Origin of the sequence: Alkaliphilus peptidifermentans DSM 18978 (assembly GCF_900101495.1) — a bacterium.
Taxonomy (GTDB): domain Bacteria; phylum Bacillota; class Clostridia; order Peptostreptococcales; family Natronincolaceae; genus Alkaliphilus_C; species Alkaliphilus_C peptidifermentans.
Genome location: NZ_FMUS01000018.1, coordinates 57,672 through 100,999, shown reverse-complemented (window position 1 = coordinate 100,999; position 43,328 = coordinate 57,672). Strand labels below are relative to the sequence as shown.

Below are 43,328 nucleotides of genomic sequence, written 5' to 3'. Positions count from 1 at the left end.
CTAGAAGATTTATGAAAACTGAAAAAGGTAAGCGTTACTATAAACGCAGAAAAGAAACCGTGGAAAGAATCTTTGCTGACGCAAAGGAATTGCATGGCCTTAGGTATGCCCACTGTCGTGGACTCCATTTAGTTCAGATGCAGTGTTTAATGACTGCTACTGCACAAAATATCAAAAAAATAGCCACTAAGCTATCAAAAGTCCAGGAATAATCTTGGGTTTTTGATAGTTTAGTAGCAGAAACAATTAAAAATTTCATTTAAATCAATTTACAAAGAATTTAACCACCAGATTATATAAAATCTGGTGGTTTGTAATCAACCTCAGTATTTAATAATACTAACTATTTTATATTTAATTATGGCTGGGATATTGGTTGATTTAATAAGTCCTTGGATGCTGCCAATGGCTAGTGGAGTTATAATGATACTTATGACAATATTAATGAGTAATGTAGAAGATCTAAAAGAAATATAAATAAATGTTATAGTATAAAAATAACAAATAGAATAATTGTCGAAAAAAATATATTATAATAGACATTAGATAGAAGTCCGTGGTATACTAAATTAAATTGCAATCCTTTAAATTGGTCCTGTGAGGCTGGTAAGGAAAATTTATGTAATACATAAAGCTTGGTATAATTATGTCTACATAACCCTTATCCTACAGGTAAGGGTTTATTTTTATGCAAAACTATTATGGAGGTGAAAAAATTGAAGGATTCAAATAAGACTGTTCATCTGTTGGACGAAAAAGGAATAACTAGGGCCATCACCAGAATTGCCCATGAAATTTTAGAAAAAAATAAGGGACCACAGGACATAGTGATTATTGGTATTAAGACAAGGGGCATACCATTAGCTAAAAGACTAGCTTCAAAAATTAACGAATTTGAGAATTTTGAAATACCTGTAGGGGAATTAGATATTACCCTATACAGAGATGACCTAACTAAAGAACAGATTGATCCTGTTATTCACGGCTCTAATGTAGATCATGATATAAATAATAAAATTGTAATATTGGTGGATGATGTTCTCTACACTGGTAGAACTGCTCGGGCAGCCCTGGATGCATTGGTAGATATAGGTAGACCAAGTATTATTCAATTGGCAGTATTGGTGGATAGAGGGCATAGAGAGCTGCCAATTAGAGCAGACTATGTAGGTAAAAATGCACCAACAGCAAAAAATGAAATCGTAAGGGTAAAGCTACAGGAAACAGATGGCGATAACTTAGTAATAATTGAAACTACTTAGTTATTCAATCATCTTTTAAAGCAGTCCAGAGAGGCTGGAAAAGGGAGGAATTCAAATGACAAAAAAAGAATTAAGTCAGGAAATTACAGATTTAAGCTCAATTCAAACTTCTAGAAAAATGATTTTAGCTCTTCAACATATTTTAGCAATGTTCGGGGCTACAGTATTGGTACCAATGATAACTGGACTAAATCCAGCGGTGGCTTTATTTTCTGCTGGTGCTGGTACATTAATGTTCCACTTGATAACAAAGGGAAAGGTTCCGGTTTTTCTTGGCTCCAGCTTTGCTTTTATTCCAGTTATTTTAGCTGTTAAGGCTGAATTTGGGAGTTTAGAGTACGTTCAAGGTGGTATCATGGTTGCAGGGCTATTGTATGTAGTTCTGGCAGCCTGTGTAAAAATATTCGGAATAGACACAGTAAAGTCCTTCTTTCCACCAATTGTTACAGGGCCTATGATTGTAGTAATCGGACTTAACCTTAGTCCTGTGGCAATTAGTATGGCATCAAGTAATTGGTTACTGGCATCAATTGTATTAGCTTCTGTTCTAGTGGTTTCCTTATACACAAAGGGATTCCTAAAACTACTTCCTATCCTTATAGGTGTATCTGTAGGATACGTGGCGGCCATCATTCTAGGTGAAATTCAACTTGCAGACTTGGGAGCAGCCCTTGGAGGTGCCAGTTGGGTAGCTATACCAGCCTTCACTATGCCAAAGTTTGATATAGCAGCAATTGTTATGATTGCACCAATTGTACTGGTGGTTTTTATGGAGCATATAGGTGATATAACCACAAATGGAGCTGTTGTTGGAAAGGACTTCTTTAAGGATCCTGGATTACACAGAACCCTTCTTGGAGACGGAATTGCTACAATGCTGGCAGGCTTTGTTGGCGGACCAGCCAACACAACCTATGGTGAAAATACAGGTGTACTGGCAGTAACTAAGGTGTATGATCCATCGATCTTAAGAACAGCTGCTATTGTTACTGTAATACTAAGCTTTATTGGCAAATTTGCAATACTACTTCAATCTATTCCTGTAGCTGTTATGGGAGGAATTAGTATAGTACTATTCGGTATGATAGCAAGTATAGGAATGAGAACTATAGTAGAGGCAAAAATTGATTTTGCAAATAGTAGAAACCTTTTAATAGCAGCACTAATTTTGGTAATTGGTATTGGAACAGCTATGGCAACAGACGATGCTGGAAACGCAATTGGTGGAATCCCTATTCGAGAAAATATAGAGCTGGCAGGCTTAAGCTTAGCAGCCATTGTTGGAATTTTGGCTAATAAACTGTTACCAGAAAGATAGAAATATATAAGTCAATAGGTAATTAGCAATGTGAAATTTTAATATAAAGAGAAAAGAAAAGACTCAAATTCCAGGTGCAAACCAAGAAGATGAGTCTTTTCTTTATTACATGTTTAATCTATAATTCATCTTTATATCTTAAACTTTTCATTTTCAATTTTGGTTTTATTCAACATGCAACATCCAACATTCAACATTTAACATCTAACATTGCTTTTATAATTAGATTTCTTTAACATTTTTCAATTCACTAGTTAATGCGTCTACATGAATTGTTTGGTAGTTATCATATATTACCATACCTGGCTTAGCTCCTGATGGCTTCCTAACATTTTTTCTTATGGTGTAATCTACTGGCACCTTTGTGGTATTTCTTCCTTTACTATAATATGCAGCAAGGGTGGCTGCCTCCAATAGTGCTGCATCAGTATAGCCTTCATCCTTAACCTTAAGAATAGTATGGGAGCCTGCTATTGTTTTAACATGAAGCCAAAGGTCATTTTTGGTTGCAATTTTAAAGGTAATTTCTTCGTTTTGAAGATTATTTTTTCCTACGTATATTTCAAAGCCATCGGAGGATAAAAACTTCAAGTAGCTTGACTTTTTTTGTTCCTTTTTCTTCTTAGTTTTCCCTTTCGATTTAAAGTAGCCGGTCTCTACTAATTCATTTTGAATCTCCTCTAAATCTGAAAGCTCAGTTGCATGTTCAATACTTAAGAATATTTCTTCAAGGTAAGAGATTTCTTCCTTAGTAATCTTCATTTGCCTAGCAACTTCTGTTAAAGCTGTTTTGTATTTATTATATTGCTTATAATATTTTTGAGCATTTTGTGAAGCAGAAAGTTTTTTATCAAGGGGTATTATTATCTCTGGGAGGTTGGGATCATAATAATTTACTACTGAAATACTATCCTCCCGGCCCTTTACCAGATGAAGATTAGATGTTATTAACTCACCCTTTAGCTTATATTCATCAGCCTTTTCTGCCTTAATAATATCTTTATTTAAATTACTCATCTTTTGATTTAAGCGATCAAGCTTAATTTGCAGATTTTTTCTTAAATCCTGTGACCTTTGTTTAATCCTATCCTTTGAATCTCTAATCCTATAAAAGCTTTCCAACATATTACTTACACTTTCGTAGGATTGGCAGCTATATACAGAAAGATGAGTCAAAGCAATACAGCTAAAATCGATATATTTATCATTTTCTTCATCAAAATAGATATTATAGCTAAAGTTATTATTCTTAATGGCATTCATTATTTCCTTAAAACTATTATATAAATTTGTTAAATCGACGGGTTTAAGGGCAAAAACAGGAGTATCCTCTTCAATATTACTGCGGAAACATACCTCCCGAGCAATTAGAGGAGAAATACCAGTAAAGGAAGTATATAGCCCTTTTTGTACTGTGATTTTAGAATCTTTAGTAATGCTAGTACTAAATATATCAAATGAATCTAAAGTAAGGGGGTTAACCTTTGCCTGTGAAGGGGGCATTTGATAGGTGAGACCAGGTAAAACCTGTCTATGCCTACTAACATCCATTGAAACCCTTTTAACTGAATCAATGATCCGTTTTGATTCTTCATCAACTATAATTATATTACTATGCTTACCCATCATTTCAATTATAAGCTGCTTGCTCTTTAATATATTCAATTCATCATAGGCTTCAACTTTAAAAATAATCATACGCTCCATATCTGGCTGCAGAATATCGACTATTCTTCCGTTATTAAGGTGCTTTCTTAGCAGCATACAGAAATTTGGAGGTGACTCTGGGTTGATTTTATTAAGGCTAGTTAAGTGTACCCTTGGATAATTACTATTGCCTGATAATAATAGCCTCAAGTTTTTTCCATTGTTACGTATAAGTATTATTAATTCATCGTTTTCTGGTTGATATACTTTTTCAATTCTACCACCAGTTAACATTTCCTTTAATTCATGAGTCATTGAAGCTACTACTAATCCGTCTAAGGCCATGTATATTCCTCCTTTTAAAAAGGTCTTTAATTATATAAAAGAATAATTGTTAATATAATGTAATAAATAGCAGGAAAATATTTATTATTCTTGAATAACATAAGAATCCTTATATTTATTATATATTAATAAAATCAACATAAGTGTGATATTATTATATTGATAATACAATAATACAATCATACATGAAACTTGTGAAAAATACTATGTTTTTCAGTTAAAATTAATATGTTGGGGTGATATTATGAGTATACCTTTTAAAAAAATGCATGGTGCTGGAAATGATTTTATTATTATTAGATACCAAGATTATCCCTTCCCAGAAAAATTTAGTGAATTAGCTACTCAAGTATGCCATAGAAATTTTGGTGTGGGTGCCGATGGATTAATGGTGGTATGTCCTTCAAATTTGGATAGTGCTTCGGTTAGAATGGTTTACTATAATAGCGATGGTTCATTGGCAAGCATGTGTGGAAATGGTATTCGTTGTTTTACTAAGTTTGTATTTGATGAAGGAATAGTTTCAAGTAAATGCTTTAATATTGAAACTCCCGCTGGGGTATTAACTGTTGATGTTAAAACAGCAAATGAAAAGGTTAATTTGGTTAAGGTTAACATGGGTAAAATGATATTAGAGCCACAAGCGATACCTGTAGTTTATGACGGAGAGAATTTTATTGAAAAAAAATTAGAAATAGAAGGTAAAGTATTTGAAGCTTCAACAGTGTTAATGGGAGTACCTCATACTGTAATATTTACTGAGGAATTAAATGATGATACGGTTAAGTATTATGGACCTATTATAGAAAAACTTGATATTTTTCCTGAAAAGACCAATGTTAATTTTGCTAAGATAATTGATGGAAATAATATTTGGGTAAAGACATGGGAAAGAGGAGCTGGATTTACTCTTGCATGTGGTACTGGAGTCACCAGTGTTTGTGGCATTGCTCACTATCTAGGAAGGGTTAACGATGAGATTAATGTAATTATTGATGGAGGAAGGCTTTTGATTACAATTAATGAGGATGGAAGTATGGAAATGGAAGGGCCTGCAGAGGATATTTGTAAAGGTGTATTCTTTGTAGTATAATTTGAAAGCGTCGTAGATGCTCTTTTGAAGGATTTATAATAAAAAGTAACAAACACTTGTCATGTAATCAAAGGAAGGATAAAATAATAAAAGAGTTTGCTAATAGCAAAATGGAGGATGAGAGTATGATTAGAAGTATGACAGGCTTTGGAAGAGGCGAGGCACAGTCACAACAAAAAAAGTTTATTGTTGAGCTTAAATCTTTAAATCATCGATATATGGATACTAGTATAAAAATGCCTAAATTATTTACATATTTAGAGGAAAAAATAAGACAAAGAATTAAGGAAGCAGTAAAGAGGGGTCGAGTAGAGGTATACATAAATTCTGAGAGTCTAGGAGAAACAGATGTAAAAATTGTTCCTGACATAGCTCTAGCTCGGCAATATTATAATGCATTAGAATCAATAAATAGTAGTTTAAACTTGAAAAATGATTCTACTGCATCCATTATAGCAAAATTCCCAGAGGTAATTAAGGTTGAAAAGGAAGAAGATAACGAGGATGAAATTTGGAGCTGTATGGAGAATGCTCTATTAATTGCTCTTGATAAATTAATGGAAATGAGAAGTATAGAGGGAGAACAGCTTCATCAAGATATCCTAAAAAGATTAGATATTATAGGCTCTATGATTAAGGACATTGAAGAAAGAAGTCCTTTAATAGTTAATGAATATAGACAGCGTTTGTCTGATAGAATAAAAGAAATATTAGATGATGGGTTCGATATAGATGATAATCGAGTTTTAATGGAGGTAGTTATTTTTGCCGATAAAAGCAGTATAGCCGAGGAAATAGTACGATTCTACAGTCATATTAAGCAGTTTACAAAGGCAATGACTGAGGATGATTCCGTTGGAAGGAAGCTGGACTTTCTTATTCAAGAAATGAATAGGGAGGTAAATACTATTGGGTCTAAGGCAAATGATTTAACAATCACTAATATTGTAGTAAATATTAAAAGTGAATTAGAAAAAATGAGGGAGCAGGTTCAAAATATCGAGTAGGAGGAACTATAATGAATAGTATTAGGCTTATTAATATCGGATTTGGTAATATAGTATCAGGGAATCGGATTGTTGCTATTGTTAGCCCTGAATCGGCACCTATAAAAAGAATCATCCAAGAGGCAAGAGATAGAGGAATGCTTATAGATGCAACCTATGGACGTAGAACCCGTGCAGTTATCATTACTGATAGTGACCATGTTATACTTTCTGCCGTTCAACCTGAAACAGTTGCACATAGACTTAACTCAAAGGAAAATAATAAAGAAGCAGAAGGTAACCATGATGGTGAATAAGGTATACTAGAAAGAGGAGATATTATGGGAAAAGGCTTGTTAATTGTAATTTCGGGACCGTCAGGAGCTGGAAAAGGGACGATTTGTAAAAGATTATTAGAAACAAACCCACAAATTATGGCGTCAATTTCTGCCACAACTAGAAGACCTAGGCAGGGAGAGGAAAATGGTGTCAATTACTTCTTTATCGATCATGATCGCTTTGAAAATATGATTACTAAAGGCGATTTATTAGAATATGCAAAGGTTTATGGAAATTATTATGGAACGCCTAAAGATTATGTAATAGAAAATCTTGAAAAAGGCAATGATGTATTATTGGAAATAGATATTGAGGGTGCTCTTCAAATCAAGGAAAAATATAGAGAAGGGATTTTTGTTTTTATATTGCCTCCTTCACTGGAAGAATTAAAAAGTCGTATAATTAATAGAGGCACTGAGACCGAGGAAGATATCAAAAAACGCTATGGGTCTGCAATGAGTGAAATTAGTCAGGTTATAAAATATGACTATGTAGTTATTAATGATGATATAGATAGAGCAAAGGAAGATATAGAAGCTATTATTCGAGCTGAAAATTGCAAGGTTTTAAGAGTTCATGAAGAAATAAAACTAAGATTTTAAACTAAAAGGAGATGAGTAAATAAATGTTATATCCATCAACGAATGATTTAATAAAGAATATTGATAGTCGATACACATTAGTATTGGCTGCTTCAAAGAGAGCGAGACAAATTATTGACGGTGAAAGAGTAACAATTAAGGCTACTTCTAAAAAACCTGTTTCAGTTGCTACACAAGAAATACATGAAGGTAAAATAAGCTATACAAGAGAAGAGGAAGATATTAAATAAGAAGGTGATTGAATGCTAAAGGGAAAGAAGGTTGTAGTTGGTGTAACTGGGGGGATTGCTGCCTACAAGGCCTGTGACATTGTAAGTAGGCTTAAAAAGCTAGGAGCAGAGGTAGATGTAATACTGACTAAGTCTGCTGCAGAGTTTGTCACTCCCCATACATTTCAAGCCTTAAGTCATAATCCAGTTATTATTGACATGTTTGAAACTCCCCGATATTGGGAGATTGAGCATATTAGCTTAGCTCAAAAGGCAGATATGATATTGGTGGCTCCTGCCACAGCCAACATCATCGGTAAGGTTGCCAATGGTATTGCAGACGATATGCTATCCACCACCATTATGGCTTCAACAGCAAAGGTTGTATTTGCTCCCGCTATGAATACTAAGATGTTTGAGAATTCAATAGTTCAACAAAATATTGAAAAGCTTAAAGGATTGGGGTATAAATTTATATCACCAGCTTCAGGTAGGTTGGCCTGTGGTGATATTGGAATAGGAAAACTTTGTGAAGTGGATGATATTATTAAGTATGCAGTGGATATATTGATTCCTCCACAGGATTTTGAAGGAAAGAATATATTGATTACTGCAGGACCAACAGTTGAAGCAATAGATCCTGTTCGATTTCTTTCCAATCATTCAACCGGTAAAATGGGATTTGCTATTGCTGAAGCAGCAAAAGCTCGTGGAGGGAATGTAACTTTAGTTTCAGGTCCCACCACATTGAAGCCTATTGAAGGTGTGGAGATTATTTCAATTAACTCAGCCTTAGAAATGTATGAAAGTGTAATGGAGCATTTTGATGGTCAGGATATAATCATTAAATCAGCAGCTGTATCGGATTACAGACCTGAAACAACAGCGAACAATAAAATAAAGAAGCATGATGGTCCGTTGCAAATTAATTTAGTTAGAAATCCCGACATTCTAAAGGAGCTAGGAGCTAAAAAGGGAAATAAAAAATTGATTGGATTTGCAGCAGAAACAGATAATGTAATAGAATATGCAAAAGCTAAAATTGAGAAAAAGAACTTAGATTTGATAGTTGCAAATGATTTAACAGAAGAAGGAGCTGGCTTTGGGTCTGATACCAATGTTGTATACTTAATCGATAACAAACAACAAGTAACAAAGGTTGAAAAAGCATCAAAGCTAGAGGTTGCCCATAGAATTTTAGATAAAATTAAAGAAGTTTAAGTGATAAACTAAGTGAGCTAGGACTATATTTTATAGTCCTTTTTTGTTATCATTAAAATAGTATATTAGAAGTTTATGGGGGTGTTTATATGAGAAAGAGCAATATTAAGTCAATTAAGGAGCAATATAAAATTATTGATGATTGGCTAAAACATCGACTGGAGCATATTCTGCCGGAGCTAATGAAAAGAGAAAAAATCGATATGTGGATTGTTATTGCCAGAGAAAACAATGAGGACCCTATATTTAAAACTTTGATTCCTGCATTACAAAGGTCTGCCTCCCGTTTATCTTGTTTAGTTTTCTCTCTTGATGATGAAGGACTAGATTGTATTAGCCTTTCTAGACCTACTCCCCTACTAGATAAATTTTATAGACAAGAATGGAATGTAAAGGAAGAATCTCAGTGGGATTGTCTAAGAAGACTTGTTACGGAAAGAGAGCCCTTAAAAATAGGCATTAATATTTCTGACACCTTTGCACCTGCTGACGGTCTTACTAAGAGTCTTTATGAAGAACTGGCTAATACCCTAGGGGAACCATATAAAAATCGCATTGTAAGTGCAGAGAAGCTCTCTATTGGATGGCTAGAGACGAGAAGCAGTCTTGAACTTAAAACATACCCTGAAATTTATAAAATAGCTATTGATATAATAGAAGAGGCTTTTTCATTAAAGGTTATAGTGGCAAATGAAACCACAACTGATGATGTAGAATGGTGGATTATGGAAAAAATAAATGAGCTAGGGCTAACTCCATGGTTTACTCCCACAATTGATTTACAACGTAAAGGCAATGAAAATAATAGAATAACCAATACTGTAATTAACCATGGAGATCTATTGCATTGTGATGTAGGTATACATTACCTTGGCTTAGCCACAGATACTCAAAGACTTGCTTATGTTTTAAAGCCCGGCGAGAAGAGTGCTCCCACTGGTATTAAAGAGGCCCTTAGAGTTGGAAATGTATTTCAAGATATAGTAGCAGAGAACTTTATTGCTGGCTGTACAGGCAATGAAATATTCAATGCATCATTAAGGGAAGCTGAAAATAGAGAGATTAAAGCTATGCTTTATACTCACCCAATTGGTTATCATGGCCATGGAGTAGGTCCTACTATTGGAATGTGGGATCAGCAGGGTGAGGTACCAATTCGAGGTGAGTATCCATTATTCTTTAATACATGCTATGCTCTCGAGTTAAACACAACCAGTATGGTTCCAGAATGGGATAATAAAGAGGTTGCAATTTTTCTTGAAGAAACCATAGCTTTTACAAGAAAGGGTGTAAGTTACTTGCCAAACAGACAAACTGAACTATATATAATATAATCTTAAATCAAAATGATGATTTGATTAGTATTTTATATTGTTTTTTATTGATAATCATTTTTAATATCTATGAAAGTTTGGTATAATAGTGATGGTTAGGAGGTGGAGAAATTGAGTAAGGGTAATTTAATTGCACAGGTTATTGTTGATAATAACAGCTTTGAAACCGATAGGATGTTTGACTACTTGATTCCCACCCAGCTGGTAGATGTTCTGCAAAATGGCATGAGGGTTATAGTTCCCTTTGGTAAAGGAAATAAAAGACTAGAGGGCTACATATTAAATATTAAGGAAACTAATGAAGAAAATATTACCTTAAAGAAGATAATTGAACCCATTGATTATCAAAGGCTTTTATCAGATGATCAAATTAGGCTTATTTTTTGGATGAAGAACAAATATCTATGTAAATTTGTTGAAGCTATTCATTGTATTATTCCTGCTGGAATAGTTAACAAGGAGAAGAAAAAACTTAGACTGTTGGATGAAAAATGGAGAATCAGAGGGGTATCAAATAAGTTAAGTGCCCTACTTGAGTTATTAGAAGCTCAAGGTGGAGCAGCTGAAATTGATGATATAAGTGGAAAACTACCATATAAAGATTGTCATCAGATGGTGAAGAGGCTTGCCGATGAAGGATTAATAGAAATTATTTATGATGTTACTTCAAGGGTTAAGGTGAAAAAAGAAACCTTTCTTCAACTAAAGATTTCTCTTGATGATTTTGAAGCTGTAGAAGCTCAATTGAGACGAGCACAAAAGCAGTTAGAGGTTATTAATTATTTGAAGGAAAAAAAAGAAGTTAAGGCTTCAGTTCTGCAAAAAGAACTATGTACTACCAATGCTCCGATAAAGGCTCTTATAGAAAAAGGTTATATTGAAGTTTTTGAGAAGGAATGTAAAAGAAGTCCTTTTTCAAATGATATTATTGAAGCATTCCCAAAGCTAAAGCCTTCAGTGGAGCAACAAAATATTATTGATGAAATATCTAATTCCATTAGTGAAAATAAGCCCGACTCATTTTTAATTCATGGAATAACTGGTAGTGGCAAAACAGAAATATATCTTCAGTTGATGGAAGAAGCTAACAAACAGGGTAAGCAGGGTATTGTTTTAGTACCTGAAATATCTTTAACACCCCAGACTGTAGGCCGATTTAGAGGCCGATTTAAAGAGGGAATTGCAGTTTTTCATAGTAGTCTTTCGGAGGGAGAACGTTATGATGAATGGAGGCGAATTGCAGAGGGCAAGGTAAATATGGTTATCGGTGCCCGCTCTGCAATATTTGCTCCCTTTAAAAATCTTGGACTTATAATTATTGATGAAGAACATGAAAATACCTACAAGTCGGAGCAAAATCCCAAGTATCACGCCATTGAAATTGCAAATTATAGAGCTAATATGGAGAATGCAGTAGTAATATTGGGGTCAGCAACTCCTTCCGTTGAAAGCTTTTATAAGGCAGAGACTGGGGAATTAAAGCTAATGTCTTTAACTAAAAGGGCCATGACAGCCAAGCTTCCCTCCATCGAAATAGTGGATATGAAGATTGAACTAGAAAATGGAAATAAAAATATGTTAAGTGGTAAGCTACTAGCTCTACTACAAAAGAATATACAGGATAAAAAACAATCTATGCTCTTTTTAAATAGAAGGGGGTTTTCTACATTTGTTTCCTGTAGAAGCTGTGGTCATGTAATTAAGTGCTCGCATTGCGATATATCCCTAACCTTCCATATGGAGACTAAAACATTATTATGTCATTATTGTGGAAAAGACATTGCTGCACCCACCACTTGTCCTGAGTGTAGCAGTAATTTAATTAAATACTTTGGAGCTGGAACACAGAAGTTGGAGAGGGTAATCCAAACCTACTTTCCTAAAGCATCAATTGCGAGGTTAGATATTGACTCTACTGGTAAGAAAGGCTCCCATGAAAGAATACTAGGAGAATTTAAAAAAGGCAATATAGATATATTAATTGGAACTCAAATGATAACTAAGGGATTGGATTTTCCTAACGTAACTTTAGTTGGGATTATTTCTATCGACTCTACGTTAAATCTTCCTGACTTTAGGGCCTCTGAAAAAACCTTTCAGCTTATTACTCAGGTTTCAGGAAGAGCAGGTAGAGGACTTCATGAAGGTAATGTTATATTGCAGACATACGACCCTCAGCATTTTAGTATACAAACTGCAGCTAGGCATGATTATCAAGGCTTTTATAGGGAAGAATTAACTATAAGAAATGAGTTTAATTATCCTCCATTTCAAAATATAATAGCTATAAACATAAGTGGGAAGGATGAAAGGGAGGTTTATGATTATTCTATTCAAATTGCCAAAATAATAAGGTATATTCTAGAATCAAAAGGTATTAAACTAATACAAGAGGTTATATTGGGGCCCAATGAAGCAATTATTGCTAAAATTAATGAAAAATATAGATATCAGATAATATTAAAGGATGTTGGCGTTGAATTTAGCTTGTTAAAGGGAATAGTAAAATCGATTTTTATTCAACATAGAAAAAAATATATTCCAAATTCTATTTCTGTAAGCATTGATATAAATCCATATAATTTAATGTAAATAGGAGGTCTAAGATGGCAATTCGCATAATAAGAAAAGATGATGATCCGGTATTAAGAAAACAATCAAAAACGGTAGATAAGATAGATGAAAGGGTACTATTACTTCTGGATGATATGGTGGAAACAATGTATCATGCTGATGGTGTTGGACTTGCTGCACCACAGGTTGGTGTACTTAAACGAATTATAGTTATTGATACAGGAGAGGGCTTAATTGAATTAATTAATCCTGAAATTATAAAGGAAGATGGAGAAATATGTGACAATGAAGGCTGTTTGAGTCTGCCTGGCATCTCTGGTAAGGTAGTAAGACCTAAAAGAGTAACTGTAAAGGGTCTTGATCGAAATGGTAAAGAAACTATAATAGAAGGCGAGGATCTATTGGCTCGTGCTATTTGCCATGAGGTTGATCACCTACAGGGTATTCTATTTACAGATCGCATTATCGATGAGGATTAAGGGGTGAAGAAATGAGAATTATATTTATGGGGACACCGGAATTTGCAGTTCCGTGTCTAGAGGCATTAATTGAAGAGAAGCACGAAATTATAGCAGTCTTTACACAGCCTGATAAACCAAAGGGACGTGGAAATAAAATTACTTTTCCTCCTATTAAAGAGATTGCATTAAGAGAAGAGATTCCTGTTTTTCAACCAAAAACTTTAAAGGATACTGAGACTTTAACAGCTATTAAGGCTATGAAGCCCGATATTATTGTTGTTGTTGCATATGGACAAATTTTAACAAAAGAAATTTTAGAGGTTCCTCCCTTTGGGTGCATTAATGTCCACTCGTCATTACTACCTAAATATCGTGGAGCAGCTCCTATAAACTGGGTAATAATAAATGGTGAAGATAGAACCGGTGTAACCACCATGTATATGGATATTGGCTTAGATACAGGAGACATGATTTTAAAGGAAGAGACACCAATTGGACCAGAAGAGACAGCAGGAGAGCTACATAATAGATTATCAGGCCTAGGTGCAGATATACTGATCAAAACCATTGACCTTATTGAAGTTGGTGGAGTTGAAAGGGAGCAACAAAACGAAGAAGAGGCAACCTATGCTCCAATAATGAACAAGGAATTAGGACAGATTAATTGGTCTAAAACAGCTATAGAAATAAAAAATCTTATTCGAGGAACAATACCATGGCCAGGAGCTTTTACAAGCTATAATGGAAGAGTTATGAAAATATTTAGTAGTAGAGTTGAAGAAACAGGTGTACGCTATAGACCTGGTGAAATTATTGAAGTAACTAAAGATGAAATTCACATAGGTACCTCAAAGGATTTGCTTATAATAAAGGAGATTCAATTTAGTGGTAGTAAACGTATGATGGTTAAGGATTATCTAATAGGTAATGAAATAATAAAAGGTATTATATTTGGAGAGGACAATGATATTTAAAAAGCAGCTTACTAATAAAAATGAAAAGCCTTTGTTTATTATTCTCATAGCTATGCTTATAATAGTGCTTCTATTAATGGGTCTTTTAGTTATGATCTTAAATCAAAATAGTATATTCTATGCTAGGATTTTGGCAACTAGTTTTATTGCAGTGCTTTTTGTGGTAGTTATATTACTTATATCTACTGTAATTACAATTGGGCAACTGTGGTATAATAATCATATGTCCATTTACTCTAAAAGAATAATTCAATTAAACTTAAGAATATTTTACCCTGCTATGATAGTGATAGGTAAAGTTTTTGGAATTATGAAGGATGATATTAGAAAAATATATGCTGAATTGAATAATAAGCTAATACTAGCAGATAAATATGGTATAAAGGGAGAGGATATATTAATTCTAACACCCCATTGCCTTCAGAAATCCTTTTGTCCCCACAAAATTACCCACGATATTTATAATTGCAAGAGATGTGGTAAATGCGATGTGGATCAACTAATATATTTAAAGGATAAATATAATGTTCATTTTAAAATAGCAACTGGCGGAACCTTGGCTCGAAAAATGATTAAGGAAATTAATCCAAAGGTTATTATAGCAATTGCTTGTGAACGGGACCTGATAAGTGGTCTGCAGGATGTAAAGAAAATCCCTGTCATTGCAATTATCAATAATAGACCTGAGGGTCCTTGTATAAATACTAATGTTAATATTATTGAAGTAGAAAAAGCAATTAAACATTTCATAAAGGAGTGATAGTATGTTTTATTATCCGTTTTTTGATTCAACGTATATTATTTTAATACCTGCAATTATATTTGCCTTCTATGCTCAAAGCAAAGTGAAATCAACCTTTAATAAGTATTTAAGGGTTTCAACTCGAAAGGGTTATACTGGCTATGATGTAGCAAGACAAATATTAGATACGAATGGACTACAGGATGTTCCAGTAGAGCAAGTATCTGGACACTTAACTGATCACTATGACCCTAGAAAACGAACTGTAAGATTATCTAGTGATGTTTATCGAGGCAGCTCAATAGCTTCAGTAAGTGTTGCCGCCCATGAAGTAGGCCATGCTTTACAGCATGCAAAAGGATATGTACCCTTATCAATTAGAAACAGTATTTATCCAGTTGCCAGCTTTGGTTCGTCGGCTGCATGGTTTTTTATAATTGCAGGCTTTATTTTTGCTCCAGCCTTAATTGATATAGGTATTTTACTGTTTACAGCAGCGGTTTTATTTCAAGTAGTTACCCTACCTGTAGAATTTAATGCCAGCAGTCGAGCTATGAAGCTATTAGATTCCAATGGATTTATAACCTCAGATGAATTCTCAGGTTCGCAAAAAGTACTTAAGGCAGCTGCCCTAACATATGTTGCTGCTATGGCTACAGCTGTAGCTCAATTACTAAGATTAATAATTCTAAGAAATAGAAGAAGATAGCCAAGGAGTATCAGTACCTTGGCTGTGTTTATATGAAACCAGCAGTATTTAGACTGTTTAGAATATGCGGATTCGATGCATCAAATCGGCATATTCGAGGCGCAAGAAAACCTAGCGACTGCAGCGTATACGTAATACGTAAGGGTGCTGGGTTTTTGCGGCAATGAAGAAGATGGGAGTTTTTCAACAGTCTGAGCAAAGTCGTATAAACGCCTTTGCTTTAATACTTTATATTTATAATAGAAGTCCAGCTGTAGGAGGAATAGCTATGAATGCAAGAGAAGGAGCACTTAAAGTTTTATATGAGGTGGAAGTAGATAATGCATACTCAAATATTGCTCTAAATAAAGAACTGAAAGATAAACCATACAGTGCTAAAGATAGAGGATTTATGACGGAATTGGTTTATGGAGTATTAGAAAACCTTATAATGATAGATAATGTTATTGAACAGTTTTCTTCAATAAAATTGAAAAAAATTAATGCATATACACTGATACTATTGAGGTTGGCAATATATCAAATACTATATTTAGACAAAATACCGCCATCAGCTGCTGTAAATGAATCTGTTAATCTTTCCAAGATATACTGTAAGCGTTCCTCTGGCTTTATAAATGGAATTCTAAGAAATATGTTGAGGCAGAAGGAAAACATAAAAATACCAGATGAGAAAAAGGATTTTGTTGGGTATCTATCAGTAACCTATTCTCATCCTAAATGGATGATTGAGGAGTTTTTGAAGTTTTTTGACCCTGTTTTTACAAAGGAGCTATTGAAGGCAAATAATCAGAAGCCAGAGCTTAATGTACGTGTAAACACTTTGAAAATTAGTGTTGAGGAGGCTATAAAGGCTCTTAACAACAGCGGATTTGACGTTGTTCAAAATGCTTTCATTAGTGAAGGATTAACAATCAAGGGAGATAAAAATTTATTTGAGCTGGAGGCTCTAAAAGAGGGTCTTATTTATATTCAGGATTTTGGATCTATGCTTATCGGTAAAATTGTTGATCCAAAGGAGAATGATTTTGTAATTGATGTATGTAGTGCCCCTGGAGGTAAAACCACCCATATGGCACAGCTGATGAATAATAAAGGAAATATTATTGCAAGGGATGTATATGACCATAAGCTTAAGCTAATAGAAAAAAATGCTAAAGCTTTAGGAATAAAAATAATAAAGACAGAAAAATTTGATGGTAAGGTTTTGGATAAGAGCTTAATAGAAAAGGCCGATAAGGTCTTGGTGGATGCCCCCTGCTCAGGGCTTGGAATAATACGCAGAAAACCAGAAATAAAGTATCGAAAAAGGCCAGATGATATAAAGGAAATTACATCACTTCAATTGAAAATATTAAAAAACGCATCAATGTATGTAAAGCCTGGTGGTTCTTTGGTTTATAGTACTTGTACTATTGACCCTCGTGAAAATGCTGAGGTGATAGACCAATTTTTAAAGGATTCCTCTGAATACCAACAGGTTAATATAGGTGAGGTCTATAAAAACATGATTCCGGGAAATCATAAAGATACAATTCAACTTTATCCCAATATACATCATACTGATGGCTTCTTTATTTCAAAATTAATAAAAAGAGTCTAAAATAATACTTAGGAGGATTTAAATTGGCTAAGATTGATTTATTAAGCCTAACAAGTGAAGAATTAATAAAATTTACACAGGATCTCGGTCAGCCCAAGTTTAGAGGACAACAAATATTTCAGTGGATTCATAAGGGAGTAAAATCCTTTGAGGATATGACTAATCTATCTAAGGATTTGAGAGAATCCCTAAAGGAGAAAGCTTATATAACTGATATAAAGATAGAAGAGAAGTTTGTTTCAAAGATTGATGGCACCACAAAATATTTGTTTCTTCTTGAGGATCATAATATTATCGAAGGGGTCGTAATGAAATATAAGCATGGACTAACAGCATGTATTTCTTCACAGGTTGGCTGTAGTATGGGCTGTAGCTTTTGTGCTTCAACTAAAGGGGGCCTAGTTAGGAACCTCATGGCTGGAGAAATTTTAGATCAAATACAGACAATGCAATTGGATATAGGAGAAAGAATTTCTAATATAGTACTTATGGGAAGTGGTGAGCCATTACATAACTTTAAAGAGGTTATTTCATTTCTAAAGATTGTAAATGATGAAAAAGGTTTAAATATTGGAAATAGACATATAACCTTATCCACCTGTGGGCTTGTACCTGAAATTAAAAAATTAGCTGATTTACAGATTCCAATTAATTTAGCAATTTCTTTACATGCCCCTACAGATGAACTGCGAACTAATTTAATGCCTATAGGAAACAAATACTCAATAGAAGAATTAATAGATAGTTGTCGTTATTATTTATCAAAAAACAACAGAAGGATAACTTTTGAGTACTCATTAATTAAAGGGGTTAATGATATGGAATCCCATGCAAAGCAGCTAAGCTTACTTTTAAAGGGACTATTATGTCATGTTAACTTGATACCAGTTAATCTTGTAGATGAAGGTAATTTTGAAAAATCCAAGAATGAAGCAGTTAAAAAGTTTGCTGATATACTTATGAAAAGCGGTATAGAGGCAACAGTAAGACGAGAGATGGGTTCGGATATTAATGCTGCCTGTGGTCAGCTAAGAAACAGACATGTTGATAAAGCTTAGTACAATATTGCTGATTTTTGAGTAAGAACTGTAATGTTAAAGCTAAATAATGCGCTAACATATAGCAGGGAATTTCATTATCTATGTAGAATACTTGTAATAGGTATAGAGGAGGGATTTATGCTATGAATTGTGGGGTTGTTACTGATATAGGTAAGGTTCGTGATATTAACGAAGATAACTATTGTATTATTTTGGAGGATATTAAATTATTTATTGTAGCTGATGGTATGGGTGGTCATAATGGAGGAGAAGTAGCAAGTCAAATAGCCATTGATGCCATGAAGGAGCATTTATCAAAATATCTGCAGGACGAAAAGGAAGATGAATCAATAAAGGGTATTATTTACGAAGCCTTTAATCGTGCTAATAAAGAAATATGTAGAAGAAGCAACGAGGATAGTGAATGTGATGGTATGGGAACAACTGCAACATTAGCATTATGTTCAAATAATAAGATGTATATTGGACATATTGGAGATAGTAGAGGGTATATAATTAAAGATGGAGCTATAGAGCAGGTTACCCAAGATCACTCTTTGGTGGCAGAGCTTCTTAGAAAAGGTAGCATATCAGAGCGGGAGGCTATGAAGCATCCACAAAAAAATGTAATAACAAAAGCTTTAGGAACTGATCAACAGGTAAAGGCAGATATTTTTCTAATTGAATTTAATCAATCTGATATATTAGTCTTATGTACAGATGGGCTAAGTAACTTTGTTGATAAGTATGAAATAGAAAAAACAGTTTTAGAAATAGATGATTGTCAGAAATCCTGTGAGAAACTTGTGGAATTAGCAAATGAACGGGGTGGCTACGATAATATAACGGTAATTATTATAAAAAATAATACTGAGCTTGAGGGGTAGGTGAAAAAATGATAGGAAAGATACTTGGTAATAGATATGAGATAGTAGAGAAAATAGGCGGAGGCGGAATGGCAGTTGTCTATAAGGCGAAATGCAACTTACTAAATCGATTTGTTGCTGTTAAGATATTACGATCAGAATTTACCAGTGATAAGGATCTACTTGATAAGTTTAGAAAGGAGTCTCAAGCTGCTGCCAGCTTGTCCCATCCTAATATAGTAAATATATATGATGTTGGTGAAGAGGACGATAGCATTTACTACATTGTTATGGAATATGTTGATGGTAAAACCTTAAAGGATGTAATTAAAGAAAAAGCACCACTTTCATTAAATGAAATAGTAGATTATGGAAAGCAAATAGCATATGCACTTAAGCACGCCCATAATAACCATATAGTTCATAGGGACATTAAACCCCATAATATATTAGTTACATCTGATAATAGAGCTAAGGTAACTGACTTTGGAATCGCTCTGGCTGCCACATCTTCAACCATTACTAATGCTGGAAGCGTCATCGGTTCTGTTCATTACTTTTCACCAGAGCAGGCTAGGGGCGGCTATACAGACGAGAAATCTGATTTATATTCTCTAGGAATTGTTATGTATGAAATGGCCACCGGAAGAGTTCCCTTTGAGGGAGATAGTCCTATAACTGTAGCATTAAAGCAGATTCAAGAGGAGCCATTAGAGCCTTCTAAGCTTAACGAAGATGTACATGACGGTTTGGAGAAGATAATCCAAAAATTAATGCAAAAAGAACAATCTGCCAGATATCAAAACACGCAGGAATTGATAGAAGATTTAAAGCAGTTGAAAAATGATCCTACTACTAGGTATTTTCCTAGTAGAGTAAGTGAGGTTGATTCTCCTACTCAAATCATACCTAAGGTTACAGAAGAGGCCTATGGAAAATCAACAAAGGAAATAAATAATTATGAAGATACTAAATTAGGTAAGCGCAATAAAAAAGATAATGATGATAAGAAAACAAACAAGTGGATTGTTGCTGGGGCAATTGTTGCAGCATTAATTGCAGCATTTTTGTTTACTTTTGGTTTTTTCTATCAGGGAAATTGGTTTACTACTCCAGATGTTACAGTTCCCAATTTAGTAGGAATGGATATTGATGAAGCTAAGGAAATGATGGCTGATTTAGATGTTGAATTGGTTGTTCAAGAAAAGTTCGATGTAGAGGTGCCCGTCGATCATATTATTCATCAGAGCCCTGTGGAGGGAAGAACAGTTAAAAAGGGTGGGCAGGTTAAAGTGCAAGTCAGTCTTGGTAGCCGACTGGTGAATGTCCCAACTCTTGAGATGAAAAACGCAATTGATGCTGGAATTATACTAAGGGGTGCTTCTTTAGTTGAGGGTGAAGCAGAAGAGGAGTATCACGATAGCTTGCCAATTGGTGTTATCATAAGACAAAACCCTAGGGCTGGCTTGGAGGTTCCCGAAGGATCAGCCGTTGACTATGTTGTGAGCTTAGGTCCACAAATCCAAACTATACTAATGCCTAATTTAGTGGGAACAAATATTGAAACAGGGAAAAGAACCCTGCAACAACTAGGATTAGAAGTTGGAACCATAGCTGAAAGACCTAGTGATGAATATGATAAGGATGAAATAATTGAACAGAGTGTTGCGGAAACAACTGAAGTGGAGGAAGGAACAGTTGTAAACTTAGTGGTTAGCTTAGGACCTGAAGAAGAGATTGAAGATACAGAAGAAGAGGAAGCAAATGAAACATCTGTTACACTTGTTGATAGATATATAAATGTAGATCTTAATGGTTACTCTGGAAATGTGGATATAATAATTTATCAAATAAGTAATGATGGCAGACGTGTTGTGTTTAATAAAAGACATAATATTAACCGAGATGGAAATAACGTACGTGCATTGGTACAAGGAAATGAGGGTTCCGGAGCCCATAGATTCGAAGTCTATGTAAATAACGAGTTTCATTCAGATGTCAATACTGTGTTTTAAATAGCTAACTAAAAAAGCTGTAACAAGAAGGAAATAGGAGGTTTTCTATGAAGGAAGGAAGAATCATAAAGGGGATTGGTGGCTTCTACTATGTTGATTACAATCATGATATATATGAATGTAAGGCGAGGGGTATTCTACGAAAAAATAAAAAAACCCCAATGGTAGGAGATCAAGTTCGTTTTTCTATACTAGACCCAGAAAAGAAATTAGGTATTTTAGAAGACATATTAGAACGAAAAAATGAGCTAATAAGACCTCCAGTGGCAAATGTAGATCAAGCTGTTGTAGTTTTTGCCATAACTCAACCAGAGCCCAATCTTTCATTATTGGATAGATTCTTAGTCCTTGCAGAGAGCCAACAATTAGATATTGTAATATGCTTTAATAAAATAGATTTGTTACAGAAGGATGACTACCTTTGGATGGTGGATATCTATAAGAATGCAGGCTACCCTGTATTGCTAACAAGTAAAGAGAATAATGATGGTATTAATAAATTGAAAGAAATATTAGCGGGAAGGGTAACGGTTTTTGCTGGACCTTCTGGCGTTGGGAAGTCAACACTGTTGAATAGAATACAATCTAATATTAAATTACAAACAGGCGAAATTAGTGTGAAATCAGAACGAGGGAAGCATACCACTCGACATGTTGAGCTAATTCCATTAAATCAGCGGGGCTGGGTAGTTGACACACCTGGCTTTAGCTCGTTGAAGGTTGATTTTATGGAAGAAATTGACCTTGCATACTACTTTCCAGAAATACTTCAGTCTAAAGGAGAATGTAAATTTAACTCCTGTTTGCATGAAAATGAACCAAGCTGCTTAGTGAAGAAAAGAGTAGAAGAGAAAGAAATTGCTGCAGAACGTTATGAAAGCTATAAAAAACTACTGGAAGAAATTAGATTAAATAGGAGGTACTAGCCATGATAAAAATTGCACCTTCAATCCTATCTGCTGATTTTTCAAAGCTAGGGGAGGATGTTAATAAGGTTGAAGCTGCTGGATGTGACATGCTTCATATTGATGTAATGGATGGGCATTTTGTGCCCAACATAACTATTGGACCGTTAGTAGTAAAGAGTCTTAAAGGAAAAACAAAGCTTCCCTTTGATGTACATCTTATGATAGAGAATCCAGACAAATATATACCAGATTTTGTAAAGGCAGGAGCAGATATTATATCTGTTCATAGCGAAGCTTCCATTCACCTTCATAGAACTATTCAGCTTATAAAGCAGCATGGAGTTAAGGCTTGCGTTGCTTTGAATCCAGCGACCCCTTTAGATGTACTTGAGTATGTACTGGCAGATCTGGACATGGTCTTGATTATGACGGTAAACCCAGGCTTTGGAGGGCAAAAATTTATTGAAGCCACATTGCCTAAAATAGAAAAATTAAGGTCAATGACAAAGGAAAGAGGATTAAATATTGATATTCAAGTTGATGGAGGCATTAATCCGGAAAATATTAATTTAGTAACAAGGGCGGGTGCAAATGTTATTGTTGCTGGTAGTGCCATTTTTAATAGCTCTAATATACCCGATACCGTAGCCCTTATGAAAAAGAATGGAATGATTTAAAGAATGAAGGTTTTAATAATTGCCAATGGCGATATTAATGATTATATTTTTTTAGAAGAACAAATACAAGAGCATTCTTTTATAATTTGTGCAGATGGGGCTGCAAGACATCTTGTTGCTTTGAAGCTAAAGCCTAATTTACTAATGGGAGACTTCGATTCTATTTCAAAAAAAGATATGGAATGGATGGTAAATGCGGGGGTAAATATAGAGCAGTTTCCTGCTAGAAAAGATCAAACAGATACAGATATTGCCCTTGATTATGGTATTTCCTTGAAGCCTGAATTAATAACCATAATTGGCTGTATGGGGTCTAGATGGGACCATAGCCTTGGAAATGTTATGCTGCTTAATAAGCTACTTGAGGCTGGAATTAAGGGTGTACTTAGGGACGAAAGTAATATGATTACAATTACCAATAATAAGCTTGTAGTAGAGGGAATGCTCAATGATAATGTGTCCATCATACCCTTGACTACTTGGGCAAGGGGAGTGACCTTAGAGGGCATGGAGTATCCTCTATTTAATCATGACATAAAGATGGGAACTTCAATTGGCATCAGTAATCGACTTCTGAATAATAGGGGTCAAATAATAGTAAGAGAAGGTATTTTGTTAGTGATACAGTCTAGGGAAGAATCTGAGAGTTAAGAGTTGAGAAAAGTAGATGACCAAATCTTCGATTTGAGTCAGTCACTTTGCTAGGGATTTGGTATAAAACTTCATAAGCATAATTTAGAGTTTTATGCCCAAATTAACTAGCTACCTATGTATTGTTGAATGTTGAATGTTAAATGTTGAATGTTGAATGAAAACAAATGAGTAATTGGTAATGAGTAATGAGTAATGAAAAGTAAAAATTAATAATTAAGATGAGAAAAAATAGTGTAGGGGCCGGCGATTCTGTCGGCCCCTGTATGACGAAATACATAGATTAGGTTCCACTGGACTACACGAGAAATATAATATGTGTAAAGAATGATAATTGAAAATTTAAATTGGAGTTAGTCATTGTGAGCTCAGGAAAGAATCTAATGGCTGAATGTGAACTATAAAAAAATGTTATCATTTTCTAAAAATGGTAGCATTTTTTACATTCCATGCATAGTATTATTATGAGAACCAATTTAAGAAGGTGATCTAATGTATAGAAGAAGAAAGCATTTCTCTTTAGGAAATTTTTTAGGACTACTATTTTGTGGAGTAGGAGTAGTTATTTTTATGTATATAATACCCTTTAAAGCATGGATCTTTTTATTTGCCTGTGGCTTAATTATTATAGGCATACTAATTTTTCAGTTTTGATAAAATTCTTCAAAATCAAAAAAATATAAAAAGCCTACCATTACGGTGGCTTTTATATCATTTTGGGACAAACGCTTAAATTATAAAGCTCTTTCTACTTTTCCTGTACGTAAACATCTTGTACATACGCTAACTCTTTTCGGGGTACCGCTAACAATAGCTCTGACTCTTCTTAAGTTAGGAGACCAGGTTCTTTTTGAATGACGGTTAGAGTGACTTACTTGGCTACCGAAAACTTTTCCTTTACCACATACATCACAGACTTTTGCCATGATAACACCTCCTTCAATCAAGGGCAACTTAAAAACATTATAATATTATCACATTGATACTATTTTTGCAACAACTATATATTTTTTATTCTTAAATCAATATAAATAAATTATAATAAATAGAAATTATAACAGAAATAGGGTTTGATATTAGCTTTTTAGTTGAACAATTTTAGTAATTAATATACAATATTGGTATATGACAATTATGAGGGTAACTACAATTGGAAATAATATAGTACATATAAGAAGAAATGGTGAATGGTGAATGTTAAATGTTAAATGAAAAGATTAGAAAAACGATAATTGATAATTAAGAATTAAGAATTAAGAATTGAGAATTGAAAATTGAAAATTGAAAATAAGAACTAAGAACTAAGAACTAAGAACTAAGAACTAAGAACTAAGAATTAAGAGAATGTTAAATGAAAAGATAAGAAAAACGAGAATTGATAAATGAGATCTGAAAATTGAAAACGAAAAGCAAAGAGTGAATTAATATTTAATAAAACTCTGATAAAACAGTTTTAAGGAGGGTTAGTTATGCCTGGAAAATTGACAAATAAATTTGGAACAATTATTATTGATGATCAAGTCTTAGCTTCAATTGCAGGAGCATCTGCAATGGAATGCTATGGGTTGGTAGGAATGGCTGCAAAGTCTGCTGCAGGAGGCTTGGTTGAGCTGCTTAAAAGAGAGCAATCAAGTAAAGGAGTAAAGGTACTCACTGAAGACGATACAATTGTTATTGACTTATTTGTAATTGTGGAGTTTGGAACAAGAATTTCGGTTGTTGCAAATAATATAATTGAAAAAGTGAAGTATAATATCGAGCACTTAACTGGAATGAATGTTAAAAAGGTTAATATTAATGTTCAAGGTGTTCGAGTAGAAAAGTAGCTAAGGAGGTACTAGGCTTGATAATAGAATATATAGATGAACAACATCTTAAGAGTATGATAATTGAGGGGGCAAATTCTCTCGAAAAAAATAAGCAGATGATAAATTCCCTTAATGTCTTTCCTGTACCAGATGGTGATACAGGAACAAATATGTCATTAACTATGCAGTCAGCTGTTAAAGAGGTTAAAAAATGTACTTCTACATCAATTGAAGATATAGCTAATGCATTAGCTAATGGATCTTTGATGGGAGCAAGGGGAAATTCAGGAGTTATTCTTTCACAGTTATTTAGAGGCTTTGCCAAAGGAATAAAGGGTAAATCAAAATTATCCTCTATGGATATAGCAAAAGCACTAAAATCTGGATCAGATACAGCCTATAAGGCTGTTATGAAACCAGTGGAGGGTACTATTTTAACTGTAGCAAGGGAAAGTGCAGATAAGGCTATAGAAATTGCTAAAAAAGAGAAAAATATAGTTGTCTTTTTAGAAAAGGTTATTCAACAAGCTGATGAGACTTTAAATAGAACTCCAGAAATGTTGAAGGTTTTAAAGGATGCAGGAGTAGTTGATTCTGGAGGTAAAGGGTTAGTATATATTTATATAGGAGCTCTAGGCGCTTTAACAGGTAATATATCTACAACTGATGATTATGAAGTTGTTAAAGCAACAGTTGAGCATGAAGATGATAATATAGGAGATATTCAATTTGCATATTGTACAGAATTCATTATAAACTCCAGAAATGCTAATTTAGATTCTTTAAAGAGTATATTTACAAGCTATGGAGATTCTTTATTGGTGGTAGGTAATGAAAACTTAGTTAAAGTTCACATTCATACCAATAACCCTGGAGAGGTGCTTGAGCATTCATTAAAGGTAGGATATCTTTCTGATATTAAAATTGATAATATGAAGCTTCAGCATAGACATGAATCAATAAATGAACAACAACAGGTAAAGCCTAAGATAAAGAAAAAATATGGTATGGTTACTGTCACAATGGGAGATGGTTTAACTAAAATCTTTAAAGACTTTGGTGTAGACCATGTTATCGAGGGGGGTCAGACCATGAACCCCAGTACAGAGGATTTTATTAAAGCATTAGAGGAAATTGAAGCTGATATCATATATATTTTACCAAATAATAGTAATATCATTATGGCAGCCAACCAGGCTAAATCTATATCATCTAAAAACATTATTGTAATACCTACAAAAACTGTTCCTCAAGGGATTGCAGCATTACTTGCTTTTAATATGGAATTAACCACTGATGAAAACGAAGCTGAAATGAATGATGCTATTAAACAGGTTATAACAGGGCAAATTACCTACGCTGTTAGGGACACTAGCTATAATGATGTGGAAATATCAATGGGCGATATATTGGGTATTGGAAATAGTGAAATTAAATCAGTAGGTAAAAATATACGGGATGTTTCAATGGAGCTATTGAGTAAACTGGTAACTGATGACCATGAAATGATAACTCTATTCTACGGTGAAGAAATAAAAGAAGAAGAAGCCAATTCTTTAAAATCAGAATTAGAAAAGCTTTACCCAGAATGTGATATTGAAATGTATTATGGGGGACAGCCTTTATATTATTATATTTTCTCAATTGAGTAAAAAATACGAAACAGCATCCGCTGTTTCGTTTTACTATGGACTAACTGAAATACTTTAATTATTTATTTTACCAATTGTCGAGGTGATTAAATGGATGTGATGAAAGGGAACATACAGTTTTTAAAGGGTGTAGGACCAAAAACAGCAGAAAAATTTACTAAGCTAAATATAAAAACTCCCTTTGATATGTTATATCATTTTCCACGAGATTATGATGATAGAAGAAAAATAAAAAAAATTAATCAGCTTGCTGTTGGAGATAAGGTTTCAATTGTAGGTCAAATAGTAGGACAAGGTAGGTTATTGAAGAATCGAAGGAGATTATCTGTTATACAATTTGCCTTTAAAGATGAAACAGGTAGGATATTTATTACCTTTTTTAATATGCCCTATTTAAAGAATCAATTAGAATCAGGTATTTCTTTAATCGTAAATGGAGAAGTAAAACGAGGGCTACATGGCTTTGAAATGGTAAATCCAGTATATACCCTGTTGGAATCTAATGACGATATTAAGATGGATAAAATAGTACCTATATACCCTACTACAGAGGGCTTAAAGCAAAACTTAATTGTCTCATTGCAGAAGTATATATTACAACTAGCCAGTAATAATATTGAAGATTATATTCCAGAGGATATAAGAGTAAAAAATCGACTTTGTAGCTTGAGCTATGCATTGAAGCATATCCATTTTCCAGAAAACGAAAAGCAGCTTAAGATTTCAAAATATCGACTTGTTTTTGATGAGTTTTTTCTATTGCAGCTGGGACTAGCAAGTATTAAAAAAAGTATAGCTAGGGAGAAAAATGGTATAGCACTAAAGCAATGTAATGCTTTTTTAGACTTAATGAATAATTTACCCTTCCAGTTGACATCGGCTCAAAAAAGAACTCTGGAAGAAATACTAGAGGATCTACAAAAGGCAACTCCAATGAATAGACTTGTTCAGGGAGATGTTGGGTCTGGTAAGACAATAATTGCTATTTTAGCATTATATAGATGTGTCCTAAACGGATTTCAAGGGGTCATGATGGCGCCTACTGAAATTCTTGCAGAGCAGCATTATCAATCTTTACAAGAAATCCTCCAACCTCATGGTGTAAGAATTGGTTTTCTGGTTGGTAGCTTATCCAAGAGTAAAAAGACAGCTCTTTTAAAGGATATAGCTGAAGGTAATATAGACATTGTAGTAGGTACCCACGCAATAATACAAGATGGTGTAGACTTTAAACAGTTAGCATTAGCCATAACTGACGAACAACATCGATTTGGCGTTAGGCAGAGGGCTGCATTAGTTAACAAAGGAATTAATCCACATCTATTAGTTATGACTGCTACGCCTATACCACGAACACTAGCTCTTATTTTATATGGAGACTTAGATATATCAATAATAGATGAGATGCCACCAGGCAGGAAGGAAATTAAAACAGTAGAAATAAAAGGTGATAGTAAGGAGAAAGCATATGCATTTGTAAGAAAACAGCTGGTTGAGGGACGGCAAGCATATGTAGTTTGTCCTCTAGTTGAAGAATCAGAAGTAATTGAAGCTCGGTCTGCAACAGAGATTGCAGAAGAATTATCTAATACTATTTTTTCGGATTATAGAGTTGAATTACTCCATGGCAAAATGAAGCCTCAGGAAAAGGAAAGAATTATGACCTCCTTTAAAAAGGGTGAAGTACATATTTTAGTCTCTACAACTGTTATTGAAGTAGGGGTAAATGTTCCAAATGCTACAATAATGTTAATAGAGAATGCAGAACGCTTTGGCTTGGCCCAGCTTCATCAGCTGAGGGGAAGGGTAGGAAGAGGATCCCATCAATCCTATTGTATATTGGCTCATGAGGGTAGAAGTGAAATTGCAAGAGAAAGAATGAAGATTATGGTGGAAACCAATAATGGCTTTATTATTTCTGAAAAGGATTTAGCCCTTAGAGGTCCAGGTGAGTTTTTTGGTATAAGACAGCATGGACTACCGGAATTAAAAATTGCCGATATATTTAAGCATGTTAAAATTTTGAAGGTGGCTGAAAAACAGGTAGCTGCTTTAATTAAGGAAGATCCCGATCTTAAGCTGGAGAGGTATCCTTCATTAAAGAAGGCTCTAGAAGATAAGTATAGGCATTTCTACGAAGAGTCGGGCTTTAGTTAGAGAAAGCAACCTGCAAATCACATTTTTTCATATTAAGTAAAGAATAGATATTAATAATAACAAAAAATTAACCCAGTAATAATAAGGGTATAAATTTTTAATAGGTAGAAAGGCTATAAATATAGCTACATAATAAAAATATTTTGTTAACTTTGATATTCAATGTTATAATAATAGTGAATTACCAAACAATGGGGAGGAATGATATGCGTATTATTGCAGGTAAAGCAAAAGGTCACCGCCTTATGCCCCCTAAAGGTATTGATATTAGACCTACTTCGGACCGTGTGAAGGAATCAATTTTTAATGTTCTTCAAGCTACTGTAATAGACAGTATTGTTATAGACTTGTTTTCAGGAACTGGTAATTTAGGTATAGAAGCGCTATCGCGAGGGGCAGAAAAAGCATATTTAGTTGATCAAAGCCCCCAAAGTATAAATGTAATAGAAGAAAATTTATTAAAAACAAGACAGACAGAATTTGCAGAAGTTATTAAATCTGATGCAGTAAGTGCTATAATAAAGTTAACACAGATAAAAGTAAGGGCTGATTTGATTTTTATGGATCCACCCTATGGTAAAGACCTGATTATACCAACACTTGAGGCCATTTCAACTAATGGTCTTTTGAAAAAAGAAGGGATTATAGTTGTTGAACATGATAAAGATGACCCTCCTCCAGAAGTAGTTAGTGAATTAGTTCAATATCGTAGTAAAAAATTTGGAAATACCTGTGTTTCTTTTTATCGCCTAAGGGAGGAAGCATAAATGAAAATAGGAATTTACCCTGGAAGCTTTGATCCAATAACAAATGGACACCTTGATATAATTGATAGAGCTTCTAGAATTTGTGATAAGGTTATTGTAGGAGTATTAGATAATCCTAGTAAAAATCCGATGTTTACTTTAGAAGAAAGAGTAGCATTAATTAAGGAAGTAATTAAACCCTACGATAATGTAGAAGTAGATAGCTTTTCGGGGCTGTTGATTGAGTATGCTGGACAAATCGATGCCAGTGTTATAATTAAAGGACTTAGGGCAGTTTCTGATTTTGAATATGAATTTCAAATGGCTTTAATGAATAGAAAGCTTTGCCCAGATGTAGAAACAATTTTCCTTATGACCAGCAGTAAGTTTTCATATCTAAGCTCTAGCCTAGTGAAGGAAGTAGCACGTTTTGGAGGCTGTATTGAGGGGCTAGTGCCTCAACCAATAATAAAAGCAATATTTAAAAAGCTATAATGCAACAGAGTAAGGGGGATGAATGTGAGTGTACTTAAGCTGTTAGAAGAGTTGGAGGATATAATTGAAAGTGGTTCTTCCATACCTTTTGCCAATAAGGTTATGGTGGATCGTAATGATGCACTAGAAATAATTAAAGAAGTTAGAATACATTTACCTGATGAAATAAAACAAGCTCAGTGGATAAAGGAAGAACGTCAGCGTATTTTAGTTGAGGCTCAACAGGAGGCTGATATGATTCTTGAAGAGGCAAACAAGCATATAAGAGAATTAATAGAGGAAGATGAAATAACAAAACGTGCTCAAAAACAAGCAGAGGAAATAATCGCTCAAGCACAAAACAATGCAAAAGAGATGAGGATTGGTGCAAGAGAATATGTTGATGAGCTTTTGGGTTTAACAGAGGATAAATTAATTGAAATTATTGAAACAGTAAAAGAAAACCGTAATGAAATAAAAGGGATGAAGGGTTAAAACCTTCGTCCTTTTCTTTTAAAGAAACCAATTATGAATTGAATAAAAGATGCAAATAAAGAAATAAATAACATGAAGAGTACTATACCAATAAAAAGCTCTACAGAAAGCTTCAGGTTATCTAAAATTCTTTGATGTAATATGTAATCAACGCTGTTGAAAAATACAGGTTTAGATAACTGAAACAAGCTAGAAAAAATTGGATATAGAACAAAAACAAACATAGATGATAAAGCACCATGTAATAATTTAGAAAAAATATATAAACCCACTCGTATGTCGGAGGTACTTATAATACTAATGGCCTGTGCATGTATAGAAAACCCACTCCAAGCAATTGCAAAGGCAGCTACGGCTATTTTTGATACCAGTAAGCTTGAGCTGGCCTCTGCCACCATTTTGCAACCAATAGTAATCTCAAATATACTGGTTATTAAACCCTTTATAAGTGAATGATTGAGGTTAAAGGGCTTTAGTATAAAAAGCAATACTCCTGTAAAAAAGTCTATAAGGCCTATCACATCAAAAATATTAATTATGACAGAAAATAGTATAATAAAGCCCCCTACCATCAGCATAGTATTGATAGATTCCTTTACAGCTCTTCCTAGCAAAATACCAAAGGAGGGGCTTTCTCTTCTGCTTTTAGCCAGTTGGCGAAGGGCAGACAACAAATAATTCTTTTGTATGCCCATCTTAGGTCTAGCTTTTTTAGATTTCTTATAAAAGCTAAATAATAAACCAACAGTAATAGCTCCTAGGTAATGACATATAGCTAAAAAAATTCCTATTTCTGAAGATTGAAACATTCCTACACCAACTGCTCCCATAATAAACAAAGGACCAGAGGTGCTACAAAAGGATACTAATCTTTGCGCTTCGTATGGAGTAAGGACATTGTCGCTACGTAGCTTTGTTACAATTTTTGCCCCTACAGGATACCCAGAGGTAATACTCATGGCAAATGCAAAGGAGCCTTCTCCTGGGACGTTAAATAGGGGTCGCATAATTGGTTCTAGAAGAATCCCGATGAATTTTACTACTCCAAGACCTATAAGGAGCTCAGACCCAATGAAGAAGGGCAAGAGGGCTGGCAGTACTATTGAAAACCAAGTCATTAAGCCTATATAGGCCGCATTAACGGACTCATCAGGATAAATTATAATGGCAATCACCAGCAGGAATATAATAAGAACAATTAAATAGTTGGTTATAAAACTTATTAGTCTTTGCCTGAAGATTTCAGAACATAAAAGTATAATACATATAGCAAGGCAAAAGGCTACAATAAAAAAAGACAGCATAAAAAAACTCCCCCAGTGAATATAGATTTGATAAAAAGCTAAGCTGGTCTATTCCTTTATCATATATATATTGGAGGGAGTCTTTATATATTCATAGTGTAAAAATCTCTTTCATCAACTAACCTTATTATCTTCAATATCTTTTTTTTCTTGTCGTTTCTTAAAATAATTGACTACTGGATAGATTACAATATAGCTTGCCGAAACATAAAGAAATAATATTCCAAAAGCACCTGATCCAAGAATTGCCAGTAGAAAAAGAAAAACTATTAATCCTGAGTAATAACCTGCCTTCCAGTTACCAGTACTGTATATTAAAACAAGTGTAATAGGGACTTGTAATACCAATGTGGATATAAATAACAAGAAGAATAAGTAGCTGAAATCAATCCAAAAGATAGCGATCACTCCTAAAATAAATATTTTGAACATCTCTTAATGTATCGACAATAAACAAGAAGAAATTAACAAATCAATCTAAATAATCTCCACGTAAGATGGGAAGTAGCTTAGATTTTTCTGACTCAGTAATCTCTTTAAGCTTTTGATTATCTAATTTTAAAATTTCTGTTGTGTCTATACCTGATAAGTTTGCCAGCTCTTTGGCAGTAAGGCTACGATCCTTTCGCAGTTCTTTAATTTTTTTATTTCTATTCTTCAGCTGAAAAAACAATTTAAACAACTCCTTTACTTAAAAGCAATTAGTAATGAATAATGAATGAATGTTGAATGTTGAATTAGTGTTAAAATTTGCCAGAAAATTTCTCTGTAATTATTTATATTCTTTAACTCACAATTTTCCATTTTCAATTTTCAATTCTCAATTTGCAATTTCAACTCTCAACTTTTAACTCTTAATTCTAAACTCTTAACTCTCAACTCTTAATTCTTAATTCTTCACTATTATCTTACATATATCGGACTGAAGGCATAATCCAGCTGTTGCTTTACTAGGTCTTTTTTTTTCATTCCCAGTGTATATATATTTGTTGCTCGAATGTCGATATCAAGCATTTTTTCTGCCAGAGGATCTCCATTGAATTGAGGAACTTTATTAATAACTGGTAAAGTACTATTTTCTTTACACAGCTTTAAAATCTGACGTCCTTTATCATTAAAGGCCAATATTCTAATGTATTGGGGGCCTCCAGCCTCATTAAAGCTATTGAGGGTATCCTTATCAATACCCAGAAGTAGATGCATCATAATTCTTTGTAATCGAGTATAAGGATATCGCTTACTTTTAATACAATCGTACAGGTCATGTAAAGAATCATTCACCAGAGAGCAATGATAAATTCTATTTTCAAGACCCTCAGCCACATCAAATATTTTTTTCAGTGAGGATGCACCCCGTTGTCTTATTAAGGTAAAAATAGCCTGTTGAAAGTCACGACTGAATACAGGACCTATATCCACCTTAAAGCTATCCTCTAAAATATTATATGAGGTTGCTGGGAGGGTGTGGGTCAGACCTTGGATATTGTTATTGAGATAGAGATACTCTCGTATTGCTGTAGCACTTGTTATGCTTGAAGCTATACTAGTGGAATGATAATCTGCTTTTCTCCGAAGAATAGTATGGGGTGTTATTGAGCTTTTCAACTGCCTTAAAACCTTTAAGTATTCAACAGATAAAATATTATTTGGAGATTCTACTAAACCTGAATATTTATTTGCTTCTTCAGGTGAGTCAATCATTTTTTCTTTGAAATAATAAGTCAGAGCTTTACCACGAGCTGCTGGAAATGAGAGGCCAAGATCAAGCTTGCTTTTTAATTGGGCTTCAAAGCTGGAGGGTGATTCAACTAAAACTTCTGCGATTTCTTTTAATAGGTCTATATTACCATTTTCACTTCCAAAGCAAATTGAGTCAATTATTCCTAATTTGTCCAGTAGCTTAACTGAACCAAATGCAAATAATTCAGCCGTTGCACAGGCATAAACCGTTGGAAGTTCAATAACTAGATCAACTCCTGCCTCCACAGCCATTTGAGCTCTAGCCCACTTATGTATTAAAGCTGGTTCGCCCCGTTGTAGGAAGTTTCCACTCATTACAGCAACAGTATGGGTTGCTTTTGTTTCTTTTATTGATTCCTTAAGATGATATAAATGACCATTATGAAAAGGGTTATACTCAGTTATTAATCCTAAAACATTCATAAAAATCCTCCCAAGTAAGAATACTAGTAAGTATATATACTTATTTTAAACAATTACTGGAATTATAGCAAAGCAAAAAAAATAAACATGTTTATTTATATACATAAAAAACTTGAAAAGACTTGAAATATATAAGGAAATTTATTATGATTGTTATGTTAAGGTTTACATTATGACAAATTTTTGTCAAAAATACAATATAAGTTTAGGAGGTTTTAATAATGAAAGTATTAGTTTTAAACTGTGGTAGTTCTTCATTAAAGTACCAGCTTATAAATATGGATACAGAAGAAGTATTGGCTAAAGGTATTGCAGAGAGAATAGGAATTGCAGGTAGTTTTGTTAAGCATGAAGCAACTGGTAAGGAAAAGGTTGTCATTGAAGATACAATGGAGAACCACAAGGCTGCAATCAAAATAGTATTAGACTGCTTGGTACATGAAACCCATGGAGCTATCAATTCTATGACGGAGATATCTGCAGTAGGACACCGAGTTGTACATGGTGGCGAAAAATTTGCAGGCTCTGTTATTATTAATGAGGAAGTTAAAGCTACATTAGAAGAGTGTTCAGAATTAGCACCATTACATAATCCTCCAAACTTAATGGGTATTTATGCATGTGAAGAAATACTTCCAAGTGTACCAATGGTGGGAGTATTTGATACAGCCTTCCATCAAACAATGCCAAAATCTTCATACTTATATGCTCTTCCGTATGAATTATATGATAAATATAAAATAAGAAGATATGGATTCCATGGAACCTCACACAAATATGTTGCTATGAGAGCAGCTGACATTTTAGGAAAGCCTCTAGAAGAATTAAAAATAGTAACCTGTCACCTTGGAAATGGTGCAAGTATTGCTGCTGTTGATAGAGGAAAGTCTATTGATACCAGCATGGGCTTTACTCCACTGGAAGGACTGGCTATGGGAACAAGATGTGGAGATATGGATCCTGCTATTACAACCTTCCTTATGGAAAAAGAAGGCCTAACATCTGGTGAATTAAATAATTTAATGAATAAAAAATCAGGAGTATTAGGTATTTCAGGTGTAAGCAGTGATTTTAGAGATATCGAAACAGCTGCTGATGAAGGAAATGAAAGGGCAGTAATGGCTCTAGAAGTATATAATAAGCGTGTTAAGAAGTATATTGGTGCTTATGCTGCTGAAATGGGTGGTCTTGATGCAGTGGTATTTACAGCTGGTCTAGGTGAAAACTCAAAAGAAACACGTAAGTCAGTTTGTGAAGGCTTAGAATTCCTAGGAATCAAAATTGATGATAATAAAAATAATGTTCGAGGAAAAGAAACTATTGTTACAACTGATGATTCTAATACAAAGGTATTATTGATTCCAACAAACGAAGAATTAATGATTGCAAGAGAAACAAAGGCTCTTATATAAATAATTAAGAGGTAGGTTACACCTACCTTTTTTGAACCAATTTAAATTTGTAAATACTAGATTCTATAGCACTATCAAGATAAAATACTTGACAAAGTTTTTGTTCGTTTGTATAATCAAATTTAGCGATGGTTAAGAGGTGAAGATTGTGAACATTGATTTAGGTGCTCTTAAAAGAGAGAAAAAAAGTCAGCTAGACTTGGATTTCTTACTCAATCTTGATACCATTAATTACTATGGTGATGAAATTTTACTGCCAAATCCTTTTTCTGTAAAAGGAAAGCTCTATATCATGAATGATAAGGTATTCCTTACTAGTGATATTAACACCGTAATGGAGGTTAATTGTAGTAGGTGTCTTAAACCCTTTACTTATCAATTTAGTTCTAAGGTTAATGCAGAATTGGTTAACGAAGAGCTTTATGAAGAGGAAGAGGATGAAGATCCTGGGGACATAATCCTTTATCATAATAATATCATTGATTTGGCAGAAATCATAAAGGATAATATCTTTATGAATATCCCTATTCAAACCCTCTGTGACAGAGACTGTAAAGGGATTTGCGCCAAATGTGGTATAGATTTAAATGAAGAGCAGTGCAGATGTAATTTAGATAAGAATGAAGAAGAAAAAGTTATTGATCCTCGACTTGCTAAATTAAAGGAATTGCTTTAAAGAATTGAAGGAGGTGTAAAATATGGCAGTACCAAAGCGTAAAACTAGCAAATCTAAGAGAAACATGAGAAGAGCTGCAAATTCAAAATATGTTGCTGTTGGATATGTTAAATGTCCACAATGCCATGAGCCAAAATTACCTCATAGGGTTTGCGGAGAATGTGGTTACTATAAGAATAAAGAGGTTGTAGCAACAAAATAATAGCAAAGCATCACATAAATAGTAATGAGAGATCATTACTATTTTTTTTTTCGTTTTTTTACATATAGGTTTTATTAAAACAAAAATGGAGAAATTAAAGAAGAGTTATAGAAAATGAATGTTGAATGTTGAATGTTGAAAAAAATGACGAACTAACCAGTTACTATATAAAACAATGTAATCATAAGGGCTATGTAATTAATAAATATATCTAAGTAAAAAATATAAGAAGAATAGAAATTAATGCTTGTGGAAAAAAATTACTATAATAAGAAAATTTTAGATGTATACTCTTGATTTTTTGATACTTGTAATGTATACTTTATATTAGTATCAGGTACTAATTATTAGTACTAACTCGAGGTGAATAAATTGAAAACAATAGGAAGGCTTAGTAAAGCCAATCGCCAAGAACAGCTTCTAGAATTGTTAAAACAGGACCCCTTTGTAACTGATGAGGACTTAGCCACCAGTTTTTTTGTTAGCATACAAACTATTCGTCTAGATAGACTAGAGCTTGGCATACCTGAATTAAGAGAAAGAGTAAAAAAGGTAGCAGAGAAAAACTATCAAAAGGTAAGAAGTATTGTAGGTACGGAGATTATTGGTGAACTAATTGACTTAAGCCTTGGTGAAAGGGCCATCTCAATACTTGAAACTACACCAGACATGGCTTTTAGTAAAACTAATATTGTAAGGGGTCATCATATCTTTTCACAGGCAGAGTCCCTTGCGATGTCAGTAATTGATGCAGAAGTAGCTTTAACTGGCGTTTCCAATATTAAATACTTAAGTCCTGTTCAAGCAGGAGACAAATTAGTGGCAAAGGCAGAAGTAGTAAGAGTTAGAGGAAATAAGCATTTTGTACATGTTAAAATTGCAGTAAATCAAAATCAAGTCTTTAGAGGTAAATTTATTCTTATTGCAATACATAGTCGTTAGGGGGTAGATACCATGAAAATAGTCTTAGATGCTATGGGTGGAGATCATGGACCAAAGGTTACGGTGAAGGGAGCCGTTGATGCTGTTAATCAATATGGAGTTAATTTGATTTTAACAGGGGATGAAGCAAAATTAAATGAAGTGCTTAAACAATATAATTATCCAAGTGAAAAAATAGAAATTGTACATTGTGGAGATATTATAGAAAACGAAGATAAACCAGTTGCAGCAATACGAAAGAAAAAAGATTCATCTATGGTTGTGGCATTAAATCTAGTTAAAGATGGAAAGGCGGATGCAATTATTTCTGCTGGTAATACCGGTGCTCTTTTAGCAGGTGGTTTACTTATACTGGGGAGAATAAAAGGTATCGATAGGCCGGCACTGGCACCAGTATTTCCAACCTACAAAGGGACATCTGTCTTAATTGATGGTGGTGCAAACGCTGATTGTAAGCCAAGGAACTTTGTTGAATTTGGTATCATGGGAAGCATTTATGCAGAGAAGGTCTTAGGAATTCAAAAGCCTAAGGTATGTCTTGTTAATATAGGAATTGAAGAAGGAAAAGGTAATGACATTACTAAAGAAGCCTATAAGGCTTGTAAAAATGCTCCATTTAACTTTCAAGGAAATGTTGAAGCAAGAGATATTCCTGATGGATACACCGATGTGATAGTATGTGATGGCTTTACAGGAAATGTAGTTTTAAAGCTTACAGAAGGTGTAGCTGGAACAATTTTTAAAATTTTAAAAGAGGAATTGACCAAGAATCCCATTAGAAAACTTGGTGCTTTGATGTTGAAATCTGGGTTGCGGGGCTTCAAAAAACGCTTTGATTATACAGAGTATGGCGGTGCTCCCTTTTTGGGGGTAAATGGAGCTTTAATAAAAGCCCATGGAAGCTCTGATGAAAAAGCTATTAAAAATGCTATTCGCCAGGCTAAAATAGTAATCGAAAATGGTGTAGTGGATAATATTAAAAATGAAATAAAAGACTTAGGAGCTGATATAGTTGAATAAAACATATTCAGTTGGAATAACTGGAACAGGCAGTGCTTTGCCGGAGAAGGAATTATCTAATTTTGATTTGGAAAAAATGGTGGATACTACAGATGAATGGATACGAACCCGAACCGGAATATCCTGTAGAAGGGTAACAGATGAAAATACAGCTACATCTGATTTGGCAACAGAGGCTGCAATAAAAGCATTGAAGGATGCCAACCTAAAGGCTGAGGATATTGATTTAATTATAGTAGCAACTGTAACTCCAGATTTGAGCTTTCCTTCCACTGCTTGTATAGTTCAAAAAAATTTAGGCGCAATCAAGGCGGCTGCATTTGATATTGAGGCTGCGTGCTCTGGATTTTTATATGCATTAACTATTGGTGAACAATTTATAAAAAATGGATTTTACAAAAATGCATTGATTATAGGTGCAGAAACCCTATCTAAAATATTAAACTGGGAAGACCGTAATACCTGTGTCCTTTTTGGTGATGGGGCAGGAGCAGCAGTTATAGAAAGAACAGAGGAGGGTTATGGAATCCTATCCTCTTATCTTGGTGCAGATGGCACTGGAGGTATGGCGCTAACTCATCCTGCTGGAGGAACAAGGCTGCCGGTTTCTTTGGATACTTTTGAGAAGAAGCTCCACTATATCGAAATGGATGGCAGTGAAGTCTTTAAGTTTGCTGTTAGAGTAATGGGTAAAGCTGCATTAGAGGCTTTAGAAAGAAGTAATATTTCTTTAGATGAAATAGATCATATGATTCCACATCAAGCCAATATTAGAATAATTGAAGCTGCGGCCAAAAGACTAAAACTTCCAATGGATAGAGTTGTAGTGAACCTTGATAGGTATGGAAATATGTCTGCTGCATCTGTACCTGTTGCATTAGATGAAACCTTAAAGAATGGAAAGATAAAAAAAGGAGATATAATTGTTTTAGTAGCTTTTGGTGGTGGCCTAACATGGGCATCTACTGTTATGAAATGGTGTAAATAGACTTATAATAAGGAGGAATGGTATGTTCCAAACAAGACTTTGTGAATTATTAAATATAAAATACCCAATTATTCAAGGCGGTATGGCCTGGGTTGCAACTGCAGAATTGGCAGCAGCAGTTTCTGAGGCTGGAGGATTAGGAATAATTGCTGCTGGTAATGCACCAGCAGATGTAGTAGAAAAAGAAATAAAAAAAGCTAAGGAAATTACAAATAAACCCTTTGGAGTTAATATAATGCTCCTTTCACCCTTTGTAGAAGAGGTAATTGAGATTGTATATAGAGAAAGAGTATCTGTAATTACAACTGGAGCTGGTAACCCTGGTAAATATATAGAAAAATTTAAGGAAATCGGCACAAAAGTAATACCAGTAATTCCTTCGGTAGCCTTGGCAAAGCGTATGGAAAAGCTGGGTGCTGACGCTGTGATTGTGGAAGGTACAGAGGCCGGTGGACATATTGGTGAACTAACTACAATGGTTCTTGTTCCGCAGATTGCTTCAGCAGTGACCATCCCTGTAATTGCAGCAGGTGGTATTGCTGATGGTAGGGGGTTTTTAGCAGCCTTGTCACTTGGAGCTGAGGGTGTACAAATAGGGACACGGTTCATCTGTTCTGTAGAATGCACCGTTCATGATAAGTATAAGGATGTGGTGCTGAAGGCTAAGGATAGAGATGCTGTAGTTACTGCCAGAGCAACAGGTCATCCTGTAAGAGTTATTAAAAATAAACTAACAAAGGAATTTTCAAGGCTGGAAAAGGAAGGTGCCACTATTGAAGCATTAGAGGCATATGGAACTGGTAAGCTTAGGATAGCGGCAGTAGAAGGTGATATTGAAGAAGGTTCAGTTATGGCAGGTCAAATAGCTGCTATGATTAATGATATTAAACCCTGTAGTGAAATCATAAATGAAATTATACTTGATGCAAAGAATCAGTTACTTATAATAGGGAAATATGGCAAGGAGGAGTAAAAATGGGTAAGTCAGCTTTTGTTTTCCCTGGGCAAGGGGCTCAATATGTGGGTATGGGGAAAGAGATAACAGAAAACTTTTCATCTGCTAAAGAAGTATTTGAAGAGGCAAGTGATTTTTTAGGATATGATATGAAAAAACTATGCTTCGAAGGCCCAGATGAAGAGCTTATTAAAACAGAGAATACTCAACCAGCTATATTAACAACCAGCATAGCATTACTTAAGGTGTTGGAAAATGAAGGCATTTCCTGCGATATGACGGCTGGACTAAGCTTAGGTGAATATGCATCATTGGTTAAATCAAATGTTATTAGATTTGCCGATGCAGTAAGGATAGTTAGAAACAGAGGTAAATATATGCAGGAGGCAGTTCCGCAGGGCTTAGGCACTATGGCGGCTGTTTTAGGATTAGGAAGAGAAGAGCTGCAAAAATGCTTAATGGAGTGTCAACAATATGGTGTTGTTGAAACAGCAAATTATAATAGTCCAGGTCAAATTGTTATCTCGGGTGAGATGAAGGCTGTACAATCAGCAGTAAGCAAGGCAATAGAATTTGGTGCTAAAAAAGCTGTAATTTTGCCAGTGAGTGCACCCTTTCACTGTAGTCTTTTAAAGCCAGCAGGGGATAGATTAAAGGATGATCTATTGCAATATTCCTTTAATAGCCCAGAAATAGGGGTTGTAACAAATGTTGATGCAAAGCTGCTGGAAGGCAAGGATGCAGTTATTCCTAGCCTAGTAAAACAGGTTAGTAATTCAGTTTTGTGGCAGGATTCTATAGAATTTATGATCAAAGAGGGTGTAGATACCTTCATTGAAATAGGACCTGGTAAAACCCTTAGTGCATTTATTAAAAAAATAGCTAAAAATATTAATATGCAAATTGAAACAAAGAACATAGAAGATATGGAAAGCTTTAAAAGCTTAATTAATAGTTTTTAACTAGGAGGAGGATAATATGAGCTTAAGTGGAAAAACAGCTCTTGTTACAGGTGGATCAAGGGGAATAGGAAAAGCTATCTCTAAAGCCCTTGCCCAGGCAGGTGCAAATATAATTATCAATTATACCAGCAACAAAGAAGCGGCTGATAAAGTTGTTGAAGAAATTGAAGAACTTGGAGTTAAAGGTTTAGCAGTTAAGGCCAATGTAGCGGACTCCAATGATGTTAAAGGAATGATGGAGGAAATTGAAGGACATTTCGATGGCGTTGATATTCTAGTAAATAATGCTGGTATTACTCGCGACAATTTATTTATGAGGATGAAGGATGAAGAATGGCAGCAGGTGATGGATGTAAACCTTAATGGTATTTTCTTTTGTACAAAAGCTGTTATTAGAAGAATGATGAAACAAAAATATGGCAAAATTATTAATATGTCATCTGTTGTTGGTGTTATGGGAAATGCTGGTCAAGCAAACTACTGTGCTTCAAAGGCGGGTGTAATTGGCCTAACAAAATCACTGGCTAAGGAATTAGCAGTAAAAGGGATAAATGTTAATGCAATAGCTCCTGGATTTATCGATACAGATATGACATCTGTGCTAACAGATAATATTAAAGAAGAGCTATTAAGCCATATACCCTTAAAGAGATATGGAAAGCCAGAGGATATTGCAAATCTAGTGGTTTTTCTAAGCAGTGAAAATGCCAATTACATAACAGGTCAGGTAATTCATGTAGATGGTGGAATGGCAATGTAATTTAAAATAAAAAATAAAAAATTCAATCAAAAATAAGAGGAGGAAATAAAAATGGTATTTGAGAGAGTTGTTGAAATTATAGGAGAGCAATTAGGAATTAACGATGTAAGTGAGGTTAAAATGACAACATCATTAATAAATGATTTAGAAGCGGATTCATTAGACGCTGTAGAAATAGTTATGGCTATTGAAGATGAATTTGGAGTGGAAATTCCTGATGAAGAAGCTGAAAAGTTTAAAAATATCGGAGATATTGTAAAGTATGTAGAAGCCAAAAAATAGTTATAACAATCCTTATATGAGAATATTGTAAGACTGAGTCCCGTGAATTCGGGACTTTATAGCTAAGGGAGGCACTAACAATGAATAGAAGAGTTGTGGTAACGGGGTTAGGATGTATTACACCAATTGGTAATACAGTTGAAGAATACTGGAAATCGCTATTATCAGGAGTATCTGGAATAGATCATATTAGAAAGTTTGATACAAGCGATTATCCTACAAAAATTGCTGCAGAGGTAAAAGACTTTAATCCTGAAACCTATATAGATAAAAAAGAAGCAAGAAAAATGGATCGATTTACTCAGCTGGCAGTTGCAGCATCTCAAATGGCAATGAAGGATGCTGGCTTGAGAATTGAAGAAATAGTAGCAGAAAAATTTGGTGTAATACTTGGTTCTGGTATTGGTGGTATAGAAACCCTTGAAGATCAACATCAAAAATTGATGGATAAGGGTGTAAGGAGAATCAGTCCTTTCTTTATTCCAATGATGATCTCAAATATAGGGGCAGGTCATGTATCAATGTTTTTAGGTGCAAAGGGACCTAATACTACTGTAGTAACTGCTTGTGCATCATCGACAAATGCAATAGGTGAAGCCTTTAAAGTGATTCAACGGGGGGCAGCAGACATTATGATTTCTGGTGGTATGGAGGCGTCTATTACACCTCTATCAATAGCTGGATTTTGTTCTATGAAGGCAATGTCCACCAATAACGAAGAGCCTCAAAAGGCCAGTAGGCCCTTTGATATAAA

The 43,328-nt window shown here is 34.3% G+C and carries 45 protein-coding genes (1 of these 45 only partly in view); 40 read left to right on the top strand and 5 right to left on the bottom strand.

What is annotated here, in order from left to right:
* The 3 genes from BLP68_RS13385 to BLP68_RS13375 all read left to right on the top strand — a co-directional run.
* Positions 1–212 (top strand): transposase (locus BLP68_RS13385; RefSeq protein WP_176759024.1); only part of this gene is annotated, 212 nt, incomplete at its 5' end.
* Between the two features lie 504 nt (positions 213–716).
* Positions 717–1,262 carry a bifunctional pyr operon transcriptional regulator/uracil phosphoribosyltransferase PyrR gene (gene pyrR / locus BLP68_RS13380; RefSeq protein ID WP_242876991.1) on the top strand — a complete coding sequence of 182 codons (546 nt, stop codon included), beginning with the start codon at positions 717–719 and terminating at the stop codon, positions 1,260–1,262.
* A gap of 55 nt (positions 1,263–1,317) precedes the next feature.
* A complete protein-coding gene (locus BLP68_RS13375; protein WP_091544520.1) occupies positions 1,318–2,580 on the top strand; it encodes a uracil-xanthine permease family protein in 1,263 nt (420 codons plus the stop codon).
* Between the two features lie 222 nt (positions 2,581–2,802).
* Here the strand turns inward: BLP68_RS13375 and BLP68_RS13370 are convergent, their stop codons facing one another.
* Positions 2,803–4,572, bottom strand: coding sequence for an Rqc2 family fibronectin-binding protein (locus BLP68_RS13370; protein ID WP_091544518.1), 1,770 nt, complete (start codon positions 4,570–4,572; stop codon positions 2,803–2,805).
* A 244-nt stretch (positions 4,573–4,816) separates the two neighbouring features.
* Here BLP68_RS13370 and dapF point away from each other — a divergent pair, with 244 nt between their 5' ends.
* From dapF to BLP68_RS21805, 20 genes are all read left to right on the top strand, one after another.
* Positions 4,817–5,665 (top strand): diaminopimelate epimerase, encoded by an 849-nt coding sequence (gene dapF / locus BLP68_RS13365; protein WP_091544515.1) that lies wholly within the window; start codon positions 4,817–4,819, stop codon positions 5,663–5,665.
* A 125-nt stretch (positions 5,666–5,790) separates the two neighbouring features.
* Positions 5,791–6,672, top strand: coding sequence for a YicC/YloC family endoribonuclease (locus BLP68_RS13360; RefSeq protein WP_091544513.1), 882 nt, complete (start codon positions 5,791–5,793; stop codon positions 6,670–6,672).
* 11 nt (positions 6,673–6,683) lie between these two features.
* Entirely contained in the window at positions 6,684–6,968 is a 285-nt protein-coding gene (gene remA / locus BLP68_RS13355) for an extracellular matrix/biofilm regulator RemA (protein WP_091544510.1), read from the top strand.
* A gap of 24 nt (positions 6,969–6,992) precedes the next feature.
* On the top strand, positions 6,993–7,592 hold the full coding sequence (gmk, locus tag BLP68_RS13350) for a guanylate kinase (RefSeq protein WP_091544509.1): 600 nt from the start codon (positions 6,993–6,995) through the stop codon (positions 7,590–7,592).
* A 23-nt stretch (positions 7,593–7,615) separates the two neighbouring features.
* Positions 7,616–7,822 carry a DNA-directed RNA polymerase subunit omega gene (rpoZ, locus tag BLP68_RS13345; protein ID WP_091544506.1) on the top strand — a complete coding sequence of 69 codons (207 nt, stop codon included), beginning with the start codon at positions 7,616–7,618 and terminating at the stop codon, positions 7,820–7,822.
* Between the two features lie 12 nt (positions 7,823–7,834).
* Complete coding sequence (gene coaBC, locus BLP68_RS13340) at positions 7,835–9,022, top strand: bifunctional phosphopantothenoylcysteine decarboxylase/phosphopantothenate--cysteine ligase CoaBC (protein ID WP_091544504.1); 1,188 nt, start codon at positions 7,835–7,837, stop codon at positions 9,020–9,022.
* An 89-nt stretch (positions 9,023–9,111) separates the two neighbouring features.
* A complete protein-coding gene (locus BLP68_RS13335; protein ID WP_091544501.1) occupies positions 9,112–10,356 on the top strand; it encodes a M24 family metallopeptidase in 1,245 nt (414 codons plus the stop codon).
* A gap of 111 nt (positions 10,357–10,467) precedes the next feature.
* Positions 10,468–12,948, top strand: a complete 2,481-nt coding sequence (priA, locus tag BLP68_RS13330; RefSeq protein ID WP_242876990.1) for a primosomal protein N' — start codon at positions 10,468–10,470, stop codon at positions 12,946–12,948.
* A 14-nt stretch (positions 12,949–12,962) separates the two neighbouring features.
* Positions 12,963–13,409 (top strand): peptide deformylase, encoded by a 447-nt coding sequence (def, locus tag BLP68_RS13325; protein WP_091544498.1) that lies wholly within the window; start codon positions 12,963–12,965, stop codon positions 13,407–13,409.
* An 11-nt stretch (positions 13,410–13,420) separates the two neighbouring features.
* Positions 13,421–14,365 (top strand): methionyl-tRNA formyltransferase, encoded by a 945-nt coding sequence (gene fmt / locus BLP68_RS13320; RefSeq protein WP_091544496.1) that lies wholly within the window; start codon positions 13,421–13,423, stop codon positions 14,363–14,365.
* A complete protein-coding gene (locus BLP68_RS13315) occupies positions 14,355–15,125 on the top strand; it encodes a DUF116 domain-containing protein (protein WP_242876989.1) in 771 nt (256 codons plus the stop codon). Before fmt ends, BLP68_RS13315 begins: the two co-directional genes overlap by 11 nt.
* 4 nt (positions 15,126–15,129) lie before the next feature.
* Positions 15,130–15,816: a zinc metallopeptidase gene (locus BLP68_RS13310; protein WP_091544494.1), complete on the top strand. Its 687-nt coding sequence runs from the start codon at positions 15,130–15,132 to the stop codon at positions 15,814–15,816.
* Positions 15,817–15,979: 163 nt separating this feature from the next.
* Complete coding sequence (gene rsmB, locus BLP68_RS13305; protein WP_278278234.1) at positions 15,980–17,419, top strand: 16S rRNA (cytosine(967)-C(5))-methyltransferase RsmB; 1,440 nt, start codon at positions 15,980–15,982, stop codon at positions 17,417–17,419.
* Positions 17,420–17,442: 23 nt separating this feature from the next.
* Positions 17,443–18,477: a dual-specificity RNA methyltransferase RlmN gene (gene rlmN, locus BLP68_RS13300; protein WP_091544491.1), complete on the top strand. Its 1,035-nt coding sequence runs from the start codon at positions 17,443–17,445 to the stop codon at positions 18,475–18,477.
* 125 nt (positions 18,478–18,602) lie between these two features.
* Positions 18,603–19,346 (top strand): Stp1/IreP family PP2C-type Ser/Thr phosphatase, encoded by a 744-nt coding sequence (locus BLP68_RS13295; RefSeq protein ID WP_091544488.1) that lies wholly within the window; start codon positions 18,603–18,605, stop codon positions 19,344–19,346.
* Positions 19,347–19,354: 8 nt separating this feature from the next.
* Positions 19,355–21,340, top strand: coding sequence for a Stk1 family PASTA domain-containing Ser/Thr kinase (gene pknB, locus BLP68_RS13290; RefSeq protein WP_091544486.1), 1,986 nt, complete (start codon positions 19,355–19,357; stop codon positions 21,338–21,340).
* Positions 21,341–21,387: 47 nt separating this feature from the next.
* Positions 21,388–22,266 (top strand): ribosome small subunit-dependent GTPase A, encoded by an 879-nt coding sequence (gene rsgA / locus BLP68_RS13285; protein WP_091544484.1) that lies wholly within the window; start codon positions 21,388–21,390, stop codon positions 22,264–22,266.
* 2 nt (positions 22,267–22,268) lie between these two features.
* The gene (rpe, locus tag BLP68_RS13280; protein WP_091544482.1) at positions 22,269–22,925 is read left to right on the top strand and encodes a ribulose-phosphate 3-epimerase; all 657 of its coding nucleotides are present in this window, start codon (positions 22,269–22,271) and stop codon (positions 22,923–22,925) included.
* A gap of 3 nt (positions 22,926–22,928) precedes the next feature.
* Complete coding sequence (locus tag BLP68_RS13275; protein ID WP_091544479.1) at positions 22,929–23,576, top strand: thiamine diphosphokinase; 648 nt, start codon at positions 22,929–22,931, stop codon at positions 23,574–23,576.
* Between the two features lie 492 nt (positions 23,577–24,068).
* Positions 24,069–24,230: a hypothetical protein gene (locus tag BLP68_RS21805; protein ID WP_176759023.1), complete on the top strand. Its 162-nt coding sequence runs from the start codon at positions 24,069–24,071 to the stop codon at positions 24,228–24,230.
* 80 nt (positions 24,231–24,310) lie between these two features.
* Here BLP68_RS21805 and rpmB read toward each other — a convergent pair whose 3' ends face one another.
* Entirely contained in the window at positions 24,311–24,502 is a 192-nt protein-coding gene (rpmB, locus tag BLP68_RS13270) for a 50S ribosomal protein L28 (protein WP_091544476.1), read from the bottom strand.
* A gap of 543 nt (positions 24,503–25,045) precedes the next feature.
* Between rpmB and BLP68_RS13265 the strand changes: the two genes are divergently transcribed.
* The 6 genes from BLP68_RS13265 (at position 25,046) to BLP68_RS13240 (ending at position 30,908) form a co-directional block, all read left to right on the top strand.
* Positions 25,046–25,402 (top strand): Asp23/Gls24 family envelope stress response protein, encoded by a 357-nt coding sequence (locus BLP68_RS13265; RefSeq protein WP_091544473.1) that lies wholly within the window; start codon positions 25,046–25,048, stop codon positions 25,400–25,402.
* A 20-nt stretch (positions 25,403–25,422) separates the two neighbouring features.
* A complete protein-coding gene (locus BLP68_RS13260; protein ID WP_176759027.1) occupies positions 25,423–27,036 on the top strand; it encodes a DAK2 domain-containing protein in 1,614 nt (537 codons plus the stop codon).
* A 90-nt stretch (positions 27,037–27,126) separates the two neighbouring features.
* On the top strand, positions 27,127–29,193 hold the full coding sequence (gene recG / locus BLP68_RS13255; protein ID WP_091544468.1) for an ATP-dependent DNA helicase RecG: 2,067 nt from the start codon (positions 27,127–27,129) through the stop codon (positions 29,191–29,193).
* A gap of 206 nt (positions 29,194–29,399) precedes the next feature.
* The gene (gene rsmD / locus BLP68_RS13250; RefSeq protein WP_091544465.1) at positions 29,400–29,960 is read left to right on the top strand and encodes a 16S rRNA (guanine(966)-N(2))-methyltransferase RsmD; all 561 of its coding nucleotides are present in this window, start codon (positions 29,400–29,402) and stop codon (positions 29,958–29,960) included.
* Positions 29,961–30,434 carry a pantetheine-phosphate adenylyltransferase gene (gene coaD / locus BLP68_RS13245; RefSeq protein WP_091544463.1) on the top strand — a complete coding sequence of 158 codons (474 nt, stop codon included), beginning with the start codon at positions 29,961–29,963 and terminating at the stop codon, positions 30,432–30,434.
* Between the two features lie 24 nt (positions 30,435–30,458).
* Positions 30,459–30,908, top strand: a complete 450-nt coding sequence (locus BLP68_RS13240; protein WP_207647923.1) for an ATPase — start codon at positions 30,459–30,461, stop codon at positions 30,906–30,908.
* On the opposite strand, the gene ylbJ is transcribed toward BLP68_RS13240, so the two are convergent.
* From ylbJ to BLP68_RS13220, 3 genes are all read right to left on the bottom strand, one after another.
* On the bottom strand, positions 30,905–32,212 hold the full coding sequence (gene ylbJ / locus BLP68_RS13235; RefSeq protein ID WP_091544459.1) for a sporulation integral membrane protein YlbJ: 1,308 nt from the start codon (positions 32,210–32,212) through the stop codon (positions 30,905–30,907). The genes BLP68_RS13240 and ylbJ overlap by 4 nt on opposite strands.
* Positions 32,213–32,684: 472 nt before the next feature.
* Positions 32,685–32,885: a transcriptional regulator gene (locus tag BLP68_RS13225; RefSeq protein WP_091544454.1), complete on the bottom strand. Its 201-nt coding sequence runs from the start codon at positions 32,883–32,885 to the stop codon at positions 32,685–32,687.
* A 230-nt stretch (positions 32,886–33,115) separates the two neighbouring features.
* On the bottom strand, positions 33,116–34,375 hold the full coding sequence (locus BLP68_RS13220) for a nucleotidyltransferase (protein ID WP_091544453.1): 1,260 nt from the start codon (positions 34,373–34,375) through the stop codon (positions 33,116–33,118).
* A gap of 221 nt (positions 34,376–34,596) precedes the next feature.
* Here BLP68_RS13220 and BLP68_RS13215 point away from each other — a divergent pair, with 221 nt between their 5' ends.
* From BLP68_RS13215 to fabF, 11 genes are all read left to right on the top strand, one after another.
* Positions 34,597–35,787 (top strand): acetate/propionate family kinase, encoded by a 1,191-nt coding sequence (locus tag BLP68_RS13215; protein WP_091544450.1) that lies wholly within the window; start codon positions 34,597–34,599, stop codon positions 35,785–35,787.
* A 148-nt stretch (positions 35,788–35,935) separates the two neighbouring features.
* Positions 35,936–36,463 (top strand): YceD family protein, encoded by a 528-nt coding sequence (locus BLP68_RS13210; RefSeq protein ID WP_091544449.1) that lies wholly within the window; start codon positions 35,936–35,938, stop codon positions 36,461–36,463.
* Positions 36,464–36,485: 22 nt separating this feature from the next.
* On the top strand, positions 36,486–36,665 hold the full coding sequence (gene rpmF / locus BLP68_RS13205; protein WP_091544446.1) for a 50S ribosomal protein L32: 180 nt from the start codon (positions 36,486–36,488) through the stop codon (positions 36,663–36,665).
* 372 nt (positions 36,666–37,037) lie between these two features.
* Positions 37,038–37,607, top strand: a complete 570-nt coding sequence (gene fapR, locus BLP68_RS13200; protein WP_091544444.1) for a transcription factor FapR — start codon at positions 37,038–37,040, stop codon at positions 37,605–37,607.
* A gap of 12 nt (positions 37,608–37,619) precedes the next feature.
* A complete protein-coding gene (gene plsX / locus BLP68_RS13195; protein ID WP_091544442.1) occupies positions 37,620–38,627 on the top strand; it encodes a phosphate acyltransferase PlsX in 1,008 nt (335 codons plus the stop codon).
* Entirely contained in the window at positions 38,620–39,615 is a 996-nt protein-coding gene (locus BLP68_RS13190; RefSeq protein WP_091544439.1) for a beta-ketoacyl-ACP synthase III, read from the top strand. Before plsX ends, BLP68_RS13190 begins: the two co-directional genes overlap by 8 nt.
* Positions 39,616–39,637: 22 nt before the next feature.
* On the top strand, positions 39,638–40,588 hold the full coding sequence (gene fabK / locus BLP68_RS13185) for an enoyl-[acyl-carrier-protein] reductase FabK (RefSeq protein ID WP_091544436.1): 951 nt from the start codon (positions 39,638–39,640) through the stop codon (positions 40,586–40,588).
* Positions 40,589–40,590: 2 nt separating this feature from the next.
* Positions 40,591–41,532, top strand: coding sequence for an ACP S-malonyltransferase (gene fabD, locus BLP68_RS13180; RefSeq protein WP_091544434.1), 942 nt, complete (start codon positions 40,591–40,593; stop codon positions 41,530–41,532).
* A 16-nt stretch (positions 41,533–41,548) separates the two neighbouring features.
* Entirely contained in the window at positions 41,549–42,292 is a 744-nt protein-coding gene (gene fabG, locus BLP68_RS13175; protein WP_091544431.1) for a 3-oxoacyl-[acyl-carrier-protein] reductase, read from the top strand.
* 51 nt (positions 42,293–42,343) lie between these two features.
* Complete coding sequence (acpP, locus tag BLP68_RS13170; protein ID WP_091544428.1) at positions 42,344–42,574, top strand: acyl carrier protein; 231 nt, start codon at positions 42,344–42,346, stop codon at positions 42,572–42,574.
* A gap of 80 nt (positions 42,575–42,654) precedes the next feature.
* Positions 42,655–43,328, top strand: partial view of a beta-ketoacyl-ACP synthase II gene (gene fabF, locus BLP68_RS13165; protein ID WP_091544427.1) — the 5' portion only. It continues 565 nt past the right edge of the window; the window shows 674 of its 1,239 coding nt (coding positions 1–674); the start codon lies at positions 42,655–42,657; the stop codon falls past the right edge of the window.

Excerpts from the sequence above, each read along its gene's own strand:
- BLP68_RS13375 (WP_091544520.1), top strand. The coding sequence starts at position 1,318 with ATGACAAAAAAAGAATTAAGTCAGGAAATTACAGATTTAAGCTCAATT.
- BLP68_RS13370 (WP_091544518.1), bottom strand. The coding sequence starts at position 4,572 with ATGGCCTTAGACGGATTAGTAGTAGCTTCAATGACTCATGAATTAAAG.
- dapF (WP_091544515.1), top strand. The coding sequence starts at position 4,817 with ATGAGTATACCTTTTAAAAAAATGCATGGTGCTGGAAATGATTTTATT.
- BLP68_RS13360 (WP_091544513.1), top strand. The coding sequence starts at position 5,791 with ATGATTAGAAGTATGACAGGCTTTGGAAGAGGCGAGGCACAGTCACAA.
- remA (WP_091544510.1), top strand. The coding sequence starts at position 6,684 with ATGAATAGTATTAGGCTTATTAATATCGGATTTGGTAATATAGTATCA.
- gmk (WP_091544509.1), top strand. The coding sequence starts at position 6,993 with ATGGGAAAAGGCTTGTTAATTGTAATTTCGGGACCGTCAGGAGCTGGA.
- rpoZ (WP_091544506.1), top strand. The coding sequence starts at position 7,616 with ATGTTATATCCATCAACGAATGATTTAATAAAGAATATTGATAGTCGA.
- coaBC (WP_091544504.1), top strand. The coding sequence starts at position 7,835 with ATGCTAAAGGGAAAGAAGGTTGTAGTTGGTGTAACTGGGGGGATTGCT.
- BLP68_RS13335 (WP_091544501.1), top strand. The coding sequence starts at position 9,112 with ATGAGAAAGAGCAATATTAAGTCAATTAAGGAGCAATATAAAATTATT.
- def (WP_091544498.1), top strand. The coding sequence starts at position 12,963 with ATGGCAATTCGCATAATAAGAAAAGATGATGATCCGGTATTAAGAAAA.
- fmt (WP_091544496.1), top strand. The coding sequence starts at position 13,421 with ATGAGAATTATATTTATGGGGACACCGGAATTTGCAGTTCCGTGTCTA.
- BLP68_RS13315 (WP_242876989.1), top strand. The coding sequence starts at position 14,355 with ATGATATTTAAAAAGCAGCTTACTAATAAAAATGAAAAGCCTTTGTTT.
- BLP68_RS13310 (WP_091544494.1), top strand. The coding sequence starts at position 15,130 with ATGTTTTATTATCCGTTTTTTGATTCAACGTATATTATTTTAATACCT.
- rsmB (WP_278278234.1), top strand. The coding sequence starts at position 15,980 with ATGAAGAAGATGGGAGTTTTTCAACAGTCTGAGCAAAGTCGTATAAAC.
- BLP68_RS13295 (WP_091544488.1), top strand. The coding sequence starts at position 18,603 with ATGAATTGTGGGGTTGTTACTGATATAGGTAAGGTTCGTGATATTAAC.
- pknB (WP_091544486.1), top strand. The coding sequence starts at position 19,355 with ATGATAGGAAAGATACTTGGTAATAGATATGAGATAGTAGAGAAAATA.
- rsgA (WP_091544484.1), top strand. The coding sequence starts at position 21,388 with ATGAAGGAAGGAAGAATCATAAAGGGGATTGGTGGCTTCTACTATGTT.
- rpe (WP_091544482.1), top strand. The coding sequence starts at position 22,269 with ATGATAAAAATTGCACCTTCAATCCTATCTGCTGATTTTTCAAAGCTA.
- BLP68_RS13275 (WP_091544479.1), top strand. The coding sequence starts at position 22,929 with ATGAAGGTTTTAATAATTGCCAATGGCGATATTAATGATTATATTTTT.
- BLP68_RS21805 (WP_176759023.1), top strand. The coding sequence starts at position 24,069 with ATGTATAGAAGAAGAAAGCATTTCTCTTTAGGAAATTTTTTAGGACTA.
- rpmB (WP_091544476.1), bottom strand. The coding sequence starts at position 24,502 with ATGGCAAAAGTCTGTGATGTATGTGGTAAAGGAAAAGTTTTCGGTAGC.
- BLP68_RS13265 (WP_091544473.1), top strand. The coding sequence starts at position 25,046 with ATGCCTGGAAAATTGACAAATAAATTTGGAACAATTATTATTGATGAT.
- recG (WP_091544468.1), top strand. The coding sequence starts at position 27,127 with ATGGATGTGATGAAAGGGAACATACAGTTTTTAAAGGGTGTAGGACCA.
- rsmD (WP_091544465.1), top strand. The coding sequence starts at position 29,400 with ATGCGTATTATTGCAGGTAAAGCAAAAGGTCACCGCCTTATGCCCCCT.
- coaD (WP_091544463.1), top strand. The coding sequence starts at position 29,961 with ATGAAAATAGGAATTTACCCTGGAAGCTTTGATCCAATAACAAATGGA.
- ylbJ (WP_091544459.1), bottom strand. The coding sequence starts at position 32,212 with ATGCTGTCTTTTTTTATTGTAGCCTTTTGCCTTGCTATATGTATTATA.
- BLP68_RS13220 (WP_091544453.1), bottom strand. The coding sequence starts at position 34,375 with ATGAATGTTTTAGGATTAATAACTGAGTATAACCCTTTTCATAATGGT.
- BLP68_RS13215 (WP_091544450.1), top strand. The coding sequence starts at position 34,597 with ATGAAAGTATTAGTTTTAAACTGTGGTAGTTCTTCATTAAAGTACCAG.
- rpmF (WP_091544446.1), top strand. The coding sequence starts at position 36,486 with ATGGCAGTACCAAAGCGTAAAACTAGCAAATCTAAGAGAAACATGAGA.
- plsX (WP_091544442.1), top strand. The coding sequence starts at position 37,620 with ATGAAAATAGTCTTAGATGCTATGGGTGGAGATCATGGACCAAAGGTT.
- fabK (WP_091544436.1), top strand. The coding sequence starts at position 39,638 with ATGTTCCAAACAAGACTTTGTGAATTATTAAATATAAAATACCCAATT.
- fabD (WP_091544434.1), top strand. The coding sequence starts at position 40,591 with ATGGGTAAGTCAGCTTTTGTTTTCCCTGGGCAAGGGGCTCAATATGTG.
- fabG (WP_091544431.1), top strand. The coding sequence starts at position 41,549 with ATGAGCTTAAGTGGAAAAACAGCTCTTGTTACAGGTGGATCAAGGGGA.
- acpP (WP_091544428.1), top strand. The coding sequence starts at position 42,344 with ATGGTATTTGAGAGAGTTGTTGAAATTATAGGAGAGCAATTAGGAATT.